This window comes from Streptoalloteichus tenebrarius, assembly GCF_024171885.1.
In the GTDB taxonomy this organism is placed as follows: Bacteria; Actinomycetota; Actinomycetes; order Mycobacteriales; family Pseudonocardiaceae; genus Streptoalloteichus; species Streptoalloteichus tenebrarius.
In genome coordinates this window covers 1-57,671 of record NZ_JAMTCP010000029.1, presented here as the reverse complement: position 1 = coordinate 57,671, position 57,671 = coordinate 1, and the positions used below count along the sequence as shown (strand labels likewise).

At 73.0% G+C, this 57,671-nt stretch carries 53 protein-coding genes and 2 riboswitches (1 of these 55 running past the window's edge); of the genes, 28 read left to right on the top strand and 25 right to left on the bottom strand.

Translation table 11 applies throughout. The features are described from left to right. Both LX15_RS21800 and LX15_RS21795 read left to right on the top strand, forming a co-directional pair. Positions 1-594, top strand: the final stretch of a protein-coding gene (locus tag LX15_RS21800; protein WP_253671482.1) for an FAD-dependent monooxygenase. Its footprint begins 861 nt before the window's first position; 594 of the gene's 1,455 nt are visible here — the last part of the coding sequence; its start codon lies beyond the left edge, outside the window; the stop codon is at positions 592-594. Between the two features lie 81 nt (positions 595-675). Continuing rightward, the gene (locus tag LX15_RS21795; RefSeq protein WP_253671481.1) at positions 676-2,214 is read left to right on the top strand and encodes an FAD-dependent monooxygenase; all 1,539 of its coding nucleotides are present in this window, start codon (positions 676-678) and stop codon (positions 2,212-2,214) included. Positions 2,215-2,631: 417 nt separating this feature from the next. On the opposite strand, the gene LX15_RS21790 is transcribed toward LX15_RS21795, so the two are convergent. The 8 genes from LX15_RS21790 to LX15_RS21755 all read right to left on the bottom strand — a co-directional run bounded on the left by LX15_RS21790 (position 2,632) and on the right by LX15_RS21755 (position 11,595). Then, the gene (locus tag LX15_RS21790; RefSeq protein WP_253671480.1) at positions 2,632-3,693 is read right to left on the bottom strand and encodes an ADP-ribosylglycohydrolase family protein; all 1,062 of its coding nucleotides are present in this window, start codon (positions 3,691-3,693) and stop codon (positions 2,632-2,634) included. A gap of 177 nt (positions 3,694-3,870) precedes the next feature. After that, entirely contained in the window at positions 3,871-4,635 is a 765-nt protein-coding gene (locus tag LX15_RS21785; protein WP_253671479.1) for an SGNH/GDSL hydrolase family protein, read from the bottom strand. A 227-nt stretch (positions 4,636-4,862) separates the two neighbouring features. After that, positions 4,863-5,873: an N-acetylglucosamine kinase gene (locus LX15_RS21780; RefSeq protein WP_253671478.1), complete on the bottom strand. Its 1,011-nt coding sequence runs from the start codon at positions 5,871-5,873 to the stop codon at positions 4,863-4,865. Between the two features lie 6 nt (positions 5,874-5,879). Then, a complete protein-coding gene (locus LX15_RS21775; protein WP_253671477.1) occupies positions 5,880-7,154 on the bottom strand; it encodes a 6-phospho-beta-glucosidase in 1,275 nt (424 codons plus the stop codon). Next, complete coding sequence (locus LX15_RS21770) at positions 7,151-8,047, bottom strand: carbohydrate ABC transporter permease (RefSeq protein WP_253671476.1); 897 nt, start codon at positions 8,045-8,047, stop codon at positions 7,151-7,153. The genes LX15_RS21775 and LX15_RS21770 overlap by 4 nt, the downstream gene beginning before the upstream one ends. Beyond that, on the bottom strand, positions 8,044-9,030 hold the full coding sequence (locus LX15_RS21765; RefSeq protein WP_253671503.1) for a carbohydrate ABC transporter permease: 987 nt from the start codon (positions 9,028-9,030) through the stop codon (positions 8,044-8,046). Before LX15_RS21765 ends, LX15_RS21770 begins: the two co-directional genes overlap by 4 nt. A gap of 19 nt (positions 9,031-9,049) precedes the next feature. Beyond that, positions 9,050-10,378: an ABC transporter substrate-binding protein gene (locus tag LX15_RS21760; protein ID WP_253671475.1), complete on the bottom strand. Its 1,329-nt coding sequence runs from the start codon at positions 10,376-10,378 to the stop codon at positions 9,050-9,052. Between the two features lie 17 nt (positions 10,379-10,395). Next, on the bottom strand, positions 10,396-11,595 hold the full coding sequence (locus LX15_RS21755) for an ROK family protein (RefSeq protein ID WP_253671474.1): 1,200 nt from the start codon (positions 11,593-11,595) through the stop codon (positions 10,396-10,398). A 203-nt stretch (positions 11,596-11,798) separates the two neighbouring features. Between LX15_RS21755 and LX15_RS21750 the strand changes: the two genes are divergently transcribed. Further along, entirely contained in the window at positions 11,799-12,479 is a 681-nt protein-coding gene (locus LX15_RS21750) for a DUF3159 domain-containing protein (RefSeq protein WP_308213504.1), read from the top strand. A gap of 371 nt (positions 12,480-12,850) precedes the next feature. Here LX15_RS21750 and LX15_RS21745 read toward each other — a convergent pair whose 3' ends face one another. The 8 genes from LX15_RS21745 to LX15_RS21710 all read right to left on the bottom strand — a co-directional run bounded on the left by LX15_RS21745 (position 12,851) and on the right by LX15_RS21710 (position 25,475). Then, positions 12,851-13,810, bottom strand: a complete 960-nt coding sequence (locus tag LX15_RS21745) for an N-acetylglucosamine kinase (protein WP_253671473.1) — start codon at positions 13,808-13,810, stop codon at positions 12,851-12,853. An 86-nt stretch (positions 13,811-13,896) separates the two neighbouring features. Next, positions 13,897-17,304: a S8 family peptidase gene (locus LX15_RS21740; protein ID WP_253671472.1), complete on the bottom strand. Its 3,408-nt coding sequence runs from the start codon at positions 17,302-17,304 to the stop codon at positions 13,897-13,899. Positions 17,305-18,461: 1,157 nt separating this feature from the next. Beyond that, positions 18,462-19,145, bottom strand: coding sequence for a FadR/GntR family transcriptional regulator (locus tag LX15_RS21735; protein ID WP_253671471.1), 684 nt, complete (start codon positions 19,143-19,145; stop codon positions 18,462-18,464). 597 nt (positions 19,146-19,742) lie between these two features. Beyond that, entirely contained in the window at positions 19,743-20,798 is a 1,056-nt protein-coding gene (locus LX15_RS21730) for an SIS domain-containing protein (protein ID WP_253671470.1), read from the bottom strand. Then, entirely contained in the window at positions 20,795-22,354 is a 1,560-nt protein-coding gene (locus tag LX15_RS21725; protein WP_253671469.1) for a glycoside hydrolase family 3 protein, read from the bottom strand. Before LX15_RS21725 ends, LX15_RS21730 begins: the two co-directional genes overlap by 4 nt. Then, positions 22,351-23,190 carry a carbohydrate ABC transporter permease gene (locus LX15_RS21720; RefSeq protein WP_372502771.1) on the bottom strand — a complete coding sequence of 280 codons (840 nt, stop codon included), beginning with the start codon at positions 23,188-23,190 and terminating at the stop codon, positions 22,351-22,353. The genes LX15_RS21725 and LX15_RS21720 overlap by 4 nt, the downstream gene beginning before the upstream one ends. Continuing rightward, entirely contained in the window at positions 23,187-24,176 is a 990-nt protein-coding gene (locus LX15_RS21715; RefSeq protein ID WP_253671468.1) for a carbohydrate ABC transporter permease, read from the bottom strand. Before LX15_RS21715 ends, LX15_RS21720 begins: the two co-directional genes overlap by 4 nt. A gap of 9 nt (positions 24,177-24,185) precedes the next feature. Further along, positions 24,186-25,475 carry a sugar ABC transporter substrate-binding protein gene (locus tag LX15_RS21710; protein WP_253671467.1) on the bottom strand — a complete coding sequence of 430 codons (1,290 nt, stop codon included), beginning with the start codon at positions 25,473-25,475 and terminating at the stop codon, positions 24,186-24,188. A gap of 386 nt (positions 25,476-25,861) precedes the next feature. Here LX15_RS21710 and LX15_RS21705 point away from each other — a divergent pair, with 386 nt between their 5' ends. Continuing rightward, positions 25,862-26,620, top strand: coding sequence for a GntR family transcriptional regulator (locus tag LX15_RS21705; protein WP_253671500.1), 759 nt, complete (start codon positions 25,862-25,864; stop codon positions 26,618-26,620). Positions 26,621-26,624: 4 nt separating this feature from the next. Here LX15_RS21705 and LX15_RS21700 read toward each other — a convergent pair whose 3' ends face one another. Beyond that, positions 26,625-27,242: a hypothetical protein gene (locus tag LX15_RS21700; protein WP_253671466.1), complete on the bottom strand. Its 618-nt coding sequence runs from the start codon at positions 27,240-27,242 to the stop codon at positions 26,625-26,627. Between the two features lie 104 nt (positions 27,243-27,346). Between LX15_RS21700 and LX15_RS21695 the strand changes: the two genes are divergently transcribed. The 8 genes from LX15_RS21695 to LX15_RS33610 all read left to right on the top strand — a co-directional run bounded on the left by LX15_RS21695 (position 27,347) and on the right by LX15_RS33610 (position 38,028). After that, the gene (locus LX15_RS21695; RefSeq protein WP_253671465.1) at positions 27,347-28,864 is read left to right on the top strand and encodes an MFS transporter; all 1,518 of its coding nucleotides are present in this window, start codon (positions 27,347-27,349) and stop codon (positions 28,862-28,864) included. Positions 28,865-28,999: 135 nt separating this feature from the next. After that, positions 29,000-29,428 (top strand): hypothetical protein, encoded by a 429-nt coding sequence (locus LX15_RS21690; protein WP_253671464.1) that lies wholly within the window; start codon positions 29,000-29,002, stop codon positions 29,426-29,428. Further along, positions 29,425-32,244, top strand: a complete 2,820-nt coding sequence (locus tag LX15_RS21685; RefSeq protein WP_253671463.1) for a hypothetical protein — start codon at positions 29,425-29,427, stop codon at positions 32,242-32,244. Before LX15_RS21690 ends, LX15_RS21685 begins: the two co-directional genes overlap by 4 nt. 7 nt (positions 32,245-32,251) lie before the next feature. Next, on the top strand, positions 32,252-33,022 hold the full coding sequence (locus LX15_RS21680; RefSeq protein ID WP_253671462.1) for an ESX secretion-associated protein EspG: 771 nt from the start codon (positions 32,252-32,254) through the stop codon (positions 33,020-33,022). 199 nt (positions 33,023-33,221) lie between these two features. Continuing rightward, positions 33,222-34,325: a hypothetical protein gene (locus tag LX15_RS21675; protein WP_253671461.1), complete on the top strand. Its 1,104-nt coding sequence runs from the start codon at positions 33,222-33,224 to the stop codon at positions 34,323-34,325. 901 nt (positions 34,326-35,226) lie between these two features. Next, positions 35,227-36,354 carry a S1 family peptidase gene (locus LX15_RS21670; RefSeq protein ID WP_253671460.1) on the top strand — a complete coding sequence of 376 codons (1,128 nt, stop codon included), beginning with the start codon at positions 35,227-35,229 and terminating at the stop codon, positions 36,352-36,354. 503 nt (positions 36,355-36,857) lie between these two features. Next, complete coding sequence (locus LX15_RS21665) at positions 36,858-37,340, top strand: hypothetical protein (RefSeq protein WP_253671459.1); 483 nt, start codon at positions 36,858-36,860, stop codon at positions 37,338-37,340. A 370-nt stretch (positions 37,341-37,710) separates the two neighbouring features. Next, positions 37,711-38,028: a helix-turn-helix domain-containing protein gene (locus LX15_RS33610; protein ID WP_372502770.1), complete on the top strand. Its 318-nt coding sequence runs from the start codon at positions 37,711-37,713 to the stop codon at positions 38,026-38,028. A 169-nt stretch (positions 38,029-38,197) separates the two neighbouring features. Here LX15_RS33610 and LX15_RS21660 read toward each other — a convergent pair whose 3' ends face one another. Beyond that, positions 38,198-38,851 (bottom strand): TetR/AcrR family transcriptional regulator, encoded by a 654-nt coding sequence (locus LX15_RS21660; protein ID WP_253671458.1) that lies wholly within the window; start codon positions 38,849-38,851, stop codon positions 38,198-38,200. Positions 38,852-38,919: 68 nt separating this feature from the next. On the opposite strand from LX15_RS21660, the gene LX15_RS21655 reads away from it, so the two are divergent. From LX15_RS21655 to LX15_RS21625, 7 genes are all read left to right on the top strand, one after another. Then, on the top strand, positions 38,920-40,551 hold the full coding sequence (locus tag LX15_RS21655; protein ID WP_253671457.1) for an FAD-dependent oxidoreductase: 1,632 nt from the start codon (positions 38,920-38,922) through the stop codon (positions 40,549-40,551). Between the two features lie 1,130 nt (positions 40,552-41,681). Further along, positions 41,682-42,539 (top strand): helix-turn-helix domain-containing protein, encoded by an 858-nt coding sequence (locus LX15_RS21650; RefSeq protein ID WP_308213503.1) that lies wholly within the window; start codon positions 41,682-41,684, stop codon positions 42,537-42,539. Continuing rightward, positions 42,536-42,739: a DUF397 domain-containing protein gene (locus tag LX15_RS21645; RefSeq protein ID WP_253671455.1), complete on the top strand. Its 204-nt coding sequence runs from the start codon at positions 42,536-42,538 to the stop codon at positions 42,737-42,739. The genes LX15_RS21650 and LX15_RS21645 overlap by 4 nt, the downstream gene beginning before the upstream one ends. A 51-nt stretch (positions 42,740-42,790) precedes the next feature. Then, entirely contained in the window at positions 42,791-42,982 is a 192-nt protein-coding gene (locus tag LX15_RS21640) for a DUF397 domain-containing protein (protein ID WP_253671454.1), read from the top strand. A gap of 51 nt (positions 42,983-43,033) precedes the next feature. Beyond that, positions 43,034-43,228, top strand: coding sequence for a DUF397 domain-containing protein (locus LX15_RS21635; RefSeq protein ID WP_253671453.1), 195 nt, complete (start codon positions 43,034-43,036; stop codon positions 43,226-43,228). Positions 43,229-43,270: 42 nt separating this feature from the next. Beyond that, a complete protein-coding gene (locus LX15_RS32625) occupies positions 43,271-43,438 on the top strand; it encodes a DUF397 domain-containing protein (RefSeq protein WP_301305038.1) in 168 nt (55 codons plus the stop codon). 51 nt (positions 43,439-43,489) lie between these two features. Then, positions 43,490-43,681 carry a DUF397 domain-containing protein gene (locus LX15_RS21625; protein WP_253671452.1) on the top strand — a complete coding sequence of 64 codons (192 nt, stop codon included), beginning with the start codon at positions 43,490-43,492 and terminating at the stop codon, positions 43,679-43,681. An 86-nt stretch (positions 43,682-43,767) separates the two neighbouring features. Here LX15_RS21625 and thiE read toward each other — a convergent pair whose 3' ends face one another. Continuing rightward, positions 43,768-44,454, bottom strand: a complete 687-nt coding sequence (gene thiE / locus LX15_RS21620; RefSeq protein ID WP_253671451.1) for a thiamine phosphate synthase — start codon at positions 44,452-44,454, stop codon at positions 43,768-43,770. A gap of 36 nt (positions 44,455-44,490) precedes the next feature. After that, positions 44,491-44,601: riboswitch (TPP riboswitch) on the top strand. Here thiE and thiO point away from each other — a divergent pair. The 7 genes from thiO to LX15_RS21575 all read left to right on the top strand — a co-directional run bounded on the left by thiO (position 44,595) and on the right by LX15_RS21575 (position 47,850). After that, positions 44,595-45,725: a glycine oxidase ThiO gene (gene thiO, locus LX15_RS21615; RefSeq protein ID WP_253671450.1), complete on the top strand. Its 1,131-nt coding sequence runs from the start codon at positions 44,595-44,597 to the stop codon at positions 45,723-45,725. It overlaps the preceding riboswitch by 7 nt. A gap of 55 nt (positions 45,726-45,780) precedes the next feature. After that, the gene (gene thiS / locus LX15_RS21610; RefSeq protein WP_253671449.1) at positions 45,781-45,981 is read left to right on the top strand and encodes a sulfur carrier protein ThiS; all 201 of its coding nucleotides are present in this window, start codon (positions 45,781-45,783) and stop codon (positions 45,979-45,981) included. A 1-nt stretch (position 45,982) separates the two neighbouring features. Then, positions 45,983-46,210 (top strand): sulfur carrier protein ThiS, encoded by a 228-nt coding sequence (thiS, locus tag LX15_RS21605; protein WP_253671448.1) that lies wholly within the window; start codon positions 45,983-45,985, stop codon positions 46,208-46,210. Between the two features lie 77 nt (positions 46,211-46,287). Next, entirely contained in the window at positions 46,288-46,434 is a 147-nt protein-coding gene (gene thiS, locus LX15_RS21600; protein ID WP_372502769.1) for a sulfur carrier protein ThiS, read from the top strand. Between the two features lie 76 nt (positions 46,435-46,510). Next, a complete protein-coding gene (gene thiS / locus LX15_RS21595; protein WP_372502773.1) occupies positions 46,511-46,732 on the top strand; it encodes a sulfur carrier protein ThiS in 222 nt (73 codons plus the stop codon). A 1-nt stretch (position 46,733) separates the two neighbouring features. Beyond that, entirely contained in the window at positions 46,734-47,030 is a 297-nt protein-coding gene (locus tag LX15_RS33605; protein ID WP_372502774.1) for a ubiquitin family protein, read from the top strand. 1 nt (position 47,031) lies between these two features. Further along, positions 47,032-47,850, top strand: coding sequence for a thiazole synthase (locus LX15_RS21575; RefSeq protein ID WP_253671447.1), 819 nt, complete (start codon positions 47,032-47,034; stop codon positions 47,848-47,850). Between the two features lie 125 nt (positions 47,851-47,975). Here the strand turns inward: LX15_RS21575 and LX15_RS21570 are convergent, their stop codons facing one another. The 6 genes from LX15_RS21570 to LX15_RS21545 form a co-directional block, all read right to left on the bottom strand. Next, the gene (locus LX15_RS21570; protein WP_253671446.1) at positions 47,976-49,094 is read right to left on the bottom strand and encodes a beta family protein; all 1,119 of its coding nucleotides are present in this window, start codon (positions 49,092-49,094) and stop codon (positions 47,976-47,978) included. A gap of 652 nt (positions 49,095-49,746) precedes the next feature. After that, a complete protein-coding gene (locus LX15_RS33210; RefSeq protein WP_253671445.1) occupies positions 49,747-51,597 on the bottom strand; it encodes an FUSC family protein in 1,851 nt (616 codons plus the stop codon). Positions 51,598-51,795: 198 nt separating this feature from the next. Continuing rightward, positions 51,796-52,671 (bottom strand): bifunctional hydroxymethylpyrimidine kinase/phosphomethylpyrimidine kinase, encoded by an 876-nt coding sequence (thiD, locus tag LX15_RS21560; protein ID WP_253671444.1) that lies wholly within the window; start codon positions 52,669-52,671, stop codon positions 51,796-51,798. Continuing rightward, positions 52,668-54,320: a phosphomethylpyrimidine synthase ThiC gene (gene thiC, locus LX15_RS21555; protein ID WP_253671443.1), complete on the bottom strand. Its 1,653-nt coding sequence runs from the start codon at positions 54,318-54,320 to the stop codon at positions 52,668-52,670. The genes thiD and thiC overlap by 4 nt, the downstream gene beginning before the upstream one ends. Then, a riboswitch (TPP riboswitch) is annotated at positions 54,311-54,438 on the bottom strand. It overlaps the preceding gene by 10 nt. Positions 54,439-54,480: 42 nt before the next feature. Further along, positions 54,481-55,110, bottom strand: coding sequence for a LysE family translocator (locus LX15_RS21550; protein WP_253671442.1), 630 nt, complete (start codon positions 55,108-55,110; stop codon positions 54,481-54,483). Positions 55,111-55,255: 145 nt separating this feature from the next. Beyond that, positions 55,256-55,831, bottom strand: coding sequence for a peptide deformylase (locus tag LX15_RS21545; protein ID WP_253671441.1), 576 nt, complete (start codon positions 55,829-55,831; stop codon positions 55,256-55,258). Between the two features lie 173 nt (positions 55,832-56,004). Here LX15_RS21545 and napA point away from each other — a divergent pair, with 173 nt between their 5' ends. Together napA and LX15_RS21535 are read left to right on the top strand one after the other, a co-directional pair. Then, positions 56,005-56,301 carry a nucleoid-associated protein NapA gene (gene napA / locus LX15_RS21540; RefSeq protein WP_253671440.1) on the top strand — a complete coding sequence of 99 codons (297 nt, stop codon included), beginning with the start codon at positions 56,005-56,007 and terminating at the stop codon, positions 56,299-56,301. Positions 56,302-56,306: 5 nt separating this feature from the next. Then, positions 56,307-57,065, top strand: a complete 759-nt coding sequence (locus tag LX15_RS21535) for a LytR C-terminal domain-containing protein (RefSeq protein ID WP_253671439.1) — start codon at positions 56,307-56,309, stop codon at positions 57,063-57,065. The last annotated feature ends 606 nt before the right edge of the window (positions 57,066-57,671 follow it).

Below are 57,671 nucleotides of genomic sequence, written 5' to 3'. Positions count from 1 at the left end.
CTCGGGGTCCAGGACGCGATGAACCTCGGCTGGAAGCTGGGGCTCGTCGCGACCGGCCGGGCGGGGGAGGAGCTGCTCGACACCTACCACGCCGAGCGCCACCCCGTCGGGGCCGACGTGCTGTTCAACACCAGGGCGCAGGCCCCGCTGCTCAACGGCGGCCTCGACCTGGAGCCGCTGCGCGCCGTGCTGCGGGAGATCTTCCGGTTCGACGAGGTCAACCGGCACCTCACCAACATGATCAGCGCGCTCGACCTCCGCTACGAGGTGGGCGCGGGGTCCCACCCCCTGCTGGGACGGCGGATGCCCCGGCGTGCTCTGTCCACTTCGGACGGAGAAACGGACACCTTCCGGCTGCTCCACGTCGCGCGGGGCGTGCTGCTCGACCTCTCCGACGACGCGGAGCTGGGGGCCGTGGCCGAGGGGTGGGCCGACCGGGTGGACGTCGTCCGCGCCTCGGCGCCCGAGCTGCCCGGGGTGGACGCGGTCCTGGTCCGGCCCGACGGCTACGTCGCGTGGGCCGCCCCCGACGCCGAGGGGGAGCGGCTCGACGTCGCCCTCGGCCGGTGGTTCGGGCCGCCGCGCACCCGCTGACCTCCCCTTCCCGGGCGACCCGCGCGGCGCGCCACGCGACCGGCCGCCGTGCCGCGCGGGTCGACGGGGTAGGGAGGGGACGTGGACGCGCAGGTCGTGGTGGTGGGCGCGGGTCCGGTGGGCCTCATGCTCGCCGCCGAACTCCGGCTGGGCGGGGCCGAGGTCGTGGTGCTGGAGCGCCTCCCCCGCCCCAGGACCGAGTCCAGGGCCATCGGGATCACGCCCCGCACGCTGGAGGTCCTGGACCAGCGCGGCGTGCTGGACCGCCTCGGCGACGTGCCCCGGCGTCGGCTGGGGCACTTCGCCGCCCTCCCGGTGCCGCTGGACTACGGCCTGGTGGACGGAGCGCATCCGGTGATGGCGCTGCACCCGCAGGCCCGCACCGAGCGGGTCCTCGCGGCGTGGGCGGCCGAGTTGGGCGTTCCCGTCCGATGGGGGCATGGGGTGGTGGGGCTGGCTCAGGACGCCGACGGGGTGAAGGTCGAGGTCGAGGGTCCTGAGGGGCGGTACCGGCTGCGCGCCGGCTACCTCGTGGGCTGCGACGGCGGGCACAGCACGGTCCGCCACGCGGCCGGGTTCGACTTCCCGGGGACCGGCGGCGACCGTCATTTCGTCATGGCCGACGTCACCGGCGTCGACCTGCGGCCCCGGCTGTTCCAGCGCAACGAGCGCGGCGCGTTCGCCGTGGTGCCGCTGGGCGAGGGCGTGACCAGGATCTGGGCGCACGAGCACGGCAGCGGGAAGGAACCGCCGACCTACGAGGACCTGCGCGTCATGCTGCGGCACGTCGCGGGGGAGGACCTCGCCGGGGCCACGCCGCGCTGGGTGTCGACCTTCGGCGACGCCGCGCGCCAGGTGACCGAGTACCGGCGGGGTCGGGTCCTCCTGGCCGGCGACGCCGCGCACGTCCACTTCCCGGCCGGCGGGCAGGGGCTGAACCTCGGCGTGCAGGACGCGGTCAACCTGGGGTGGAAGCTGGCCGCCGAGGTGCGGGGAGGGGCGCCCGACGGGCTCCTCGACACCTACCACTCCGAACGGCACCCGGTCGGCGCCCGCGTCGTGTGGAACACGCGGGCGCAGACGGAGCTGATGGTCGGCGGCCCCGAGCTGGACCCGGTGAGGGAGCTGCTCGCCGAACTGCTGGAACTGGACGTGGTGAACCGGCGGTTGGCCAGGATGGTCGCCGGGGTGGACGTCCGCTACCCGGTCGGTCGCGGCACGCACCCGTTGCCGGGCGCCAGGCTCCCCCGCGTTGAACTGTCCACAAAGGACGGTATGACGACCACGAGCCGCCTGCTCCACCGGGCTCGGGGCGTCCTGCTGGACCTCGCCGGCGGGGGAGGACGCGCCGACACGGGATCTCCCGCCCCCGGGTCGGTCGACGGCGGGCCGCGCGCGCTGGCCGCCGGCTGGGCCGACCGCGTGGACGTGGTCGAGGCGACGGCGCGGGGCGACGCGCTCGCCGGCCTGCGGGCGCTGCTGCTGCGCCCCGACGGCCACGTGGCCTGGGTGGAGCCGGACGACGGGGAGGGGCTCGACGTCGCCCTGCGCCGCTGGTTCGGCCCGTCGGGGGCCGAGGCGGATATCAGCATCGCCGCGAATCACGGAAGTGTTACGTGAGCCTTGTCACGTAGCATTCCGTAAATGCGCAGGTAGTCGCGGGATCGCTGATACGGCGGACTGACGGCTGCCGCGCGGCCTGTTACGTTTCCCGGCAGGACCGAAAGCGACGCCAGGAACGGCGGACAACGAGCGAGCCCCAGGTCACCGTGTTCCACCTCGGGCGAAGTCGGGGAACGAACATTCCCGACGCGCGTTTCTCTCCCTGTTTCTTCGCGCGTTGTGCGCCGTCGGCGCGGAATGGTTTCCGCGGGGGCGGCGGACGGTTGGGGCGTTGACCGCGCGGGCCCGGGCCGGTGTGTAGGGAAGCTCGGGGTGACGGCCCGCGCCCGGCGCGGTCAACCATCGCGGAACCGTCGCCCGCCGCTCCCCTCCCCCCGGAGCGGCGGGCGACGGTCCCGCCCGTGGCCGCCGGGATCAGGCGATCAGCCGGTAGCGCTCCGGCTCGAAGTCCACGCCCGCGCAGGCCGCGCCCAGGTCCTTGCCGAGCTGCGCGATCACCTCCGCGAGTTCCAGCCGGTTCAGCCACGCCCTGGGCAGCGCGCCGGTGCCGTGCGCCGCGCCGAGCAGGTTGCCGGTGAGCGCCGCCGTCGTGTCGCTGTCGCCGGAGTGGTTCGCGGCCAACAACAGCGCCTCCCGGAAGCCGGACGGCTTGTAGCGGACCAGCGCGGCGTAGACCGCGATCGCCAGCGCCTCGGGGGCCAGCCAGCCCTCGCCGAGCCGTTCCACCGAGGCCGCCGACGGGCCGCCCTCGGCCGCCGACTCCGCCCGCAGGTCGGCGACGGCCAGCCGGCGGGCCTCGGCCAGCGCCAGCCCGGTCTCCTCGTCGTCGGCCAGCACCCGGCCGGTGGCCTGGTCGACGGCCTCCCACAGGGGGCGGTCCTGCACCGCCACCAGGTGCACGATGAGCGCGAGCGCGCCGCCGGGCGCCCAGCCGCCGGGGTGCCCGTGGGTCAGCGCCGCCGTCTCACAGCCGTGCCGGTAGGCCAGCTCCGCGTGCGCGGAGAACCCGAGCGGCGCGCTGTGCGCCAGGCCGCCGCAGCCCCGGGAGTCGTTGCACGGCTGTTCGATCGTGCCCATCTCGTCGTGTTGCAGGGCCCGCAGGCAGGTCAGCCCCGGCGCGCGGGAGGCGTAGACGCGGGGGTCGGCGAGCAGGCCGCGCGCGTCGGGGTCGGGCTCGTCCTGCTGCTGGGAGCGCAGCCACCGGCGGCACGCCCGCCACACCGCGGTCGTCGGCCAGGAGAACCCGTGCTGGTCGGCCCGGCTGTGCAGCAGTCCCTCGGTCGTGAACAGGGTGAGCTGGGTGTCGTCGGTGAGCAGGGCGGGGGAGGGCGGCTCGGTGATGCCGCCCCTGCCGTGGCGGCGGTGGATCTCGGAGAGGTGGAGGAACTCCACCGGGGCGCCGAGGGCGTCGCCGAGCGCGCCGCCGAGGAGGCAGCCGGCTGCGCGGTCCATCAGCGCCGTGGGGTCAGCGTGCACGGCGCACCAGGCTACGGGCGTGATCATCCGGAGGGGAGTCTGGTCGCCGGCCGCCCGCGCCCACCAGCGCGGATCCGGCTCCGACCACCGGGGCCGCCCACGGCCGTGCGCGGCCCCGGACGCGCCGACGCGCCGGCGCCCGGGGCGGGCGCCGGCGCGTCGGGTCTGGGTCTGGCCTCAGGCGACCGGGGTGAGCTTCGGGCGCTTCGGGCGCACGCCGTCGCCCGAGGACTCCCCGCGCAGCCGGCGGCCGATCCACGGCACGAAGTGCTCCTTCGCCCACCGCAGGTCCTCGCGGCGCAGCGACACCCAGTCCACCGGCGGGGCCGGCGGCCAGGGGGCGTCCCACCGGGTGTCCGTCGTCACGCCCAGCGCCTCGCACGCCCGCAGCGCCACGCGCTCGTGACCCTCCGGGGACAGGTGCAGCCGGTCGTCGCTCCACGCCCTCGGGTCGTGGAGCACGGTCATGGACCACAGGTCGACGACGCGGCAGCCGTGCCGGTCGGCGGTGGCCCACAGGTGGGTGTTGTAGGTGGCGACCTTGCCCCGCAGGTGCTTCATCACCGGGGTCTGCTTGGTGTCGAACCCGGTGCAGATCACCACGTCCGCGCCGGCGGCGCGCATCCGGGCGACCGCGTCGTCGAAGATCGCGGCCAGGGCGTCCGGGTCGCTGCCGGGACGCAGGATGTCGTTGCCGCCCGCGCAGAAGGTGATCAGGTCGGGGCTCAGCTCGATGGCCTCCGGCACCTGCTCGTCGACGATCTGCTGGAGCAGCTTGCCCCGCACCGCGAGGTTGGCGTACCGGAAGTCCGGCCTGCCGGCGGCCAACCGTTCCGCGAGGCGGTCCGCCCAGCCGCGGTAGCCCTCGCCGTCGAGGGCGGGGTCGTCCAGGCCCTCAGTGAAGCTGTCCCCGATCGCGACCAGGGCGTTCCACCGGTGCACGGTTGTTCTCCCTCCAGAGGTGTCCCGACTGGACAGCATGACCCTTCGCCGTCGACCTACGCCACCGTCGGTTACGACGCCGTAGGTTCGCCCCGTCCCGTCATCCGGACAAAAAGGACGGTGCGTCGAGGTGATCACCGCTCCCGGTGAGCAAAGTCATGCCGGTGGGACGCCCCGAGGGAGCGCCGTCGGTGGACAGTCCACTGTGGACAGACCGTCGCGCTCGGTCACGACGCGGCGGGCGTCGGGTTGGCGAGCAACGCCGCGCCGGCCGCGCGCAGCCGTCGCTCGGCCTCCCGGTCCGCGCCGAGCGCGTCCAGGCCGAGCAACGCCGCGCCCACCACGGGCGGCACGTCGACCACCCGCACCTCGCAACGGGGAGCCCGCTCCCCGCAGGCCAGGGCGATCCGCCCGGTCAACGCGGGGCCGGCCCCGACCGCCACCCCGCCGCCCAACACCACCCGGACCGGCTCGTCGAGCAGGTCGAGCCGGCGCAGGGTGACGGTGACCATCAGCGTCACCTCCTCCACCAGGCGGTCCACCAGCCGGCCCGCCACCGGGTCCCCCTCGGCGGCCACCCGGAACAGCAGCGGGCACAACGCGTGCAGCTCGTCCCACGGGATCTCGCCGAAGTGCAGGCGCTCGATCAGCTCCCCCGTCGACGGGAGCGCGAAGTGCTCCAGCACGGCCGGGAGCAACGCGGTGGCCGGACCCCGCCCGTCCGCCGCGCGCACCGCCCACCACAGCGCCTCGGTCGCCAGGAAGGAACCGCCGCCCCAGTCCCCGGAGATCCGCCCCACCGACGGGAACCGGGACGTTCGCCCGTCCGGCGCGACCCCGACGCAGTTGATGCCCGCGCCCAGCACGACCGCCACCCCGAGCCCGTCCGGCGTCCCGGCCCTGAGCACCGCGAAGGTGTCGTTGCCGACCACCGTCGACCGGGACCAGCCCAGATCCTCCAGCGCCCGCGAGAGCGCGGCCTCCTCCCTGGGGAAGTCGGCGCCGGCCAGGTAGGCCGCCGTGTGCTCGGCGAGGTCACGGGTGTCCGCGACCCCCACCTGGCGCGCGGCGCGCCGCACCAGCTTGTCCAGCGCGGCCATGCTGCTGGCCATCCCGACGTTCTGCGCCGACGCCCCGGGTCCGCGCACGGACGCGAGCACCTCGCCCCGCGCGTCGACCAGCAGCACGTCGGTCTTGCTGTTCCCGCCGTCGACGGCGAGGACCGCGACCCGTGGCACCGGGCCTCACCCCTTGGCCCACGGCAGGAACGCCGCGTTCGCCGCCAGCAGCGAGTCGGTCAGCCGCTCGGCCTTCTCGTGCTGGCCCACCAACGGGTGCGCCAGCAACGCGTCCGCCACGCGGTCCCGTCCACCGTGGACGGCCGCGTCCAGCGCGAGGGCCTCGTACGCCGCCACGTGGGCGATGAGGCCCGCCATCGCCGGCGGCACCGGGCGCACCGGGGAGGGCACCGCGCCCCCGGTGTCGATCGTGCACGGGATCTCCACCACGGCGTCCTCGGGGAGGAAGGGCAGCGCCCTGCCGTTGCGGACGTTCACCACGTGCGAGGCCCCACCGCCGTTCACCAGCGCGTCGACGAGCTGGATCGCGGCCTCCGAGTAGTAGGCCCCTCCCCGCTTGCCCAGCAGCTCCGGCTTGGTCGACACCGCGGGGTCGGCGTAGACCCGCAGCAGCTCCCGCTCGACGTCGGCCACCACCTCGGCGCGGGACCGCTCCCCACGCTGCTCGGCCACGACTTGGTCGTGCTGGTAGAAGTACCGGAGGTAGTACGACGGGATCGCGCCCAGCCGGTGCAGCAGCGCCACGGGCAGGCCCACGCGTTCGGCGATCTCCCCCGCCCGTTCCTGGAGCAGCGCGGGCAGCACGTCCATGCTCGCGTTGGGGCCCTTGATGAGCACGCCCCGCTCCCACGTCAGGTGGTTCAGCCCGACGTGTTCGAGGTAGACGTTCTCCGGCGCCACGCCGAGGATCTCGGCGAACCAGCGCTCGAAGCCGATCGCCACGTTGCACAGCCCGAGCGCGCGGTGCCCGGCCTCCAGCAGCGCCCTGGTCACGATGCCGACGGGGTTGGTGAAGTTGACCAACCAGGTGTTGTCGCCGGCCACGGCCCGCACGCGCTCGGCGATGTCCAGCACGACCGGCACCGTGCGGAGCGCCTTGGCCAGGCCGCCGGCTCCCGTCGTCTCCTGGCCCACGCAGCCGCACTCCAGTGGGAAGGTCTCGTCGGAGTGGCGCGCGGACTGGCCCCCCACCCTGAGCTGGAGCAGGACCGCCGTGGCGCCGTCGGCGCCCCGCTCCAGGTCGCTGGTGGTGCGCACGACGGCGGGGTGGCCGGCCGCGGCGAGGAGCCGTTGGCAGAACGGGCCGACGACGGCCAGTCGCTCCTCGTCCGGGTCGACCAGCGCGATCTCGTCGACCTCCAGGCCGCCGAGCCGGTGGGCGATGCCGTCCACCAGCTCCGGCGTGTACGTGGAACCGCCTCCGACGACGGTGAGTTTCATCCCTTGACCCCTGTGAACGTGATGCCCTTGACGAAGGATTTCTGGGCGAACAGGAACAGCACGACGGCCGGCAGCATCACGAGCACCGTCGCCGCCATCGTGAGGTTCCACTCGACATGATGGAGCCCGCGGAAGGACGCCAGAGCCACCGAGAGGGTCCAACTCTCCGGACGTTCACCCGCGTAGAGCAGCGGACCGAAGTAGTCGTTCCACGTGTAGAGGAAGCAGAACAGCGCCGCCGCCGCGATCCCCGGGCGGGCCATGGGCAGGATTACCCGCCACAGCACCTGGAGTTCCGAGCAGCCGTCGACCCGCGCGGCGTCGGCGTAGTCCTCGGGGATGGTCAGGAAGAACTGCCGCAACAGGAAGATGCTGAAAAAGTCGCCGAGCAGGTAGGGGACGACCAGCGGCCACAGGGTGCCGGTCAGCCCGAGCTGCGCCCACAGCAGGTACAGCGGCACGGCGACCACCTGGGGCGGCAGCAACATGGCCGCCACGACCGCGAAGAAGGCGAGGTTCCGCCCCCGCCACCGCAAGCGCGCCAGTGCGTACGCGGCGGGCACGCTGGACAGCAGCATCCCGACCGTGGCCAGTCCGGAGTACAGCAGCGAGTTCCCGAAATAGGACAGCATCGGGGACCGCGTGAACACATGGGCGAAGTTCTCCCAATGCCATTCCCTCGGCCACAACTGGGAGGTGAGCGCCTGCTGGTCCGACATCACCGCCGTGAGCGCGATGAACACCAGTGGCAGCAGGAACATCAGGGTGAGGGCCAGCGCGAGGCTGTGCACCGCGATCCAGTGCAGCGCCGACCGCGCGCCGGGACCGGCCGCCCGGGGCCGCGACGCGGCCCGAGAAGGGGAGGCGTCCAGCGGTGTGTCCAACGTCGTCATCGTGCCTCCCCGGTCCCCGCCGCCGAGCGGAGGCGTCGGATGAGGACGACGGTGCAGGCGAAGGACACCAGGAACAGCACCGTGCACATCGCGGCGGCGTAACCCATGTTGAAGTAGCGGAAGCCCTGCTGGTACAGCCAGGCGGGGAAGGTCAGCGTCGAGTTGCCGGGCCACCCCAGGTTCTTGCTGTGCCCGGCCATCTCGGCCCCTCCCGAGGCCACCGACCCGCCGACCACGGCCTGGGTGAAGAACTGCAACGCCAGGATCACCGAGTTCACCACGCCGAACAGCAACACCGGCGCGATCGAGGGCAGCGTGACGTGCCGGAACCGGCTCCACGCCCCCGCGCCGTCAAGGGCGGCCGCCTCGTACAGCTCGGTCGGCACGTCGAGCAGCGCCGCCAGGATGATGATCGTCAGCTCGCCGGAGCACCAGAGCATCAGCAGCGTCAGCGACGGCTTGGCCCACGCGGGGTCGGTGAACCAGCCGGGAGGCGAGTCGATCCCGATCGCCCGCAGCCCCGCGTTCACCGGCCCGGTCCCCGGGTTGAACAGGAAGACGAACGCGAGGGTCGCCGCCACCGGCGGGGCCAGTGCGGGCAGGTAGAACACCGTGCGGAAGAAGCCGGCGCCCCGGCGGATCCTGGCGAGCACCGACGCCACGCCCAGCGCGAACACGACGCGGAGGACCGTCAGGACGACGACCAGCCACAGCGTGTTGGCCGCGGCGGTGTGTGCCACCGGGTCGCTGGTGACGAGGTGGACGTAGTTCCGCGGGCCCACCCACTCCGGCGGGTTCAGCCCGTCGGACCGGGTGAACGAGAAGAACACCGTCGCGACGAGGGGGTAGGCGAAGAACAGCCCGAAGCCGAGGACCGCCGGGGCCAGGAACCCCAGGGCGACCAGGCGGCGTCGCCGTCGGCGGCGCGGGACCGGTGGCCCGGGGTCGGCTGGCGCGGGCGCGCGGTCGACCGTCGTGGTCATCGTGCTGGACACGGCGGGCCTACTTGCCGCCGAGCGCGGCGTTGTCGTCGATCTGTTTGGCCAGCGCGGCCAGGCCCTCGTCCAGGTTGGGCACCTCGCCGCCGAGCCACCGGCTGGCGAAGTCCTCGGTGAACTTCACGTAGGAGGCGCCGTTCGGGGCGCTCGGCGAGGTGGCGAGGCGCGGGCTGGAGAAGATCCGCATGAAGGTCCGGAAGTTGTCGTCGGCCTGGAGCTTGGGGCTGTCGAGCGCGGCCTTCGTGGTGGGGATGTTCCGCAGGCCGTTGGACAGCTCGACCAGGGCGTCGGTGTCGGTCGTCAGGTACTTGACCAGCTCCCACGCCGCGCCGGGGTTCTTCGCGCCCCGGGGGATGCCGATGATCGTGCCGGTGGTGTAGCCGCCGCCGTACAGTTCCTGGCGCGAGTCCGCCACGGGGAAGGGTGCGGTGCCGTAGGCGAGGTTGGGCGTCTGCTGCGCGATGAACGCCGTCCGGTACTCACCGTCGAGCATCATCGCGACCCTGCCCTGTTGGAAGGCGTTGTCCGCGGAGTACTGCTGGCCGGCGGCGGCCGTGAACGACGCCAGCCGGTCCTTGCCGTAGAAGTCCGTCAGCTCCTTGAGCCAGGTGAACATCTCCTTCCACCCGGGATCGCTGGCCATCGCGGAGCCACCGTCCGGCTTCTGCCACTGCGCGTTCCAGTGCGGGGCCAGCATCTGCGGGCGGTGGTTGTAGAAGTTGATGGTCGGGACGAACCCGGCGACCTGGATGGAGCCGTCGGGGTTGAACACGGTCAGCCTCTTGGCGACCTCGGTCAGCTCCGACAGGGTTCGCGGCGGACTGGTGATCCCCGCCTTGGCGAACATCTCCTTGTTGTAGTAGAGGCCGTAGACGTCGGCGAGCAACGGCATCGCGCACCGCGTCCCCCGGTACTCGGTGTAGTCCCGGACCGCCTGCGGGATCTGCCCGAGGTCGACCTTGTCGCGGTCGAGGTAGGGGCGCAGGTCCTGCCACGCCCCCGAGGAGCAGTACTGGCCGAGCAGGTCGGTGGAGAACGAGATCGCCACGTCCGGCGCGGTGCCGCCCCTGATCGACTGGGTGATCTTGTCGTCGTCCTGGCTGCCCTCGCTGCGGATCGTGATGTTCGGGTGTTTGGCGTGGAAGCCGTCGAGCGTCTTGTTGAGGGCGCGCAGCTCGTGGTCGGCGAAGTTGCTCCAGACCGTCACCGTGACCTGCTCGTCGTCCCTGGGCGCCGGGGCGGCCCCGGTGCCGCCGCCCCCACCGGTCGTGCAGGCCGCGGCGAACAGGCCGGCGGCCACGGCGGCTAACGCCAGGCGTCGTGTGGAGCCCATGTGCCCTCCAGGTGTGGTCAACGGGGAACGGACGGGGGGACGGCGGGGAGCCCGAAGACCCGCTCGCGGGCCAGGGCGAGGGCCGAGCGCAGCGCGCCGGAGCGGACCGCGCCGGCCCCGGCGCGCGCGGGCTCCACGGGGGTGCGGGGGACCACCATGCGGTGCAGCTCGTCGGCGACCAGGTCGCACAGCACCCGCACGCCCGGCTCGCCGACGCCCACCGACAGCAGCACCAGCTCGGGGTCGACGACGCTGACCACGCCGGCGATCCCGGTGGCGACCCGGCGGGCCAGGTCGGTCAGGAACGGCCGACCGGCGGGACCGGTCGCCAACGCGCGGCGCAGCACCGCCCACCCGCCCCCGGCGGGCAGGCCGTGCGCCTGGGCGAGCCGGGAGACGGCGGCCGAGCCGAGCAGGTCGCCGAACCGCGCGCCGCGCCGGTCGACGCCGGTGTCGCGGTCGGCCCTGTCCGGCACCCGCATCCAGTCGATCTCGCCGGCGCCCCCGGTCGCGCCGCGCAGCACCGTCCGGTTGATCACGACGGCCGACCCGACGCCGGGGGTCAGGCACAGCAGCACGAAGTCGCGGGCGTCGACCGCCCTGCCGGTGGCCATCTCCTCGGCCGCCAGCAGGTTGACGTCGTTCTCCACGACGACGTCGACGTGGTCGCCGCCGAGCAGCTCGCGCAGCCGGCCCGGCACGTCGAAGCCCTCCCAGCCGGGCAGGTGCGGCGCGAAGCCGAGCCGACCGGTGCGGGGGTCGACGGCGCCGGGCGAGCCCACCACGACGTGCCGCAGGTCGGCCCTGGTCAGCGAGGCCATGGCCGCGGCGTGGTCCAGCGCGGCGACGAACGCGGAGAGCACGTCGGCCCCGCGCCCCCTCGGCATGGGCGCGCGGTGCTCGGCCAGCACGGCCCCGGCGATGTCGGCGACCGCGACGTCGACGGTCCTGGGCGTGAGGTCCACGGCGGCCACGTGGGCCAGGGCGCCGTTGACCCGCCAGAGCTGGGCGCGCGGGCCCCTGCCGCCGCCGCGCAGGCCGCAGCGGCGCACGGTGCCCTCGCTCTCCAGCCGGGCGAGCAACTGGGCGGTGGCGGGTTTGGACAGCCCGATCAGGGTCTCCAGCTCGGCGCGGGTGAGCGGGCCGCCGGCCAGCATGGCCTCGATCGCCACGCGGTCGTTGATCTCCCGCAGCAACCGGGGGCTCCCCGCGCGCACCGGGCCTCCCTTGGTCCGGACCACTTCTGGGAACTTCCCAGACGATTGGACGGTAGTGACGCGCGCCACTTCCGGTCAATGGCGCGTTCGGCCGCCCGTCCGTCGGTCCGTCCGGACGCACGCGGGACCCGCCGTTCGAATGCGAGCGAACTAACGTCCGGGGGACCGTGCCCGGGAGCGGCGGGGTCGGGCAGGCTGGGGGCGTGGACCGGGAAGCGACCGAGAGCAGGGCGGACCAGCCGCCGGCGCCGGCCGCCGCGGGCTCCGGGGAGTCGCTGGCCCAGCTCCTCGGCGGACGCGGCGCTGCCGTGGACGCGACGTTGCCGCCGGTGGCGTTCGTCGCGGGGTGGCTGCTCGCCGACGAGTCGGTGCCCGTCGGCGCGGCGGCGGCGCTCGCGGCGGGCGCGGTGGTCGCCGTCTGGCGGCTCACGCGGGGCGACCGGCCCCGCGCGGTGGTGCTCGGGATGCTCGGCGTCGCCGTGGCCGCGATGATCGCGTTGCGGACCGGTCGCGCGGTGGACTTCTTCCTCGTCCAGATGGCGTCGAACGCCGCGAGCGCGCTGGCCTGGGCGGTCAGCATCGTCATCCGCTGGCCGCTGCTCGGGGTCGTGGTGGGCACGGCGCTGCGGCAACGCACGCGCTGGCGCAGGGACCCCGCGCTGTTGCGGGCCTACTCGCTGGCGAGCTGGGTCTGGGTGGGCCAGTACGTGCTCCGCCTGGCGGTGTTCGTGCCGCTGTGGTGGGCGGGCGCTGCCGTGGCGCTCAGCGTGGCGCGGGTCGCGTTGACCTGGCCGTTGGTCGCGGCCTGCCTCGCGGTGAGCTGGTGGGTCCTGCGCCGCGTCCTGCCTGAGGGCCATCCGGGGCTGCGTCAGCCCCTCGCCTGAGCGGGTCCGTGTTGAGCCGCGCCGGCCGTGCTGAGCCGCGCCGGCCGTGCTGAGCCGCGTCCGATCTGCTCTGGTCCGATCTGCTCCGCTCTGGTCCGTTCCGGTCTCGTTCGTTCCCCGTCCGGCCTGGTCTCGGCCGGGGGTCCGCCGTCCGGGAGCGTGTGGTGCGGCGCCGTTGCGTCCTGCCTGAGGGTCATCCGGGGCTGCGTCAGCCCCTTGCCTGAGCCGGTCCGTGCCGGACCGCGACGGCCTGAGCGGGATCGCGCCGGTCGGTGTTGGGCCGCGTCCGATCTGCTCTGGCCCGATCTGCTCCGCTCTGGTCCGTTCCGGTCGTCTCGTTCGTTCCCCGTCCGGCCTGGTCCTGGCCGGGCTCAGCCGCCCAGGAGCGCGCGGTGCAGCGCCGCCGCGTCGTCGAGTCCGGGGACGAGGTCGAGCGCCGCGAGCCAGGCGGCCCCGGCGGCGCCGTCGGTCGCGGCGCGGACGTCGAGCCCTTCGGCGGCGAGCCGGGCGCGCAGCGCCTCGCCGACGGGATTGCCGGGCTCGGTCAGACCGCCGACGAGGACGACGGGACGGCCGCCCTCCCGGTCGTGCGCGGTGATGACCAGCTCGGCCAGGTGCGCCGCCGCGGTGGCCACGATCTCCCCGGCCACCGGGTCCCCCTCGGCCGCCGCCGAGGTGACCAGCGGGGCGTAGCGGGCCAGCGCGACCGGGCGCTCGCCGTTCACGGCGGTGATGAGACGGTCGCGCGGGTCCGGCGGCACGGTCCCGAGCGCGGCGGCGAGCACCACCGACGCCAAGCCGGTGTCGGGGAGCCGCCCCTCCAGCACGCGGAGGGTGGCGCGCACCGCCTCCCGGCCGAGCCAGAACGCCGACCCCTCGTCGCCGAGCAGCCAGCCGTGCCCGCCGACCGCCCTGACCATCCGGTGGCCCCGGATTCGGCAGGCGATCGAGCCCGTTCCGGCGACCAACGCCGTGCCGTCCGGTTCCGCCGCGCCCGCCGCGAACCCGGCCTCCACGTCGCGGACGACCCGCATCGGGCAGCGCAGGCCCGTGGCCAGCCACTCCCGCTCGAACACGGCGGCGACCCCGGGGTCGCTGAGCTTGCTCGCGCCGGCCATCGCCAGCACCGCGGCCTGGACCTCGGAGGCCTCCACCGAGGCGAGCGCCGCCCGCACGGCCCCGGCGACGCGGGCCGCCGCCTCCTCCGGCGGGTGGGAGTTCGGGTTGCCCCCCTCGCACCGGGCGGCGCCGAGACGCCGGCCGGCCAGGTCGGCGACCACCGCCCTGGTCGTGGTGCCGCCGACGTCGAGTCCCAGAACCACCGCGCCCATCCCGGCAGTATCCCGACGGGCACAAGAAGACGGGGCCGGTGCGCCCCTCACGCCGCACCGGCCCCGTCGGCCCCCACGCGGGTTGGTCAGTGCCTGCCGTCCCGTGCGGTCGCGCCCTTGGCCTGCACGACCTGCGCCCGGTCGCCCGAGGCGTTGTGGTGGTGCAGGACGAGCAGCTTGTCCGCGCCGTCCTTGGCCAGCGCGTCGGCGTCGCGGTTGACGACGAGCGCGGTGCCCGGCCGGGCCTGGTAGGACAAGGCCGCGTCGCCGCCGCCCTGCGCCCACAGGCCGGGCTTGAGCGGGTCGAACGACATCGGCTTGGTGATCTGGTCGATCAGGCCGTCCTTGTCGCTCGGCCCGGTGTAGACGCCGGAGACGCCGACGGTGTAGCTGATCCGCCGGCTGGCGGCGTTCGGGTCGATCCCGAGCGCCTTGAGCGACACCGGCAGCACGATCACGTTGCTGTCGAAGACGTTCGTGTCGACGTCGCCGAAGAACCCGTTGACCGGCTGGAGCTCGACGGTCGCGAAACCGCCGTCCGCCAACGGCTTGCTCAGGTCGACGGTCTTCACGAGCAGCACGTCCGTGCCGGACGGGCGGGTCACGAACGACTCGAAGTCCGCCTTGCCGTCACCGTTCACGTCGATGTCGACGTAGGGGATCGTGTTCGCGCCGACGTTGTACCAGTTGCCCCACGTGGCGATGCCGAAGGCGACCTGCGCCTGGTCCGCCTTGCCCTGTGCCCTGGCCAGCGGGGCCGTGGACGTCGCGCCCACGTACCGCAGGTCGCCGCCCTTGGCGGTGTCGTTCGGGGTGCAGTCGCTGGTGACCTTCTTGCCGCACTTGGGAAGCTGCGGCGAGGTGGCCTGCAACTCGAAGACGCTCACCAGCGAGCGGTAGGCCGACGAGCCCTGGCCCTGGTCGAGGCCGCGCCCCTTCAGGTTCAGCACCGCCTGCGCCTGGCCCCGGTCGAACCTCACGGTGTCACCCGCGCTGATCTTCGCGACCGGCTTGGGCGCGGAGTAGACGGAGACCCGCAGCGGCGTCGCCGAGCCGTTCCTCGGCGTCAGCACCAGCCGACCCGAGGCGTCGGCCAGGAACTGCCGCGCCACGTTGAGCTGGGTGGTCTGCATGGTGGGGTCGATCGTCCTGCGCAGCGCCGAAGGGTCGTCGATCTTCAGCGTCACCTTCACCTTGGCGACGCCCTTCGGGCCCACCTTGACGGTGTTGCCGGAGACCTCGTAGCGCACGCCGGGGATCTCGGTGGCGGCCTGGTAGCCCACGCCGTACTCCACCGCGTTCACGCCCTTGTTGACGACCTTGAGCGTCTTGCTGATCGCGGTCCTGCCCGAGACCTCGACGGTGCCGAACGAGACGCTCACCGCGCCGGGGTCGTCCTCCACCATGGCCAGCACCTGGTTGTCCAGCGCGGCCTTGGCGTCCACGCGCCCGGTGCCGACCCGGTTCGGGCCGTACACCGTGCCGTTCGGGCCCGTCCGCAGGTCGGCCCCGGCCGTGTTCATGACGGCGGCCTTGACCTCCTCGGGCGTCCAGTCGGGGTGCGCCTGGCGCACCAGCGCGGCGATGCCGGAGGTGTGCGGCGCGGCCATCGACGTGCCACTGATCACCAGCGTGCCGTTGCCGCTGCCGGACAACGCGGACGCGATGGTGTCGCCGGGCGCGGACACGTCGGGCTTCACGATCTTGTGGTGCACGCCGCGCGAGGTGAAGGAGCTGGGCGTGTCGGTGATCGACGGGTCCGAGGTCTTCACGCTGGTGCGCAGGTCGCCCGCCATGCGCACCTGGAGCGTGCCGGCGGCCAGCGCGGGGCGCAGGGCCTTGGTCGCGGCGCCGGTGAACTGGAACACCGGGATCGCCTGGTTGCCGCCGATGCCGGCACCGAACTGCTCCACCGAGGACGAGAAGACCGCGGCGGCCGCGCCGGCGGCCTTCGCGTTGTCCGCGCGCGCCGCCGAACCGCAGCGGCGGCTGGCGTCGTTGTCGTCCCACTCCAGCCACACGGCCTTGCCGGCGACGGCCGCCTTGTCGGCCGCGGAGTACGGACGGCAACCGTCCTTGTTGGACTCGTCGGTCATCGCAACGACCGGCAGCGTGGCGTTCAGCCCGTCGTAGCCGCCGAACTCGCTGCTGTACTGGCCGGGCTTGACGCCGGCGACGTCGGCGGGCGCCACGACCTCGGCGCCGTCCCGCAGCACGTAGGCGTCACGGGAGCTGGCGACGGTGAGGGCCTCCGGCGTGCTGCCGGGAGCGCCACCGGTGTCCTGCCGGTCGCCGTCGTTGCCCGCCGAGATGACCGGGAGCACGCCGTGCTGCACCAGCTTGCGCACGAAGAGGCTCTGCGGGTCGTCGGGAGCGCCATAGTTGCTGCCCAGCGACAGGTTCACGACGTCCAGACGGTCACTGAAGTCGCCGTCGCCGTCAGGGTCGAGCGCCCAGTCCAGCGCCTGCGTCGTCAGGTTGGTCGAGCCGTCGCAGCCGAACACCTTGATGGAGTAGAGGAGCGCCTTGGGCGCGGTGCCCGGCCCGATGCGCATCTCGTTGAGCTGCTTGTCGTCCAGCTTGCCGTAGTCGCCGCGGAAGGTGCTGCCGTCGGCGTTGACACCGAAACCGGCGGTGGAGCCGGCGACGTGCGTGCCGTGGTGGCCGCAGGAGATCGGGTTGGGGTCGGGGGACGGCGTCCTGGACCCGGTCTTGCCCCGGGCGTCGTAGTCGTCGCCGGCCAGGTCGGTGCCGCCGACCACCTTGGCGGTGGGGAAGAAGGAGGGATCGGCCTTGGTGTGGTCGATCGCGTCGTAGGCGGCCTTCGTGCCCGGCCCGCCGAACGTCGCGTGCGTGTAGTCGATGCCGTCGTCGATGATGCCGATGCGGACGCCGTCGCCGAGCTTGCCCGCGTCCTGCCACGCCTTCACGGTGCGGGTGAGCTGCACCGCGCTGGAGTTCGTGCGCTCCACGGGGGAGATCGGCTGCACCGCCTTCACCTCGGGCAGCGCGGCCAACTCCTTGACCTTGTCGGCGTCCGCGGTGACCACGACGCCGGGCACCGCGTTGCTCGTGCGGTGCGACACCTTGGTGTCGGCGTCCTTGGCGCGCAGCGCGGCGACCACCTTGTCGGCGGCCTGCCGCGTCTCCTGGCGCGCCTGCTGGGCGGCCTGTTTCGCCTGGTCCTTGCCGGCGCCCTGGCCCTGCTTCTCGGCGAACGCGTCGGCGGCCGGCTTCTTCTCCAGCTCGACGAACGCGGTCACCTCGCCGTGGGCGTCGGCCAGCCTCGGCGCGATCTTGCCCTCGACCGGGTCGACCGGCAGCGGCTGGGCGCCGGGGACCGACGGGGCGAGCCGCGAACCGTCCGGCGCGGTGGGCGCGGCGTTCGCGGTGGCGGCGCCGACGACGCTGGTCGCGAGCAGGGCGCTCAGCACGGCGGCGGCCGAGCGCGCCGCGACGCGGCCGGCGGCGCCGGACACGCGGGATCTTCTCATGGGTTCCTCGCTGACGGGCCGTGCTTCGACCCCGCGGGGCGCCCGGGGGCACGCCGCCGGGACGCCGTGCCCTCAACGGCGCCCAGGTCCGACCTCGTCGCGCGGACCGTAGGCAGCCGAGACGATCACCCACATCCGACGAAGGTCGGCTCCGCTTCCCACCAACGGCGGGTGGCGCGTTGCTCCGATCTGTGCGGGTCAGGCGCGTCAGTCGCGGACGCCGGCCGGTTCCTGCTGATCCCGTGCTCCTGGCCCGGTCGGATTCATCCGATGTCTTGTTGGGGGTGTGGGTGGCTTTGGTGGAGATGCGCGCGGAGTGGGGCATTGACGCCGGGTGACGTGTCCGACGTGTGGTCGAGGCGGGATCGGATCCGGCGCCTGACGAATTCCGCTCGGGGTTCTCCGCGGTGAACATCCGGTCGTCGGTCCCGACGATCGGGCGGCGGAGGCTCGGCGCGAGTCCGCATGGCCGCTGTCGGTCCATGTGTTGCCCTTTCGCCTCCATTTCCTTGCCTTGGCGGGCGTCGAGCGCTCGCCTGCCCGAGGCGACCGGAGTGACGGTAGGTGTGAGCCCTCGCGGTCAGGGTGAGGGCCTGCGAACTCGGGGTGAGGGTCCGCGAGGGCGGGGTGAGGGCCTGTGAGGGCTGGGTGGGAGCACGCGAGGTCAGGGTGAGGGCCTACGAGGGGCTGGGTGGGCGGGCTGTCTGTTGCCTCCCGCCGGGGGGATTTGTCGGAGTTTGTCGAGTGTTTGTCAGTGTTCACCGCTGTTATCCACAGTCACCCGAATTCCTCCACAGGCTGGGGTTCGTGTCTTGGGCGCGTGATCGGAAGCGGATAGGCTGGAGCAGGGCTCGCCCCCCCGGGCGGGAGGGGGCTGACCTGGGGTGATGGTGTGGGCGGGTGGCTGGTCCTCGGGTGGGACGTCTGAAGCCCTGGTTCGTTCTGCCCCGTCGTTGTGATCTTGGGCGGAGTCGCGTCGACCGCCGGAGTCGACCGTCAGATCCCTGGTCGCGTCGGGTGCGGTGCGGCGCTGCCGAGAAGAAGTCGTCGCGCGGGCAAGAAGAAGTCCTCGCGCGGGCGCGCGACCGCGCGTGGTCCCACCAGACCGTGGTTGGGCGGGCGCCTGGGCTGGGCTGAGTCGGGTTGAGCTGGGCGCGTCAGGCGAGCGGTTGGTCGCGGCCGAGCCACCGCTCCACGGTGGCCAGGTGCACGGTGGCCCAGGACTGCGCCACGTCGGCCTGCCGGGAGGCGAGGGCGTCCACGATCGCGCGGTGCTCGGCCACGACCTCGGCGACCGAGCCGGACCGGACGATCGCGCGCCACACGTCGGCCCGGAGCGCCGAACCGGTCAACGTCTCCAGCAGCCGGGCCAGGGCGGCGTTGCCCGCCGCCGCCGCGACCCTGCGGTGGAACTCCGCGTCCAGCTCCACGAGCCGCTCGACCGTGGTCGCGGTCTCGGCCTCCGCGCACAACGCGCGCAGCGCGGCGATCTCGCCGGCGTCGATCCGCCGGGCCGCCCTGGCCGTCGCCGCGGGCTCCAGGATGCGGCGCACCTCGTGCACCTCCGCCGCGGAGCGCTCGTCCCGGTGCAGGTCCAGGACCAGCCCCAGCGACCCGAGTAGGTCGTCGGCGCGGAGGCTGGCCACGTAGGTGCCGTCGCCCTGGCGCACGTCGAGCACCCGGACCAGCGCCAACGCCCTGACCGCCTCGCGCAGCGAACTCCGGGACAGGCCCAGCCGCTCGGCGAGGTCGGCCTCGCGGGGGAGGCGGTCGCCCGGTCGCAGCTCCCCGGCGAGGATCATCCGCTTGACCCGCAGGATCGCGTCGTCCGTGACGGCCACGGCACCCCCCAGGACCTCGAACCAGGCGCACCAGTATGGCCGTGACCCTGGTCCTGGCGGCGGTGACCGCCCCGACGACCAGCCGGTGACCGTCCTGGCGACCGCCCGACGACCAGCCGGCGACCGCCCGACGACCAGCCGGTGACCGCCCGACGACCGGCCATGGACCGGCTCCGAGGCGGCCGCGCCGAGCCCGGCGGACCGGGGCCGACAGGGCGCTGATCCGGGGCCGAGCCGAGGTCCGTCCGCCGACGAGCCGCGATCGGGTGCCACCCGCTCGGGCGCCCCACGTGGCACGCGTTGCTCCGTTCGGCGTAACCTAGCGGTGCCCGCCTCATCCCGCCCCCTCGGTGAGGCGGGCCTTCTCATGTCGCCCCCGGCGCGCCCCTCCTCACCCGTTCGTGGGTGGTCGCGCGTGGCGCTCCCAGTACCGTCCCCTGCCCGGCCAGAAAGCCTCTGACCAGGGATGACTCCGAGGAACTCCGGTGGGGTGAGGTGCCGAGGCGCGTGGGCGCCTCACCCCACCGGATGATGGGTGGCCCGGTGACGGGTCAGCCAACCGGGCCGACGTTGGCGTCGGGTTGGCCGACGGCCGGCTCAGCGGGTGCGGGTGACCTTGGCGAGGCCGCGCGGCCGGTCGGGGTCGCCGCCGCGCGCCAGCGACAGCCCCAGCGCCAGCCGCTGGACCGGCAGGACCTCCAGCACCGGGGCCAGCTCCTCGACGCAGGACGGCACGTCGACGCGCAGGGTCGCGGGGACCTGGCCGGCGGCCGAGCCCACGGCGCACACGTCGGCGCCGCGCTCGTGCACGACGTCGAGGACCTCGCGCATGGCGGCGCCGCCCCGGCCCTCGCTACAGATCGCCAGGACGCCGGTCTGCTCGTCCACCGCCGCGACCGGTCCGTGCAGCAGGTCCGCGCCGCTGTAGGCGCGGGCGGCCAGGTAGCTGGTCTCGGCGAGCTTCAGCGCGGCCTCGGCGGCGGTCGCCGACGAGTAGCCGCGGCCGGTGGTCACCATGCGGGCGACGAACCGGTAGCGGCGCACGGCCTCCTCGACGGCCTCGGCGCTGCCGTCGAGGGTCGCCCGCGCCAGCTCGGGCAGCCGGGCCGCGTCCGCGCCGTCGCCGCCCCGGATGGCGTCCACCAGGAGGTAGAGCGCGAGCAGGGAGGCGCTGTAGGTCTTGGTCGCGGCCACCGCCAGCTCCTTGCCGGCGTTGATGTCCACGTCCAGCTCGGCGGCCCGGTTGAGCGGCGAGTCGGCGGTGTTGGTGACCGCCACGGTGAGCGCGCCCCGCCGCCGCGCCGCCTCGGTGACCTCCAGCAGGTCGGGGGAGCCGCCGCTCTGGCTCACCGAGACCAGCAGCACGTCGGTGAGGTCGGGCTCGGCCCCGTAGAGGGTGGTGGTGGACGGCGAGACCAGGCCGCACGGGAGCTGGAGCAGCACCTCGATGAGGTACTTGGCGTACAGCGCGGCGTGGTCGGAGGAGCCGCGGGCGGCCAGCAGGGCGAAGCGCGGGCGGCGCTCGGCGACCCGGCGCGCGACCTCGGCGATCTCCGACCGCCGGTCCAGCAGCCGGGCGAACACCTCGGGCTGCTCGGCGATCTCGGCGCTCATGTGCCGGCCGGGCGCGCCGGTCGACTCGTTCTGGGTCATCCCTGGCCTCCTGGAGCCGCGATCGAGGCGGCGAGCAGTTCGGCGGCGGCCCGCAGCGACACCAGCGACCCGCCGTGCGTGTCGACCCGGGCCGGCCGCCGGCCGTCGTGGCCCTGGTCCTGCCCTGGCACGCCCGTCTCGACGTGTACAAGGTCTAGACCAATCCTAGCCAGTCGGGCCACCAGGTCCCGCGTTCCAGGGTGCCGGTGGGCGTCCCGTGTGACAACCACCACGGGGCGGCCGTCGGCCGCCGCCCGGATCTCGTCCGGGTGAACCTCGGGGGAGACCCGCCGCACGACCGTCGCCGGGACCAGTTCGGCCAGGTGCGGGCCGACGCCCCACGGCACGTCGCCCACGGCGATCGAGCCCGGCACGACCACGTCGACGACCAGCGGAGCCGACCGCAGCGCCAGCTCGCCCCGCACCGTCACGGCCCGCCGCGCCGCCCGCAGGCCCAGCTCGGTCAGCGCGTCGAGGTCGGCCGGCGCGGCCAGCGGCGCCACGCCCAGCTCCGCGACGCGGCGCGCCGCCTCCACCAGGCGCTCCTCCGGCAGCCGCCCGGCGCGCACGGCCGCGACCAGGGCGTCCACCACGCCGGCCACGACCGTCTCGTCCGCCAGCTCCCCGCCGAGGCACAGCCCGTCCGCGCCGGCGAGCAGCGCGCGCACCGCCGCCGAGGTCAGCCCGTCGAGGTCGCCCAGCCGCCCGGCCACCGCGCCCATCTCCAGCGCGTCGGTGATCACCGCGCCGGTGAAGCCCAGCTCGCCGCGCAGCACCCCCGCGATGGCCCGCCGGTTCAGCGTGGCCGGCTCCGCGCCCCACGCCGGCACGACGAGGTGGCCGGTCATCACCGACCGCGCGCCGGCCTCGACCCCGGCCAGGAACGGGGCCAGCTCGGTCGTCCGCAGCTCGTCCTCGGTCCGGTCGAGCGTGGGCAGCTCGTGGTGCGAGTCGGCGGTCGCCGCGCCGTGCCCGGGGAAGTGCTTCACGCACGCCGCGACCCCCGTCGACTGCATCCCCGCGACGAACGCGGCGACGTGCCGGCCGGCGGCCGAGGCGTCCCCGCCGAAGGCGCGCACCCCGATCACCGGGTCGTCCGGGGTGAGCGTGAGGTCGGCGCACGGCGCGAGGTCGACCGTCACACCGCACGCCGCCAGCCGCCGGCCCAGCGCCCCGGCCACCTCGGCGGTCAGGGCTGGGTCGTCCACCGCGCCCAGCGCGTGGTTGCCGGGCACCAGTGAACCCCGGTGGGCGTCGAGCCGGGTGACGTCGCCGCCCTCCTCGTCGATGCCGACGACCACGTCGGCCCGCTCCGCGCGCAGTGTGGCGGTGAGCGCGGCGACCTGCTCGTCGTCGACGACGTTGCGGCCGAACAACACCACACCGCCCAACCCCTCGCCGATCCGGCGGCGCACCCAGTCGGGCGCGGCGGTGCCGAGGAAGCCGGGCAGCAGCACGGAGTGCGCCAGCCGGGTCAGCTCGTCTGATCCGTCCACAGTGGACTCCTGGTGCGTCGCGCCCCTGTCGGGCGGGAGGGCGGGGTCGGACACGGTCATCCCTTCACCGCGCCGGCGGTCACGCCGGCGACCATGTTCCGCTGCACGATCAGGAAGAAGACGACCACCGGCAACGTGAACAGGGTGGACGCCGCCATGGTGCCGCCCCAGTCCGTGCCGAAGGCCGTCTGGAAGGTGGACAGCCACACCGGCAACGTCCGCTTGGACTGGTCCTGGAACAACACCAGCGCGAACAGGAACTCGTTCCACGCCGTGATGAAGCCGAACACCGAGGTGGCCACCAGACCCGGTCCGAGCAGCGGCAGCGTGACGCGCCGGAACGCGCCCCACCGCCCGCAGCCGTCGACCATCGCGGCCTCCTCCAGCTCGGCGGGGATGCCCTGCACGAAGCCGCGCAACGTCCACGCCGTGAACGGCAGCGTGGCGGCGAAGTACACCAGCACCAGGCCGGGCATCTGGTCGAGCAGGTTCGCGTCCCGCATCATCAGGTACATCGGGATCAGCAGCGCCTCGAACGGCGCCATCTGCGCCACCAGCACCAACAGCAGGAACCCCTTGCGCCCCCGGAAGCGCAGACGCGCCAGGGGGACCGCCGCCAACAACCCCGCCACCAACGAGAACAGCACCGCGACCAGCGTGACGGTCAGGCTGTTGCGCAGCGCGTCGCCGAAGCCGGCCTTGCCGACCGCCGACGCGAAGTGCTCGCCGGTGAGGCTGGTCGGCACCAGGTCGTAGCCGGTGGACTGCATCTGGTTGGTCGGTTTGAACGCGGAGCTGACCATCCAGTAGACGGGGAAGGCGAACAGGCCCGCCACCACCAGCCCCACCGCCGACAGCGCCACCCGACGGGCGGTCACGGCCCGAGCCTCCCTCACAGGTCCACCTCCTGGGAGCGCACCAGCATCCGCAGGTACTGCACGGTCAGGACGAGCAGGACGAGCACCATCAGCACGCTCACCGCGGCCGCGACGCCGAAGTGGCTGCCGGCGATGCCCTTCAGGTACTGCAACACCGGCAGGGTCGTGCTCTCGCCGTTCGGGCCGCCCTGCCGGAACGCCCACACCTGCGCGAAGACCTTGAAGTCCCACAGGAGCTGGAGGAAGGTCATCATCAGCACGATCGGCCGCAGCGTCGGCCAGGTGACCGAGCGGAAGGTCTGCCAGGCGTTGGCCCCGTCCATGCCCGCCGCCTCGTACAGCTCGCGGGGGATGCCGAGCAGCCCGGCGTAGAGCGAGAACGCGACGAACGGGATCGCCTGCCAGCAGACGAGGATCCCGATCACGGTGAGGGTGGACGGGCCGGTGGCGAACCAGTTGTGCCCCTCGAACGAGTCCAGCCCGACGAGCACGAGGGTCTTGTTGAGGATGCCGTAGCGCTGGTCGAACACCCACTGGAAGACCGTGGTGGCGGCCAGGACCGGCATCGCCCACGCCAGGACCATGCAGACCTGGAGCACGGTGCGCACGACGCGGCCGAGCTGGCGCAGCAGCAGCGCGATCACCAGGCCGCCCAGCAGGGTGGCCACCACGCAGGCCGCGGTGAACGCGACCGTCCGCAGGGTGATCTTCCAGAACTCGGCGTCGCCGAGCACGGTGGTGTAGTTGTCGAAGCCGGTCCACACGAGTTCGCCGCGGACCAGCTCGCCGAGGTCCATCTTGCGGAAGCTGGTGAGCACCACCAGCACCGCCGGCCATCCGACCAGGGCCAGCAGCGCGACCACCGCCGGCGCCAGCAGCAGGTACGGCGTCAGCGCCTGGCCGAGCGGCCGCCGCCGCCGGCCGGACGAGCGCCCGTCGTCAGCACGCGGCGGCGCCGGCGGGGAACCCCCCGCCGGCACCGCGGCGTCGATCGTCGAGGTCATGTCGGGGACTCAGCCGCCCAGCGCCTGGCCGATCTTGGCGTTGGCGTCCCTCGCCGCGTCGGCCGGCGACTTCTGGCCGGTCAGCGCCGCGGTCAGCATGTCCTTGAGCGGGTTCTGCCCCGCCTCGACCGGACCCCACTTCGGGGTGGTCGGCGTGACCCTGCCGTTCTGCGCGGCCAGCGCCATCGGGCCGGCCACCGGGTCGGTGGCCAGGGCGCTGACGTCCTTGGACGTGCCGGGCACCGCGCCGCTCTCCTTGGCGAACTTGTTCTGGAACTTCACGCCGGACAGCAGCTTGAGGTAGTCCTTGGCGAGGTCCTGCTTCTTGCTGCCGGCCGGGATGGCCAGGTTGGAGCCGCCGAGGAACACCGGCGCGGACTTGCCGGCCTCCTTGCTGGGCACCGGGAACGCCGCGGTGACGTCCTTGAGCTTCGGGTCGGCCTTGACGGCGTTGCCGTGCTCCCACGGGAGCGCGATCATCATCGCCGTCTTGCCCTTGGCGAAGATCTCGAACTGCTGCGGGGTGGCCTCGTCCTGGTCCTTCGGCGCCTTGGTGCCGGAGGCGTCCACGAGCTGCTTGTAGAACTCGACGGCGGCCTTGGCCTCGGCGCTGTCCAGCGTGGCCTTGAACGACTTGCCGTCCTGCTTGGCCACGTCACCGCCCTCGTCCCAGAGGAAGGACAGCCAGACGTACCAGGACTGGCCGGGCAGGTAGAGCGCCTCGAACTCGGGGTCGGAGGCGTTGGCGGCCCGCAGCTTGGCGATGGCGTCGAGCCACTCGGCGCGGGAGGTCGGGGTCTTGGTGACGCCGGCCTTCTCGAACATGTCCTTGCGGTAGATCACCGTGCGGTTGGCGGCGTAGAACGGCATCGCGTACTGCTTGCCGTCCCAGGTCGCCGACTCCTTGAGGCCGCCGAGCCACTGGTCGCCGGCCAGGTCCTTGGCGGAGCCCGTGAGGTCGAGCAGGGTGTTCTCGGCGGCGAACCGCGCGGTCTGGGTGTTGCCCAGCTCGATGACGTCCGGCGGGTTGTTGCTGGCCAGCGCGGTGGTGAGCTTGTCCTGGATGCCCTTCCACTGCTGGATCTCGTACTTGACCTTGACGCCGGGGTGCTGGCCCTCGAACTCCCGGTTGAGGTCGTCGGTGAAGCCCTTCGGCGCCGAGCCGTCCATGAGCCAGACCGTGAGCGTCTTGTCGTCGCCCTGGCCGCCGCCGGAGCCGCCGCTCCCGCCCATGCCGCAGCCGCTCGTCGCGACCGCCAGCGCCGCGGCGCCGACGGCCAGTCTCTTCCAGCGCTTCACTCTGCCGCCCTCCCGGCCCGGCCCCAGTGCCGGGCGTCGAAGTGGTGTAGACCAATGTGAGCAGAGTGTGGGCCGTCACAGAAGCTGTCAAGGGGGTTGCGAAGCTGTGACAAAGAGGTCGGATGACTGGCGTGTGTGATCTCATCGCACGCCACCGGGGTTTCGCGGCATCCTGAACGCCATCGACGAGGGCGCCGGCACCCCCACCGACGCACACCGACGCACGCCGCACGCAGGAGGTGGCCATGAGCGAGTCTCCCTTCACCCCGGCCGCCGACCCGGTGCGGGCGTCTGGGGGAACGGGGCAGGCGGCCGCGGGCGGGGCTGACGCTCCGCGCACGGCCGGCGACGGGGTGCGCGCACCCCTCGGGACACAGGAGGAGGCCATGCTGGACACGACGCCGGCCGCGGGCGACGGGGTGCGGACACGCGCGCAGCGCGAGCCCAAGTACTGGGGGCTCAAGCGGCACCTGCTGGACCTGCTCCGCTCACTGCCCCCTGGCTCACCCATCCCCACCGAGCGGTCGCTGGCCGCGGAGTTCGACGTCTCCCGCACCACGGTCCGGCAGGCGCTGGCGGAGCTGACCGTGGAGGGCCGGCTGCTGCGGGTGCAGGGCAAGGGCACGTTCGCCGCCGAGCCGAAGGTGGCGCAGCGGCTCCAGCTCTCCTCCTACACCGAGGACATGCGCGCGGTCGGCCGGCAGCCGGCCTCCCGGCTGCTGGAGGCCACCGAGCAGGCGGCCGACCCCGACCTGGCCCAGCTTCTGGGCGTGCGCCCCGGCGCCAAGGTGCTCCGGCTGCGCCGGCTGCGGCTGGCCGACGGCGAGCCCATGGCGATCGAGACCACCCACCTGGCCCTCGGCCGCTTCCGGGGGCTGCGCCGCTACATCGGCGCGGGCGGCTCGCTCTACCAGGTGCTGCGCGAGCGGTTCGGGATCGAGCTGGGACACGCCGAGGAGACGATCGAGACGGCGCTGGCCAGCCCGGAGGAGGCCGAGCTGCTCGGCGCGGAGGTCGGCCTGCCCATGCTGCTGCTGTCCCGGCACTCCTTCGACACCGAGGGCAACCCCGTGGAGTGGGTGCGCTCGCTGTACCGCGGCGACCGCTACAAGTTCGTGGCCACCCTCAACCCGCCCACCCGGTAGCGGCTCAGGCGTCGTCGCTGACGCAGAGCAGCCACAGGTTCCGGGCGGCGCGGTCCAGCACCACGAACGTGGCGTCCCCGATCGTGCCGAAGAACCAGTCGCTCCACGGCCGGTCGCTGTAGGCCACGACGAGGTCGGTCAGCCGCATGCCGAACAACGCGGCGCACAGCGCCGTCGCGAGCTCCAGGGACGCGATGGCGTCCTCGGCGCGCCGGTCGGGGTCGGCCGGCGGGTGGTGGTACGCGCCGCCGTGGTGCACGTAGGAGGCGATCCGACCGGGCAGCGTGAACGGGTCGACCGGGGTGAACTCCACGTCGTGGATGGCGGGGCGGAAGCCGGGGGACGACAGGGCGTCGACCACCGCGGGGTGGTGCAGGAACCGGGAGGGGAAGCCGATCTCGGACAGGCGGTCGCGGGCGGCGTGCCAGGCCAGCACCGGGTGGTCGCCCAGCGCGAACCCGGTGAACGCGGTGTCGCCGCTGGGGTAGCGGTCGTGCAGCGCGTCCAACAGCTCGTCGACCGCCAGCGGGTGGGCTGACAGGGGGCGCACGACGAGGTCGCGCCACATCCGCTCGACGTCTGCCCTGGTCGGGCGAGGTTGTCTCCAGTCAGGTTCCCGCACGACTACCGATGATCGCTGAAAACGCCGGCGCGCGGGTCGGGACCGGCTGAGGCCGCGCCCCGTCCGGGTGGCACCCGCCGCCGCCCGGGGGCAGCCTGACCGGCATGACCACCACGGGGCCGGAGGTCCGCTGGGGCACGGGACGGGCCAGGGGTGTGCTGGCGGCCACGACCCTCGGCTCCGGCATGGCCATGCTGGACAGCACCATCGTCAACGTCGCGCTGCCGGCGCTCGGCCGCGAGCTGGGGGCGTCGGTGTCGGGGTTGCAGTGGGTCCTCGACGGCTATCTGCTCACCCTGGCCGCGTTGATCCTCGTCGGCGGGGCCATGGGCGACCGGTACGGCCGGCGTCGGGTCTTCCGGATCGGGGTCGTCTGGTTCGGGGTGGCCTCGGCGCTGTGCGGCGTGGCGCCGTCCACCGAGGTGCTGGTGGTGGCCAGGGCGCTCCAGGGGGTGGGAGGGGCGCTGCTGACGCCCGGCTCGCTGGCCATCCTCCAGTCGGTCTTCGCCAGGGGTGAGCGGGCCACCGCGATCGGCGCGTGGTCGGGGCTGTCCGGCGTCGCCACCGCTGTCGGCCCGTTGGTGGGCGGGCTGCTGGTGCAGGCGTGGTCGTGGCGGCTGGCGTTCCTGGTCAACCTGCCGGTGGCGGCGCTGACCTGGTGGTTGACCGCGCGTTTCGTCCCGGAGACCCGGGACGCGGGCGCGGAGGGCCGGCCCGACGTGCTGGCCGCCGCGCTGTGCGCGCTCGGCCTCGCCGGCCTGACCGGGGCGTTGGTGGAGGCCCCGGTCCGGGGAGCGGGTGACCCGGTCGTCATCGGGGCCGGTGTCGTCGGTGTGCTCGCCCTGGTGTGGTTCGGGGCGCGGCAGGCGCGGGGAGACCGGCCGACGGTGCCGCCGAGCCTGTTCGCCGACCGTGTGTTCCTGCTCGCCAACCTGGCGACGTTCCTGGTCTACGGCGCGCTCGGCGCGGTGATGGTCCTGCTGGTGGTGCAGCTCCAGGTGTCGCTGGGGTACTCGCCCACGGCGGCCGGGTTGGCAGGACTGCCGATCACGCTGCTCATGCTGGTGCTCTCGGCCCGGTCCGGGCGGCTCGCCGAGCGGGTCGGCCCCCGGTGGCAACTGGTCGTCGGGCCGCTGGTGATCGCGGTCGGCCTGCTCCTGCTGCGGCGCGTCGTGCCGGGCGGCGGCTACGTGGACGCGGTGCTGCCCGGCGTGCTGGTCTTCGGCGTCGGCCTCGCGACCGTGGTCGCGCCGGTCACCGCGACCGTGCTGGCCGCCGCGCCGGACCGGTACGCGGGGGTGGCGTCCGGGGTCAACAACGCGGTGGCCCGCACCGGCACCCTCCTGGCGGTGGCGGTGCTGCCCACGGTCGCCGGCCTCGGCGGCGCGGACTACACCGACCCCGCCGCGATGACCGAGGGCTGGCGGACGGCGCTGCTGGTGTGCGCCGGCCTGTGCGTCGTCGCCGGCCTGGTCGCGTCCGGCGTGGACAACCGGGTGCTGGCGTCGGCTGCCGCGAAGCCGGAACCCGCCGAGCACGAGCTGGCGCACCCCGGTGAGTGCCTGTGCTGCGGCGTGGAGGGGCCGCCCACGCACCTGAGCCCCCGGGGTGTCGAGCGCTGACCACCGCCCGGAACGGGTGAGCGGGGGAACCGGGAGGGGGCGGGGAACGTCTATCCAGCCGCCCGCCCGTCGCCGCGCGTCCGGCGCGTGCCCGCCGGTCCCGCGCGGGTCTGTCGACGACCCCTGGGAGGAGCCGTGGAGATCCCCGACAGCGTGGCCGCCCGCCCGGCCGACGCGACGGAGACCGTGTTTCCGCACGTCGCGGTGGGTTCCCGTGTCGTCGTCGGGGCGGCCGCCGTCGCGGGCGACGGCTTCCTGGTCCGCCCCGACCAGGCCCCCGCGCTGCTGGAGCGGCTGCGGGCGGCGCTGGAGCTGCTCGACGGCGTGGCCGAGGACGCGCGCCGGCTCGCCGACGTCGACCCTCCCGGCGGCGACCCGGTCAGCCAGCAGGTGGTCAGGGACATCGCGCTGGGGGTGACCAGCGGTGACGGCGCGCTGGCCAGGGCGGTGGCCGAGTACCGCACGGCGCTGGAGGCCACGGCGCGCGACCTGGAAGCCGCCCTGCGGCAGCGCTCCCAGGCCGAGGCGGCGACCGACGCCAGGTTCGGGGACGCCGCGCGATGAGCTACGACCGGACGTTCAACGACGTCGACCACCGCACGATCCACGCCTGGCTGCACACCGGGCCGGGCTCGGCCGCGACGACCACCGCCATGGCGGAGCGGTGGCGGGCCGTCGGGGCGCGGTTCATGGAGGTCGCCGCCCTGGTGGACCAGGCGATCGCGGCGGCGGGCGGCGTGTGGACCGGCCCGGCGGCGCGCACCGCGGCCGACGGCATGAGCCCGCTGGCCGGCTACGGGCGCTCCGCCGCGGACGCCGCCGAGCGGATCGCGGTGTGCCTGGCGCGGCAGTCGGCCTTCTTCGACGAGGTTCGACACGGCGTGCCCGACGTCGTGGCGGGGCCGGTCACGCCCCTGCACCGGTCGGCCACCCCGTGGAGCGAGGACGTGGCGGGCGTCGAGGACGCCTGCCGCGCCGCCGACGAGGAGGCCCGGCGCCGCATGCGCGTCTACCAGGCCAACAGCGCCCGCAACGTCGCTGATCTCCTGGGCTACCAGCCGCCGCCCGGCCGGATGGCGGTGGGCGACCACGCTCCCAGTGGCCCTTTCGACGGGGGTTCCGGCACGCCGGCGATCGTCTCCGCCGCGTTCGGAGCTTCGTCAGTTGGCGGCGAAGCTGACCAGCCGGACGGGGCTGGCCGGCTGGCGGGCGGGGGCGGCCGGCCTTCCGAGATCCGGACACCGGATTCGGGTGGCGGCGGGGATGCCAGTGTCGTCGGGGGCGCACTTACCGCCCCCGACCAGGTCATGTCCTCCGAGTCCGTATCGGGTGAGCCCGGTGTCGTGGCTGGGGTGGGGATCGGCGGCGTGGGGGATGCGGTGGCCGGTGATCGCCCTGAGGGCCGTCTTGAGGGCCGTTCTGCCGAGTTCGGGGGTTCGTCGGTTGGCGGCGAAGCTGACCAGCCGGGCGGGGCTGATCGGCTGGCGGGCGGGGGTGGCTGGCCTACCGAGGTGCGGACACGGGACTCAGGTGGCGGCGAGGCCACCGGCGTCGACGACGCAGCGGAGGTGCCCGGCCTGGCCTTCCCAGTGCCTGGTGCCCCCACCTCGCCCGGCCACGCCGGACTCCCTGCACCCATTGCCCCCGGTGAGGTCGCGTCCTCGGATGCCGTGTGGGGTGAGGCTGGCCCTGCGGTGGGTGGCTGGGCTTCTGGCGGTGATTTCGGCGCGGTGGGGATCGGCGGCGTGGGGGATGCGGTGCCCGACGATCATCCCCAGGGTCGTTCCGCCGAGTTCGCGGGTTCGTCGGGTGGTGGGGAAGCGGCCCCGCCGGCGGATGGGCCCAACCGGCCTTCTGAGATTCGGATACGGGACTCGGGTGGTGTCGGGGGCACCAAGGTCGGGGGTGGGGCTGTCGTGTTCAGCTTGGCGCGCTCCGCGTCCGACGATCCCGCCCTGTCCAGCCTCGCTGGGCTTCCGCCCACGCCTGTTTCCCCTGGTCAGCTCGCGTCTTCCGAGTCCGCGTCGGGTGAGCCCGGTGCCTTGGCGGGCGGGTCGGTCGCGGCGGGCGACCGAGCTTCTGGTGGCGGTTTCGGCGCGGTGGGGACCGACGGTGTGGGGGATGCCGTGTCCGACGGTCGTGCTGGGGCCGGTTCCGCTGAGTTCGGAAGCCCGTCGGTTGGCGGTGAAGCTGATCAGTTGGACTGGGCCGACCGGCCTTCCGAGATCCGGACACGGGACTCGGGTGGCGGTGGGGACGCTGGCGTCGACGACGCAGCGGAGGTGCCTGGCCTGGCCTTCCCAGTGCCTGGTGCCCCTACCTCGTTCAGCCTCGCCGGACTCCCTGCACCCATTGCCCCTGGCGAGGTCACGTCCTCCGAGTCGGTGCGGGATGAGCCCGGTATTGCGGCTGGGGTGGGGACCGGCGGTGTGGGGGATGCGGTGCCCGACGATGATCCCCAGGGTCGTTCCGTGGAGTTCGGAAGCTGGTCGGTTGGTGGGGAGGCGGACCGGCTGGCGGACGGGGGTGACTGGCGTGCCGAGGTGTGGACACGGGGCTCGGGTGGTGGCGGCGACGCCGGCGTCGTCGGGGGCGCACCTGCCGTTCCTGGTCAGGTCGTGTCTTCCGAGTCCGCGTCGGGTGAGCCCGGTGCCCTGGCGGGCGGGCCAGTCACGGTGGGTGGCTGGGCTTCTGGTGGCGGTTTCGGCGCGGTGGGGATCGGCGGCGTGGGGGACGCGGTGCCCGACGATCGTGCTGGGGCCGGTTCCGCTGAGTTCGGAAGCTCGTCGGTTGGCGGCGAAGCGGTCCCGCCGGTGGGTGGGGGCGGCCAGCTTGCCGAGATCCGGACACCGGATTCGGGTGGTGGCGAGGCCGCCAGTGTCGTCGGGGGCGCACTTACCGCCCCTGACCAGGTCATGTCCTCCGCGTCCGTATCGGGTGAGCCCGGTGTCGTGGCTGGGGTGGGGATCGGCGGCGTGGGGGATGCGGTGCCCGGTGATCGCCCTGAGGGCCGTCTTGAGGGCCGTTCTGCCGAGTTCGGGGGTTCGTCGGTCGGCGGCGAAGCTGACCAGCCGGACGGGGCCGACCGGCTGGCGGACGGGGGTGACTGGCCTACCGAGGTGCGGACACGGGGCTCGGGTGGCGGCGGGGCCGCCGGTGTCGAGGGCGGAGCTGACGCCCCGGGGCAGGTCAGCGCCCATCGGGTGCGAAGCGGGCTGGGTGGGGTGCCGGGCGGGCAGGGCTTCCTGTCCGAGAGCGCGGTGCTCAGGCTCGGTAGGGACCGGTTGCCCGACCTGGCGGAAGCCGGGAACCTGGCCGGCGAGCCGGAGATGATCTCGAAGCCGGCGGCCGACCCCTCGCCTCGGGACGCGCGGCGGTGAACCGGCCGTGAGCTACTGGGTCCTCTCCCACGCCGCCTACGACGTCTGCTGGTCCGACCTCGACCTCGGGGAACGGCCACTGGTGATCGACGTGCCCGCGGTGGGCGCGACCGTGGGCGAACGGACGGCCCTCGCCGAGGCCGTCCGCGCCGATCTGGCCGCCGGGGGGTTGCGCGACGGCCTTGAGCTGGACGAGGGGCTGGAGTGGGCGTTGTGCCTGCTCGCCCGGCCGGTCGCCGCGGTGGACGTCCGGGTCAGCTCGGAGCGCGGCGAGCTGCGGGCGATGACCGCGGCCGGGCGCGGCGACAGCGGTGTGTGGGCGGTGCTCGACGCCGACGCCCTCCACCTGCACCAGGTGCCCGCGGCGGAGCTGGCCGCGTCCGCGCTGTCCCTGCTGCCGGAGGTGCCACCGGCTGCCGGGACCTCCGTCGCCATGCCCGCCGAGCTGCTGGACGGGATCGTGCGGCGGGAGTCGACGTTGGGTGAGGTGACGGCGGCGTTCATGGACGCGGGGCTGCGCGCCGAGCTGGCCCGGCTGGTGGGCGAGGCGGTCACGGCGGCCAGGACCGGGGTGGCGCGGTTCGAGCCGGCCGGCGTCGACGAGCTGGGGCGGCGGCACGGGGCGGGGACGTCGCTCACCGTGCTGGACACCGCGCGGGGCCGGTTCCTCTTCCAGCGCGCTCCCGGCTCGGACGGGCGGCCGTGGCTCACGATCTCCCCCTGCCCGGCCGCGTTGCTCGTCGAGCGGGTCGCGGAGCTGGGCGCGGCCCCGGTGTGAGCCGGAGAAGACGATCGTCCACTGTGGACTCAGCATGGGGGGCGACGGGGTTGCCTCCCAGTGGTTGTCGTCACGGCGGCCCACCCCGGGGCACGTCTCGCACGTCCGTTTCGTTGGGGAGGACGGGAGAACCGGGCGGCCGTGGCGCGTCGCGTGCGCGCTGGGTGACGGTCCGGGGAGTCGCGGCAAGACGGAAGAGATGGCGGAACCGGAAAAGCGGCAGGAAACCGACACGACGGACGAGGAGCGCAAGCCTCGACTGGAGATCAAGCTGACCCAGGTGGCCGGCGGCGCGCTGGCCGCCGTCACCGCCGCCGTGCTGGGCGCCCGGCTCGGCGTGGCGGGGACGGTGCTCGGCGCCGGCGTCGCCAGCGTCGTGACCACCGTGGGCAGCGCGCTGTACCAGCACTCGCTGGAGCGCACGCGCGAGACGGTCAAGGTGGTCGCCACGAAACTGCCGATCGGCGGGGGCTCCGGTGAGGCGGAGCGGACCGCCGTCGGCGCTCCGCTGGAGACCACGCGCTGGGGCGACGGCCACGACCGGACCACGACCTGGGTGGGGCGACCGATGACGCACGACGACGCGACGCAGATCGTCCGCCCCGTGGGGTCGACGGCCGTCCAGCCCGCCGTCGGGGCGGGTCAGGGTGAGGAGACGACCAGGATCATCCGGCGGCCGGAGCCGGCCGGCGAGGCGGGCGCGGCCGGCTCGACCGGGACCCGCGCCGGGCGGCAGGGGTGGCAGGAGTGGCTGCGCCAGCGCTGGACGAGGGTGGCCGCGGTCAGCGCGCTGGGCTTCGTGCTCGGCATGCTGGTCGTGACCGGGGTCGAGTGGGTCCGGGGCGAGCCGTTGTCCGGCGGCGGCTCCGGCAGCACGGTCGGGGAGATCCTCCGGGGTGGGCCCGCGCCGCAGATGCGGCCGGAGCCGGAGCAGGAGGCCCCCGTGCCGACCGGGCACGAGCGCCCCACCGGTGACGGCGGGCAGCAGCGGCCGACCGGTGGGGCCACGTCGGAGGCGCCCGTGCCGAGCACGTCGCGTCAGCCGGGGACGAGCGCCTCGGAGGCGCCGCCCACGACTTCCGCGCCGAAGCCGAGCCCGAGCCAGCAGCCGGAGAAGCCGCAGCCGACGACGCGTCCGCAGCAGCCCACCGGGACGCCGAACCCCGGCACGGGCACCGGCGGAACCGGCGGTGGCACCGGGACCGGGGCCGGGACTGGCGCCGGCTCCGGCTCCGGCCAGGGCACCGACACCGGCGTGGGACAGCGCCAGACGCCGGTGCCGGGGGTGGAACGGCAGGGGTGAGAACCGGGCCCGCCGGTCGCGTCGCTTGGGGGAGCGGCGTGACCGGCGGGCCTTTTCCGTCGCCACCTCGTCAACCGCTGGGCGCGGCGTTGTCCTGTGTCGTTCTGGGTGGCCGGGACAGGGGCAGTTCTCCTGCCCACTTTCCCACGGAGCACCCGGCGCTTCCCGGAATCCGCGCACCGTTGTCCGGTGATCGCCGGAACGTGGCCGGGAAGGACCTCCCGCCGTTTTCTTTCCCTGTTCTTTCGTCACGGGAACGGTGAGTGGGAAAGAATGTGAACAGTTTCGCCGGGAATCCGGGGCTCCGTCATTTCTGATCTTGTTTCGGGGCGTGACCTCGCGGGTTTCCCGCCCGGCGGCGACGGGGCGACGCGGCCTGGTCCGGCCGCCCCCTCTGACCGCACGGGTGCCGCCGGTCGGGCGATCCGACCAGGTCAATCACGTCGTCCCGTTGTCGCGCCCCCGTCCGGCCCGGGGCGTCGGCCGGCCGCGCCGCGCCCGCTCCGGGTCCTCTCCGGCGCGCTGACCAACCATCGCGACTCCGGCGGCCGTTCGGGTGGCCCACCACCGCCAACCGACGGAAGTGTCATTACATAACGTCATAACATCGACACGAAAGTGACATTCCGCAACCATCTCGCGGTGATCTGTGACACGCTTTGCCCCGATTGGCGGCTTTCCGTAATAGTCACGCCTCCATAACGTCGCCCAGCAGGAGGACCTGTTACCGAACGGGTGAGTCGGTTCCACACGAGGGGAGGGGCGCCATGGCAGGCCACCACCAGTCGGCCCCCGAGGACCCCCTCCGGAGCCGCTCCGCCTCCTCCCGCGGGTCGTCCCTGCGCACCACCCCTCCCTGCCCGCGGGCCACCCCTGCAACACGAAGCGAGGGAGACAAACCATGAAGCCGATGAACGCGGCTCGGATCGTCGGGGCCGCCCTGCTCGTGGCCGGCGCGACCGCGACGTTCACCCTGCCCGCCGGCGCCGCGCCGGACGCGGGGAACACCGCGTCCCCCGAGATGCTCGCGGCGATGCAGCGCGACCTCGGCCTGACCGCCGACCAGGCGAAGGAGCGCGTGGCCAAGGAGACCGCGGCCGCCGAGGCGGAGCAGTCCCTGCGTGGCGCGCTCGGCGCCGCGTTCGGCGGCGCGCACTACGACGCGATCAAGCAGAAGCTCGTGGTCGGGGTCACCGACCTGGCCTCGGTGGAGCGGGTCAGGGCCGCCGGCGCCGAGCCGACCCTGGTCGGGCGGAGCGAGGCGCGGCTCAACGAGGTCAAGGCGGCGCTGGACGCGCGCGACGCCTCCGCCCCTCAGGCGGTGACGAGCTGGTACGTCGACCCGGTCAGCAACTCCGTGGTCGTGACGGTCAGCCCCGGGGCCGTCGAGCAGGCCAAGGCCTTCGCCGCGACCGTCGACGCGGACGCCATCCGCGTCGTGGAGTCCACCGAGTCCCCGCGCCCGCTGTACGACCTGCGGGGCGGCGACGCCTACTACATCGGGAACAGCTCCCGGTGCTCGATCGGCTTCTCGGTGGAGGGCGGGTTCGTCACCGCCGGGCACTGTGGGAAGACCGGCGCCAGCACCTCGGGCTACAACCGGGTCGCCCAGGGCACCTTCGCGGGCTCGGTCTTCCCGGGCAATGACTACGCGTGGGTCAGGACCAACTCCAACTGGACCCCGAAGCCGCTGGTCAAGGGTGGCAACGGCGACATCGTCGTGAAGGGCTCGCAGGAGGCGTCGGTCAACGCCTCGATCTGTCGCTCCGGCTCCACCACGGGCTGGCGCTGCGGCACGCTCCAGGCCAAGAACCAGACCGTCCGGTACCCGCAGGGCACGGTCAACGGCCTGACCAAGACCAGCGCCTGCGCCGAGCCGGGCGACTCGGGCGGCTCGTTCATCAGCGGCCAGCAGGCCCAGGGCGTGACCTCGGGCGGCTCCGGCAACTGCTCCTCGGGTGGCACCACCTACTTCCAGCCGGTGAACCCGATCCTCGGCCGGTACAGCCTGAAGCTCGTCACGGGCTGAGTCGGTCCGTTCTCCCCGCCGGCACGCGGCCGCCCCCTGCCGACCGCGTTCCGGGGTCGGAGGCGCCCCTCGACCAGGTCGAGGGGCGCCTTCCGCTGTCTTCCCTTGATTGTTCCTCCATTCGTTCGGCGTGTTCGGAGATCGGAGGACGAAACAATGTGACGTCACGAGAAGACATCTCTTGACAAGTGGTGCGGGTCACATTCTCTCTCAGTTTCCACTATTCGGTCTAATGGCCTCGACGATCGTTGCCGACGTGACCCCCTCCTTTCGTTGGGGCAGAACATGAATGTCAACCTTCTAACGGAGGGGATGGGAGGGTGATCGGCGGTACGGCAGGAGTGGCAGTCACCCAACTGGGTGAGGCTGGTATTACGGAGTGTCGCCGTCAGACCTCTTTCATTGATTGCACGCTCGATCTCAACTCTCATACGATCGGGGCGGCTTCCGGAAGTCGCGTCCAATCCGACTAGAAAAGACGCTGAGAAAGAAGGCTCACACTCGTGTCTTTCCTGAAGAATTTCGCGCGCACCCTGGCAACGGCGCTCGTCGCCAGCGTTGCCCTTTTTGCGGGCTCTGGCGCGGCTACTGCGGCGGAGACCTCGGCGCCCGCGGTCAGAGACCTGACCATGGAGAAGATTGGTTCCCAGAGAGTCGGTGACAGCGACTGGCGCCTCACGGTCGCCGTTCCCCAACCCGTCAATGATGACACCCTGGCTGCGCCCGCTCCCGAAGCGACCTACACCTTCGATCACGACACCTCAGTTCGAATTTATGACACTGCGAAGTCGGGAGGCACCGCTGCTGTGACGGCGATGTGTCTCGCTGCGCCCATTATTCCCGCCTTCGTCAAGCCCGCGTGCGCTGCCTTTGCTGCGATCGTCGTCGCGCTGGCCGCGAACCCTCTCCAAGGTGACAGCTGCTACCAGGTGTACGCGAAGTTTGGTTGGCCCCCAGTGGGTGTCAGGGTTGTGAAGTGCTCCTGATCTGAGGGCATATGAGGTGGCCACCCCACATCCTCGTGGGGTGGCCACCGCTCCACTCGACTGTGCTACTCTCCGCACAGAGAGTTACTGAGAGGGTGCTATGGGTGACAGTGATTTCTACTTCTGGTGCGTCGTGTTTGGCTCGCCGCTCCTGGTTCTGTCCGCATCTTTTCTTCCCATGCGCACACTGTCGCGTGGACTCGTTATTGGCGCAGCCATTATCGCTTTCTTGCTGATCTGGTTGCCCGCGCTGCGGTGGCTTGGGCCTACATTGGTGTTCGTGGCGCTTGTGCTGGCTGCGGTGGACCGGCTCGTGATGCGGCGCCGAAGCGTGTAAAGGAGGTCGATTGGGGCGGGTAGATCTGGTTCAGTGGGCACGCATGGAGGTAGCGTGAGTGCCGCTATTAGTGGAGAGCGTTTGCTCTTTCGGGCAGAAGTGGCAAAGATTCTGAACTGCTCGGAGCGAACAGTATTACGGCTCGTTCAGTCCGGAGATTTGGTTGAGGTTCGTCTCGGGACGGGGCGAGGCGCTCCGAGGGTCCCCGAGAGTGAGGTGGTCGACTACCTGGCTCGACGATGGGCGGCAGCAAGAAAAGAATCGGCGAAACGGCGGAAACAACGGGAAGGAACTTCAGCGTTGTCTCCCGATCGCGTTCGATCTCCTGGCCGCCGACACGACGGCACATAGCTCGCTGACTGTCACCCTGATTGAATGTGGAGGAGCGCTGCGTCGGGCGCGGTTGAGCGGCCTTGTGCTCCTGGTGCTCGTTAATCAGTCGCACGAGATCGGGGTGCTCAAGAATCCCCTCATCGTGCCCTCGGAATGACCTTGTCGACGGCCCGGCCGCGCCCGGCGCTCAGCGGTCCGGGGAGCCCGCGCACCGGCCGAGGTCGGCCAGCCCGCCCGAGGCCAGCAGGTCGAACTGGTCGTTGACCATCTGGACGTGGTCGGGCCGGATGTCGTCGGCCCGTTCCCCGGCCTCCAGCCGACGCAGGGCCTCGGCGTGCGCGACCCACAGCACCGCGCAGATCGTGGCCGAGGCCAGGCGGGCCGTCGGGTCGTGTGGGGGTCGAGCGGTCTCCCTGGCGATCACCTCGGTGAGGACGTCCTCCATCTCCTCCCGACGCTCCCGGACGCGGGCGCGCAGCGCCTCGCTCTCCCGCACCACGGCCCAGAACCGGTGCACGTCGTCGAGGAGCGCCGACAGCGGATGGCCCTGCTCGATCATGCCGATCAGCAGGTGGCGGACCGCGTCGAACACCGACTCGCCCGGCGCGCGGCGCTCGATCGCCCCCGTGAACAGCTCCCAGAGCTCCTCGTACCGGTCGAGGTAGAGATCTTCCTTGCGCGGGAAGTAGTTGAAGACCGTCATCCGCGAGACGTTCGCCGCCTCGGCGACCTCGGCGACGGTCACCTGGTCGAACCCGCGTTCCACGAACAGCCTGGTCGCCACCGCCGAGATGTGCTCCCGGGTGTGCCGCTTCTTCCGTTCCCTCAGGCCCTCCGCCACGAGAAAAAAGTACCAAGCTCAAACTTGTACCGGGTATAAAGTTCTTCGTGGTGATGAGGAGGGGACGCGTGGACGTCGACGTGGTGGTGGTGGGAGCGGGGCCGACGGGCCTGATGCTGGCCGGGGAGCTGGTGCTGGGCGGGGCCTCGGTCGTGGTGCTGGAGCGGCGGGCCGAGCCCGACCAGACGATCAGGGCGGGGGCGATCGGGCCGCTCGCGGCCGAGGCGCTGGTCCGCAGGGGGCTCGGCCCCGAGGTCGCCGAGGTCGAGCGGGCCACGACGCGGAAGTTCCTGGAGGTGCGCCGCGCGGCCGACCCCGCGCTGGACGCGGCGCTGCGGACGGCCGAGGCCGAGGGCCGGCTGGACGAGGTGCTCGACGAGCACAACCCGTTCCGGCGCGGCGGCGGCCACTTCGCGGGGTTGTTCCTGATCGACCAGACCCGCCAGGAGGACCCGGCGCGGCGGTACGCGGCCGTCTCCCAGCAGGACCTGGAACGCATCCTGGCGGGCCACGTCGACCGGCTCGGCGTCGAGGTGCGCCGGGAGCGCACGGTCACCGGCTTCACCGACCACGGCGAGGACGGGATCACCGTCGTGGCGGCGACGCCGGACGGCGAGGAGGAACGGTTCCACGCCCGCTACCTCGTCGGTTGCGACGGTGGCCGCAGCACGGTGCGCAAGCTCGCCGGGTTCGACTTCCCCGGCACGCCGCCCAGCCTCACCGGCCACCAGGCGCTGGTGGAGCTGGACGACCCGGACAAGCTGCTCCCGCTGGGCTGGCGGCGCACGCCGACGGGGATGATGGCCTACGGTCCCGTGCCGGGTCGGGTGTTCACCCTGGAGTTCGACGGCCCGCCCGAGAACCGGGACGCCCCGGTGACCCGGGAGGAGATCCAGGAGAGCCTGCGCCGGGTCAGCGGCACGGACGTCACGGTCACGGCGGTGCGGACCGCGACCCGGTTCACCGACAACGCCCGGCAGGTCACGACCTACCGGCTCGGCCGGGTCCTGCTCGCCGGCGACGCCGCGCACGTCCACTCGCCGTTCGGCGGCCAGGGGATCAACCTCGGGCTGCTGGACGCGGTGAACCTGGGCTGGAAGCTCGCGGCGGTGGTGCGCGGCCGGGTCCCTGAGGGGCTGCTGGACACCTACACGGCGGAGCGGCACCCGGTCGGCGCGCGCGTGCTCCAGAACACCCGCGCCCAGGTCGCGATCATGCGGCCGGACGACCAGTCCGGCGCGATGCGGGAGCTGGTCGCCGAGATGCTCGGTCTGGACGAGGTCAACCGGTTCGTCGGGTCGATGCTGCACGGCGTCGCCGTCCGCTACGACTTCCCGTACCCGACCCACGGGCATCCCCTGATCGGCAGGAGCTGCCCGGAACTGGAGCTGGAGGTCGACGTGGATTCCCGGGCCGCCACACGGCTTTCCGCTGTGATGAGTGATGGACGGGCCGTGCTGCTCGACCTCGGCGCGGGGGTGGCCGACGCGGCGGACGGCTGGCGTGACCGCGTCCGGGTGGTCACCGGGCGCTGCCTCGACCGCGACGACCTCGCGGCGGTGCTGCTGCGCCCGGACGGGCACGTCGCCTGGGCGGTGGCGCAGGGCGAGCGCCCGGACCGGAAGATCCTGGACGTCGCCCTGCGCACCTGGTTCGGCGAACCCGCCGGCGACACCCACGCCGCCGCCGACGAGGTCTGATCAGGGCGGGTCCGCTCGGGGTCGGACGGTCCGGGCGCCACTCAGCTCGGGCTGTCCGACCACAGTGGACGGCGCGGGTCGTGGCCAGGGGGAGGAACAACAGGAGGAGCGGGGGGAGGAGCGGGGGGAGGAGCGGGGGGAGAAACAGGAGGAGGAACAGGGGGAGCCGGGGTCGAGCGGACCCGAGCGGGACTGGGTGGCGCCGGAGCTGGACCGCGATGGACAGGGGCTGGGGTGGGAACTTGGCGGCGCGCCTGCGCCGGGGCGGGGTTCGGGAGTGCCGGAGTGGGGGCGGGGCCGGGTGGCGGCTCCTCCCTGGCGGGCTCGGGGCGCACGGTCACCTCGGCGATGAGCCGCCTTCCCGTCGCGTCGAGACTCCATGCGCGAGCGATGATCCGGTCAGCGGGCGAAACCCCGTACATGGAGCCGTATTCCGCGCGCCAGTAGACGGTGAGCGCCATCAGGTACTCCATCGCCGTGGTCTTCGCCTGGCGGTGCGGTGTCCGACCGACGTAGAAGCCGTGATCGTTCACTTCCTCCTGGAAGGCCAACACCCGTTGACCCCGCACCACCTTGAAGTACTGGACGAGATGCGGGTAGTCCCACATCACGGCCACCGGATGGCATTGCCGCACCCGCGCGGAGTGGCGGACTGGGGTGGCGGCTGGACCTGTGGGCGCTCGTGCTGCCGTCGCAGGGTGGCGAGCGCGCGCTCCAAGGCGGCCCGCCGCCGCAGCTCCACGAGTGCCTGTTTGTCGTCCCGGTGCGCTGTGCTGCGGTGACACCGAGGTGAGAGGACCGGCCGCCCGAGCCTGCGGAGTAGTTCGGCGGCGGGCACGGTTCGAGTGCCCTGTCGCCACCTGTGCGCCCCACTGGCGCCCGAGCACTGTCCTATGTGGACAGGCACGGCCATGAGATCGGCGCGGAGCGGCGAGAGAAGGTCGCCTGTGCTCAGGTGGATCGCAACCGCCTCCGATCTGTCAGTGCTGGCGTGCGGGTCATATTCAGCACGAATGGCTTGCTGCCATGCTTCCGCGCTTCACAATCACGGAAGCAGGAGAGGGGGAAAGGCACAATTAACCGATCGGGTGATCGTGTGAACGGCCGGTGATCTGCGTAGTCTGTGCTGCGTGGGTGGAAGCAACGGACGCACGCCCAAAGCAAGGGCGCTTGGTCGGGCGCTGGCTGATGCTCGTAACGAGCGAGGCGTGACGCAGCGCTACCTCGCCGAAAGGATCGGGGTCAGTCACGGAACGCTTGCGCGATGGGAAACCGGGCACCGCACGCCTGATCCGACACATGTGGCCCAGATACTGACGGCATTGGAAATCAATGGGGCGCGCTACGACGAACTGCTCTCGATGGCGCGCGGTGCCAGCGATCGCCGGTGGTTGGCTGTCACATTGCCGGAGCTGCGTGCTCAACTTTTCGCACTGCTTGATGCCGAGGTCAGCGCGGTATCGATCAGAGAGGTGTCGCCGCTGCTGATCCCAGGTCTTCTTCAGATCTCCAGTTACACCCGCGCGATCATGCTTGACGCGGAGGTGCCGTCGGACGAGGTCTCGACCCGCGTGGCACTCCGAATGGGGCGGCGAGACATCCTCACGCGCGGCGTGAACCCGGCACGTTACCTCGCGATCATCGGTGAAGCCGCGCTACGTCAAGTGCTGGGCACACCGGCGGTCATGGTCGAGCAGCTCCGCTTCGTGCTCGAAATGGCACAGAGGCCGAACATCGAGATCCGGGTCGTTCCCTTCCGATCTGGGTGGCATCCGGCGTTGGAAGGACCGTTCTTCCTGATCGAGCCCGATGAGCACCAGTCCATCGTGCATCTGGAAACCCGACGATCAGGCATCTTTCTTCACGAGGAGGAGGACGTCGAGGCATACCGGCAGGCGATCGATCACATGCTCAGGGTGGCGCTGAGCAGAGAAGAGACATCCACCCTGATCGCCGACGTCATCAAGGAGATGGGGGTTGCAGGGTGAAGAACGATGTTTCGGAGAGTCTTTGGCGGAAGTCGAGCTACAGCTCGCAGACAACCACCTGTGTGGAAGTGGCCGCCGCTCCGCAGGGTGCGATGGTGCGGGACAGCAAGAACCCGGGCGGCCCGGTGCTCGTGTTCGGCCCGACCGAGTTCGCGGCGTTTACCAAGGCCGTGAAGTCCGGCCAGTTTCATCTGCGGTGACCGGGGATGGCGGCTCGGCCGTTGCGGAGATCATGGATGGGAGGTGATGTGATGGCCGTAGTGAAGTGGCGCAAGTCCAGCTACAGCGGCACCGAGACCGATTGTGTCGAGGTGGCTGCTGTGTCGCCGCGCGTCGCTGTGCGGGACAGCAAGAATCCCGCCGGCCCGGTGCTCGTGTTCGAGCGTGTGGGGTTCATGTCCTTCGTGGACCGGGTGAAGTCGGGCCGACTCGACCTGGTCTGACCAGGGGCAGCGGCTCCGGTCGTTTCGGGGCAATCGATGGGAGGCAATGCGATGGCCGTAACGAACTGGCGCAAGTCGAGCCGGAGCAGTGATAACGGGCAATGCGTCGAGGTGGGCGGCAGCCTGCGTCGTATGGTCCCCGTGCGGGACAGCAAGAACCCTGCGGGGCCGGCGCTCATGTTCGAGCCTCGGGTGTTCGCGTCCTTCGTGGACCGGGTGAAGTCGGGTCGGCTCACGCCGGCCTGAGATCGAGATCAGAAGGCTCCCGGCCGCACGGCGGCCGGGAGCCTGGTCAGTGGCCAATCAGATGCTTTCAGTGCGGAGGCGGCTGCTTCTCCGTCGGGTGCGCTGGTTCGGGATTCCAAGTACCCGGGCGGCCCGGTGCTCGTATTCGGCCCAACCGAGTTCGCGGTGTTCGCCAAGGCTGTGAAGTCTGGTCGCTTTGATCTGTGGTGATCGGGGATGGCGGCTTGGCCGTTGCGGAGATCATGGATGGGAGGCCATGTGATGGCCGTGGTGAAGTGGCGCAAGTCCAGCTACAGCGGCACCCAGACCGATTGCGTCGAGGTGGCTGCTGTGTCGCCGGGCGTCGCTGTGCGGGACAGTAAGAACCCGGGTGGGCCTGTGCTCCTGTTTGAGCGTGCGGGGTTCGCGTCCTTCGTGGACCGGGTGAAGTCGGGCCGGCTCACGCCGGCCTGAGATCGAGATCAGGGGCTCCCGGCCGTGTGGCGGCCGGGAGCCCCCGCGCATGTCAGGCCGCATCTGGGCCGCCTGTCAGGTGCTGATCAGTTGCTTCCGGTGCGGAGGCAGCGGCTGAAGAACTCGGCCGCCGCCCTCGGGTCCTCGGCCTCGGTGATCGCGCGCACGACCACCACCCGGTCCGCGCCGGCCGCGATCACCTCGTCCAGCCGGGCCGCGTCGATGCCGCCGATCGCGAACCACGGGCGGCCGTGGCCGGTGCGCTCCGCGTGGACCGCCGTGTGCCGCACCAGGTCGAGGCCGGGCGCGGGCCGGCCCGGCTTGGTGGGCGTCGGCCAGCACGGGCCGGTGCAGAAGTAGTCCACTCCCGGCTCGACGGCCGCCGCCTCCGCCTGCGCGACGTCGTGCGTCGACCGGCCGATCACCACGTCCTCGCCCAGGATCTTCCTGGCCCACGACACCGGGAGGTCGTCCTGGCCGAGGTGCAGCACGTCCGCCCCGGCCGCGAGCGCGACGTCGGCGCGGTCGTTCACCGCCAGCAGCGCGCCGTGCCGGGCGCACGCCTCGGCGATCACCTCCAACGCCGCCAGCTCCTCGGCCGCCTCCAGCGGGCCGTCGGCCTTGTCCCGCAACTGCACGATGTCGACGCCGCCGGCCAGCGCCGCGTCGACGAACTCCCCGAGGTCGCCCCGGTCCCGTCGGGCGTCGGTACACAGGTACAACCGCGCGTCGGCCAACCGCTCCCTGATCCGCTCACCGCTCAACCCAGGCACGGCTCGACCCTAGGCCCTCCCTCCGGTTACGGTGGGGGCGGTCCGCACGGGAGCCCGGAGGGACCGGGCTGAGAGGGGGTCTGGGCGACCCCGACCGTCGAACCTGATCCGGGTCATGCCGGCGCAGGGAGCGTGATGGGGTGTCTTCTGACGTGGTCGTGGGATCGCGCGTCGCCGTCGTCGGCGGTGGCGTGGTGGGACTGTCGGCGGCCTGGCTGGCCGCGTCCTCCGGGTTCGCGGTGACGCTGGTCGACCCGTGCCCGGCCAGGGGCGGGGCCTCGTGGGTGGCCGGGGGGATGCTGGCCCCGGTGACCGAGGCCTGGCCCGGCGAGGAGGCGGTCCTCGCCCTCGGGTCGGACTCGCTGGCCCGCTGGCCGGACTTCGCCGCGCGCCTGCGCGCCGACTCCGGGGCGGACCCGGGGCTGGACGAGGCCGGCACGCTGGTGGTGGCGGTCGACGGGGCCGACGCCGAGGTGCTCCGGGTCCTCGCCGACCACCTCGCGGGGCTGGGGCGGGCGGTCCGGTCGCTCACCGGCCGCGAGCTGCGCCGACTGGAGCCGGGGCTCGGGCCGTCCGTCCGATGCGGACTCGACGTGCCTGGCGACCTCGCCGTGGACAACCGGGCGCTGCTCACGGCGTTGCTGGCCGCGTGCGAGCGACGGGGCGTGCGGTTCGACCGCCGGCGCGTCGCCTCGGTCGACACCGGCCGCGTCCACCTCGACGACGGGTCCACAGTGGACACCGACGTGGTGGTGGTCTGCGCCGGCGCGTGGAGCGGGTCGCTGCATCCGGCGCTGGCCGGGCTGATCCGGCCGGTGAAGGGCGAGATCCTGCGGCTGCGCGCGCGACGCGGAGCCCTGCCGCCACCGTCGCGCACCGTGCGGGCGTTGGTCGAGGGCCGCCCCGCCTACCTCGTGCCCCGACGGGACGGGCTGGTGCTCGGCGCGACCCAGTACGAGGCGGGCTTCGACGCCGACGTCACCGTGGGCGGGGTGCGCGACCTGCTCCGGGACGCCGAGCGCGTGATGCCGGGGCTCGCCGAGTACGCCCTCGACGAGGCCGTCACCGGGTTCCGCGCCGGGAGCCCGGACAACCTGCCGTTGATCGGGGAGGTGGCGCCCGGCGTGCTGGTCGCGGCCGGCCACCACCGCAACGGCCTGCTGCTCGCGCCGGTCACCGCCGAGGCGGTGCTGGCGATGTTGCGCGGTGACGTCCCGCCGGAGTCGGCGCGGGTGGCCGACCCGGCGCGGCTCGCCGCCGTGTCGCGATGAGGCGCCGGCCCCCGCGCGCACGGCCACAACGACCGTCCACTGTGGAGGAAATGGGATGAGGGTGCGGGTCAACGGGCAGGACCGGGAGTTCGCCGAGTCCGCCACCGTGGCGGACGTGCTCGCCGCGTTCGGCGCGCCGACGACCGGTGTGGCGGTCGCTCTGGACGGCGACGTGGTGCCGCGCGGCGCGTGGCCCGACACGCCGTTGCGGGATGGGGCGACCGTCGAGGTGCTCACTGCGGTGCAGGGAGGTTGACATGCGCGGGACCACCCTGCCCGGGCCGATCGCCCTCCGTCTCATCACGGGCACTGGTGGGGCCGCGAACCTCGCGGTGTTGGAGCGCTCCCTTGTCGCGTTTGGCGGGCTGGCGACTGGTGTGGCGGTTGCGATGGATGGCGATGTGGTGCGGCGCGGCGCGTGGCCCGACACGTCGTTGCGGGATGGCGCGACCGTCGAGGTGCTCACCGCCGTGCAGGGAGGCTGACATGAGCGGGACCACCCTGCCCGGGCCCGTCGCCCTCCCGTCTCATCACGGGCACCGGTGGGGCCGCGAACCTCGCGGTGTTGGAGCGCTCTCTTGTCGCGTTTGGCGCGCTGGCGACTGGTGTGGCGGTTGCGATGGATGGCGATGTGGTGCGGCGCGGTGCGTGGCCCGACACGTCGTTGCGGGATGGCGCGACGGTGCTCACCGCCGTGCGGGGAGGTTGACATGAGCGAAACGCTTGCGCGGGAACCGGTCGCGGCCGAGCGGACTGCCGGGGACGACCGTGCCCATGACGACCCGTTGGTAATTGCGGGGCAAGCGTTCGGTTCCCGTCTCATCACCGGCACCGGCGGTGCTGCCAACCTGGCTGTGTTGGAGCGCGCTCTCGTCGCGTTCGGCGCGCCGACGACCGGTGTGGCGGTCGCTCTGGACGGCGATGTGGCGCCGCGCGGCGCCTGGCCCGCCACGCCGTTGCGGGATGGGGCGACCGTCGAGGTGCTCACTGCGGTGCAGGGAGGCTGACATGAGCGAAACGCTTGCGCGGGAACCGGTCACCGCCGGCGTTACCGACGACCGTGCCCATGACGACCCGTTGGTGATCGCGGGGCGGGTTTCCGGCTCTCGTTTCATCACCGGCACCGGCACCGGCACCGGCGGCGCTGCCAACCTGGCCGTGCTGGAGCGCGCTCTCGTCGCGTTCGGCGGGCTGGCGACTGGTGTGGGGGTCGCGATGGATGGCGATGTGGTGCCGCGTGGCGCGTGGCCCGACACGCCGTTGCGGGATGGCGCGACGGTGCTCACTGCCGTGTGGGGAGGCTGACATGAGTGAAACGCTTGCGCGGGAACCGGTCGCGGCCGAGCGGACTGCCGGGGACGACCGTGCCCATGACGACCCGCTGGTGATCGCGGGGCGGGTGTTCGGCTCTCGTCTCATCACCGGCACCGGTGGGGCCGCCAACCTCGCCGTGCTGGAGCGCGCCCTCGTCGCGTCCGGCACCGAGCTGACCACCGTCGCCATGCGACGGATGGATGCCGAGGGCGGCACCGGCGTGCTGGACCTGTTGCGCCGCCTGGGGATCGAGCCGCTGCCCAACACGGCGGGCTGCCGCACCGCGGCCGAGGCCGTGCTCACCGCCCGGCTGGCCAGGGAGGCGTTGGCGACCGACTGGGTCAAGCTGGAGGTCGTCGCGGACGACCGCACCCTGCTGCCCGACCCCGTCGAACTCCTGGACGCCGCCGAGCAACTCGTCGCCGACGGCTTCACCGTCCTGCCCTACACCAACGACGACCCGGTGCTCGCCCGACGCCTGGAGGACGTGGGCTGCGCCGCCGTGATGCCGCTCGGCTCGCCCATCGGCACCGGGTTGGGCATCCGCAACCCCCACAACATCGAGATGATCGTGGCCTCGGCCGGGGTCCCGGTCATCCTCGACGCTGGCATCGGCACCGCCTCCGACGCCGCGCAGGCCATGGAGCTGGGCTGCGCCGCCGTGCTGCTCGCGACGGCGGTGACCAGGGCGCAGGACCCGGAACGCATGGCGGCCGCCATGCGGGCGGCGGTGACGGCGGGTCGGCTGGCCCGGCTCGCCGGACGCATCCCGAAGCGGTTCTGGGCGCAGGCCTCCAGCCCCGCGCCCTGAGCCGGCTCGGGCGAAGGCCGGCGGCGTCGTCGGCGTCGTCCGTGTCGTCGGTGTCGTCGGTGTCGTCGGCGGGGTGCGGCGCGCGAGGGATCTCCCGCGCCGCACCGGTCCTGGCTGTCCTCCGCTCAGGGAGAGGGTGGCGCCGTGGCGAGTTGGGCCAGGTGGTGGGAGGTGCTCATCGCGATCCACCGCCACGCGGAGCCCACGTTGTCGATGCGGCGGCGCGCGCAGGCGTCGAGCTGTTCGTCCCCCCAGGAGAAGCCCGGGCCGGCGAACTCGCTGCGCTGGGCGAGTTCGACGGCCAGGTCCAGGAAGTGGCGGGCCGCCGCGCCCTTGGGCACCCGGCGGTCGGCGTCCCTCGGGAGCTGGCGGCGCAGGAAGACCGCGCCGTCCGCCAGCGTGTAGTACAGGTAGGGGTAGACGGTGACCGGGCCGCGCGGCTCCCGGGGCGGCACCGGGTGCACCACGCCGTAGTCCCCGTACCCGGTGTGGCGGCCCGCGTGTTCGGCCCGCACCGCCTGCCAGACGTCCAGCTCGGCGCGCGCCATCCGGAGCGTGTCGAAGCCGGCCCGGTTCGGCGGGACCGAGCCCGACACCAGCGTGGTGGAGCGCAGCCCGTGATGGGAGCCGATCTGGTCCAACGCGGTCATCACCAGGTCGAGGTGCCGGGTGCGGCCGCCCGCGAGGTAGCCGAGGTCCAGCACCAGGTCGACGGTGGCGGCCGGCAGCCGCATGAGGTCCAGCGCGCGGTCGACCCAGCGGCGCGCCGCGCTGGCCTTGGCCGGCTCGGAGATGTCCACGCGCAGCGCGGCCCCGCAGCCGAGGTCCTCGTCGAGCAGCTTGACCCCGCGCAACGCCGCGACCGTGTCGTTGGCGCGCAGCACCGGGACGAACGGCACGACGTCGGCGGCGGCCTGGCCGTGCTCGCGGGTCACGCGCTGCCTGATCTGCTGCGCCAGCAGGTCGAGCGGCCCCCGTGGCCACTGGGCCAGCGGGTTCGACGGGGGCAGCAGGGAACAGTCGATCATCACCGGCCGCCTCCTCGGGGCGAGGGCCCCGGCCGCCGCGACCAGCTTCGGCAGGAGTCGGCCGACGAGGGTGACCGTCGGCAGCACCTCCACCAGCGGCTGCACCACCGCGGCGTCGGCCGCCGACATCCGCGCGGCCGCGTCCAGCTCACCCATCTTGCTCTTCATCACGACCATCGCCCGGAACCGCGGTCGTCCGCCGGATAAGTGGTCCATCCCCGCCTCCTGTCGGTCACGCGGCCGTGCGCCGCTCCGCGAGGTATGCCAAGTGGTGCGAGGTGGTGCGGGCGTTCCGCCGGGCCGCGCCGCGCGTCGCCGGCCGGGCGTCGACCACGCGGTGGCGCCGGCCTCGGCCGGTGGCGCGGATTTCCTTTTCCCAGCAAGGAAATCCGCTTCGCCTCGCGTGGTCGACGACCCGTCTCCGCGACGGCGTCGCGAGCGCCCGGGCGGCGGGCGGGCGTGGATCGGGCCAACGGTGGGTGCGCGGGTGACGTGTGAGGACCGCGCGTCGCTCGTCGCGCGGGCGGCGCTGACGCCGGTTCCGGGGGCGGCGGCGTTCGTGGTCCGCCGGGGCGCGGGAGGGACCGCGCCCCGGTCGCCGGCTCCGTCAGGTCCGTCGGTCAGCGCCGGCGGCGGGGCCGCGCCGGGCCCCGTCGCGCCCGCGTCGCCACGAGCGGGGAACGCGCCCCGCGTCGCGGTGAGCAGCGCGATCGGTGCCCGGTCGGCCTCCGCTCCCAACGCGCGTCACCCCCCGGATGCACAGCGCCATGGGTTCGCAGCGTCGTTGGCGCGCAGGCGTCGACGCGCCAGTGCGCCTGCCTCTGAAGGTAGGGATCGCCGCAGGTCAGCGCGTCTGCCGCGTGGGTGATCAGCCGTGCTCCAGGCGGACGGCGGCGCGATGGACGGTGAGCGCCTCGGCCACCACGACCTGCGCGGCCAGCACCGCGGGCCACGGCCCGACCTCGGGGAGGTGGAACTCCGCGCGCACCGGCCGACCGTCCGGTGTGGCCAGCAACGTCCGCGCGTACCGCAGCGCCGGGAGCACCCCGGCGCGGTCGTCGGCGCGCAGCTCGGCCAACTCCCGCAACGCGATGCGCAACGCGTCCAACGCGGCCGCCGCCTCCTTCGCGGCCCGGCGCTGCTCCTCCGCCTCGTCCTCGACCCGGTCGATGAACGCGACGAGGTCCCGGGTGCGGCGGATGGCCAACGCGTGCGCCGAGCGCACCGCCTCCGGCGCCCCGCCCTCGATCAACACGCCGGCCAGGCCCCGCACCACCTCGACGGTCCCGCGCACCCGGTCCACGAGGCTGTTCCTCGGCCGGGGCAACGTCAGGTAGCCCATCGCCAGCGCCAACGTCGCGCCGATCGCCGCGCTCGTCAGGAAACCGATCACCAGGTCGGGCACGGCGGCGGTGCGCGTGACGTCGCGCAGCACGACGACCAGCACGGTCAGCAACGCGGTCAACGCGATGTGACTGCGTTGCAGCACGGCGAAACCCACCACGCCGAGCACCACGAACGCCGCGACCAGCAGCGGCGCCGGCGTGAACGAGCCGACCACGGCGGCGACGCCGACGGCGAGCATCATCCCCGCGGCCCGCTGGAGGGCCACCGACGCGCTGTCCCTGTGCATCGGCCGCAACACCGCGAAGATCGACATCACCAGGATCGACGCGTAGGGGCTGTGCCACCACGTCGCGATCAACGCGCCGACCAGGACGGCGAGCGTGCAGCGCGCCGCGTGCCGCGACAACGCCGAACGGGGCGTGACCAGCGCGCGCAGCTCCTCCACGAGGAGCTGCCGGCCCCTCGGCCGGGGCACCGGCTCCGCCGTGCCGCGCTCCCGGTCGGACAGACCGCGCCGCACCTGCTCCAGCCCCGCCGCGAGACCGTCCACCAGGCGCAGCACGTCCGAGGACACCCCGACGTTGCGCAACGCGTCCGCCTGCTGCGTGAACAGGTCCACCATCGGCAGCGCCCGGGAGGACCGGGCACGCACCGCCACCGCGAGCTGCGCGGCCACCCGGTCGGCCTCCGCCAGCACCACCCGCATCCGCTCGGCCAACGGCAACGGCAGGCCGCCCAGCCGCGACTCCAGCTCGCTGCGGGCCACCCGCATCGCCGCCGCGCCGGCCAACGCCTCCCCGAGCCAGGCCGGGGCGCCGTCCGACCGCCACACCACGACCGCGTCCGCCAGCACCCTGGCCTCGCGGTCGGTCAGCGCCGCGGCCACCGCCCGCCGCGTCGCCGCCGACGGGTCACGCCCGCCGAAGACGACGCGCAGCACGACCGCGAACCCCACGCCCACCGCCGCGACCGCCAGCCGCAGCAGGACGCTCAGACCAGCGCCGATGCCGGTCGCGCTGGACAGCACGACCGCCGCGAGCACCGCCCCGCCGGCCAGCTCCAGCCGCCAGCCCAGCAGCGGCACCACCGTCGCGACCAACACGGCCAGCGCCGGCACGGCCACCGCCAGCGCCGCGACCTGGTTGACCACCGGACCGGCGGCCAGCGCCAACACCAGCAGCGGCCCGCACCACGCCATCAGCCGCAGGTCGGACCGCAGCGGGCCCCCGACCCCCGCCATCAGCCCGAACACCGCGCCGAGACCGGCGATCGCCGTCACCTCGGCCAGGCCGAACGCGGCCGCCGTCGCCGTGGCGGCCGCCGTGACGGCCAACACCACGAGCAGCAGCCGCCCTGTCGGTGTCGGCGGCACCCCTGACGCGGGTTCGCGTCCCTGGCGAAGCCCGGCGAACCGGGCGGAACGGGACGAAGGTCGGGTCATCGTGTTCGTCTGCGCGCGCGTACTCCCCACATGTCCACGCATACCAACACCGGAGGCCCACTGGGTGCGAAGACCGGGTGGTCCTGTGTCACGGAGGGGTGCGGTCGCCCCCGTGATCGCCGGTTCGAGTTACACGGGGTCGTCGGTGAGGCGCCAGAAACCGGTCACCGGGCCGACACCGGACCCCAGCGGGTAGGACTCGCCCACCGCGCGCACCACGTACCGCTTGCCGAACCGCACCGCGTCGACGACGCCAGCGCCGCGCGCCAGCGCCGAGGTGATCGCGGACGCGAGCGTGTCGCCGCCGCCGTGCGTGTGCGGCGTGTCGAAGCGGGGACCGGGCAGCTCGACGAACACGGGTTCGCCGTCCGCGTCGACGCCGTGCAACACGTCGACGCAGTCGGGGTCGTCCACCAGGTGCCCCGCCTTGATCAACACCCACTCCGCGCCGAGGGCGTGCACCGCCTTCGCCGCCTCCACCAGGCCGGCCCGGTCCCGCACCACGATCCCGGTCAGCAACCGCACCTCGTCGAGGTTCGGCGTCACCAGCGTGGCCAGGGCGAACAGGTCGCGGAGCGCGTCCAGGGCGTTCTCCCGCAGCAGCGAGTCCCCGTGCATCGACGCCGCGACCGGGTCCACCACCAGCGGGACGCGCCCGCCCCGGCCGATCCCCAGCCGCCCGCAGGTCTCGTCCACCGCGCGGATGATCGCGGCGGAGGCCAGCATGCCGGTCTTGACCGCGTCCACCCCGATGTCGGTGACGACCGCCTCGACCTGCCCGACCACCGTGTCCACCGGGACCTCGTGGAACCCGGTCACCCCGACCGAGTTCTGCACGGTCACCGCGGTGAGCGCGGACATCCCGTGCACCCCGCAGCAGTGGAAGGTCCGCAGGTCGGCCTGGATGCCCGCGCCACCGCCGGAGTCGGAGCCGGCGATGGTGAGGGCCCGCGCCGGGGAGGTTCCCGGCGCGGGCCGCAACGACCCGGTGAGCACCGCGCTCACCCCTCCACCACGGGCAGGTAGACCTGGTTGCCGCGCTCGGCGAACTCCGAGGACTTCTCCCGCATCCCCGCCTCGATCGCCTCGACCGAGTCCAGCCCGCGCTCCTCGGCGTACCGCCGCACGTCCTGCGTGATCTTCATCGAGCAGAACTTCGGCCCGCACATCGAGCAGAAGTGCGCGGTCTTGGCCGGCTCCGCCGGCAGCGTCTCGTCGTGGAACGCCCGAGCCGTGTCCGGGTCCAGCGACAGGTTGAACTGGTCGACCCACCGGAACTCGAACCGCGCCTTGGATAGCGCGTCGTCCCGCTCCTGCGCCCTCGGGTGGCCCTTGGCCAGGTCAGCCGAGTGCGCCGCGATCTTGTAGGTGATCACGCCGGTCTTGACGTCGTCCCGGTTGGGCAGGCCGAGGTGCTCCTTGGGCGTGACGTAGCAGAGCATCGCGGTGCCGGCCGCCGCGATCTGCGCCGCGCCGATGGCCGAGGTGATGTGGTCGTAGGCCGGCGCGATGTCGGTCGCCAGCGGGCCGAGGGTGTAGAACGGCGCCTCGCCGCACCACTCCTCCTCCAACCGCACGTTCTCGGCGATCTTGTGCATCGGCACGTGGCCGGGACCCTCGATCATCACCTGCACGTCGTGCGCGCGGGCGACGTGCGTCAGCTCCCCGAGCGTGCGCAGCTCGGCGAACTGCGCCTCGTCGTTGGCGTCCGCGATGGACCCCGGCCGCAGGCCGTCGCCCAGCGAGAACGTCACGTCGTAGGTCCGCAGGATCTCGCAGAGCTCCTCGAAGTGCGTGTAGAGGAAGCTCTCCTTGTGGTGCGCCAGGCACCACGCGGCCATGATCGAGCCACCGCGCGAGACGATGCCGGTCACGCGGCGCGCGGTGAGCGGCACGTACCGGAGCAGCACGCCGGCGTGCACCGTCATGTAGTCCACGCCCTGCTCGCACTGCTCGATCACGGTGTCCCGGTAGACCTCCCAGGACAGCTTCGCCGGATCGCCGTTGACCTTCTCCAGCGCCTGGTAGATCGGCACGGTGCCGATCGGCACCGGCGAGTTGCGAATGATCCACTCACGGGTCTCGTGGATCCGTTTGCCGGTGGACAGGTCCATCACGGTGTCGGCGCCCCACCGGGTCGCCCACACCATCTTGTCCACCTCCTCCTCGATGGAGGACCACACGGCGGAGTTGCCGATGTTGGCGTTGATCTTCACGAGGAACTTCTTGCCGATGATCATCGGCTCGCTCTCGGGATGCCGCCGGTTGGCCGGGATCACGGCCCTGCCGGCGGCCACCTCGGCCCGCACCAGCTCGGGGTCGACGCCCTCCCTGGCGGCGACGAAGGCCATCTCCCTGGTGACGATCCCGGCCTTGGCGTAGGCGAGCTGCGTGACCGCGCCGCCGACCGGCTCCCGGTCGGCGATCCAGCCCTCCCTCAGCCTCGGCAGTCCACTGTGGACGTCGATGGTGGCGTCGGTGTCGGTGTACGGACCAGAGGTGTCGTAGAGGTCGACGTGCTCCCCGTTCGTCAGCTCCACCCTGCGGAACGGCACCCGCAGGCCGTCGGGCGTCTCCCGGTAGACCTTGCGGGACCCGGTGATCGGCCCGGTGGTGATGGTGGGCTGGACGGAACGGTCTTCCAGAGCCGTCATCTCTTCCTCCCTACGCCGGCATTACCCGGTCAGGTTCGAGCGGTCGGCGGCACCGGGTCGCAAACGACACCAGCCGCCCTCTCAGCCCGCTTCGGCGCGAGCTCCCGCGTGTGCAGTTGTCAGTTCGGGGCGAACCCCGCAGGGGAGGCTAGTGAGCGACTCACCGGGAGTCCAGCGCGAGCCGCAGACCGAGCCCGATCAGCACGGTCCCCGACACCTGCTCCAGCCGCCGCCGCACCGTCGCCCGCCGCAGCCACCGGCCCATCCGGCCGAGCGCCGCCCCGAACCCGAGGTACCAGGTCAGATCCACGGCGACCCACAGACCCGCGCACAGCAGGAGACCGACCGTCGTCGGCAGCCCGGCCGGCGCGAACTGCGGGAGGAACGAGATCGCGAACACCCCGGCCTTCGGGTTTGTCGCGTTCGTCAGCAACGCCATGTGGAAGGCCCGCCACGGCCGGTCCGGCACCGGGGCCACCTCGACCGCGACGTCCCCCTCAGGCCGCCGCCGGGCCGCGAGCAACGCCTGCGCGCCGAACCACACCAGGACCAGGGCGCCCACCACGCGCAGCACGTCGTAGGCGAACTGCGAGGCCACGAGCACCGCCGACAGCCCGAACACGGCCGCCAGCGCCCAGAACAGCACCCCGGCCTCGATGCCGGCGATCGTGGCCAACACCGTCCGCCAACTCCCGACCGCCGACTGTCGGATCAGCAGCATGGTCGCCGGACCGGGGGTGATCGCCACCAGGAACGCGGCGACGAGGAAGGTGGGCAGGCCGGACAGCATCAGCCCAGGGTGCCGGGCGCGGGGCCACCGTCACAGTGCTTTTCCGCACCCTGGTCCGAACCCTGGACCGAAGTGGACCGAAGCCGGTGCGTCGCCGTCCCGCCGTCGCCGGGAGGAGGCACGGCGGGACGGGCCGGTCAGGCCCTCACTCCTCGTCGAACGGGTCGCCCTGCGCGGCCGGGTCCCAGGACAGGCCGGGCACACCCCACCCGTTGCGCTTGAGCATGCGCTTGGACTCCTTCTTGTGCCGGCCGATGAGCCGGTCCAGGAAGAGGTAGCCGTCCAGGTGGTCGGTCTCGTGCTGGAGGCACCGGGCGAAGTAGCCCGTGCCCTCCACCTCGATCGGCCGCCCGTCCAGGTCGAAGCCGGTCACCTTGGCCCAGTCGGCCCTGCCGGTCGGGAACGGCTCGCCGGGCACCGACAGGCAGCCCTCCCAGTCGTCCTCCGGGTCCGGCATCGTCTCCGGGATCGCCGAGGTCTCCAGGACCGGGTTCACCACGACGCCCCGGTGCTGCACGCCCTGGTCGTCAGGGCAGTCGTAGACGAACACCCTCAGGTCGACGCCGATCTGGTTCGCGGCCAACCCGACGCCCTCGGCCGCGGCCATGGTCTCGAACATGTCGTCGACGAGCTGGCGCAGCTCGTCGTCGAACCGCTCGACGGGGCGCGTCGGCTGGTGCAGCACGGGCTCGCCGACGATCACGATAGGGTGCACGGCCATGCGGCAGACCCTATCGGTCGCCGCTGGTCGAAGCTTTCTCGCGTGTCGCCCGAACGCGCGGGTCCTCGGCGACGGCGGCTCGAACGTGCACGTGGTGTAATGGTCGCTCGGGAATGACAGTCCTGTAGTTCCCGACAGGCACACGGATCCCGGACCGCAAGGCGAGGAGCCAGATGGACGCCGCAGAGGCCCTGGTCCCGGCGCACGAGCCGGAGGACGGCCTGACCCGCCGGGAACACGAGATCCTGGCTTTCGAGCGCCAGTGGTGGAAGTACGCGGGGGCCAAGGAACAGGCCATCCGCGAGCTGTTCGACATGTCCGCGACGCGGTACTACCAGGTGCTCAACACCCTCATCGACAAACCGGAAGCCGTGCGCGCCGACCCGATGCTGGTCAAGCGGCTGCGCCGGCTGCGAACGGCCCGCCAACGCGCGCGCGTCGCCCGTCGGCTCGGCGTGGACCTCCACTGATCGCCATGAGCTCCCTCGAACCCTCCCCGTCCTCCCGCCCGCTGCGCCTGGCCGCGTTCATCCTGCTCGGCATCTCGGCGGTCGCGATGACCTTCGGCATCGTCTCCCTCACGACGGGCGACAACACCACCGGCGGCCAGGCCATCTCCAGCGGCACGGCCGGCCCGAGCCCCTCGGCCGGAGCCTCCACCGCCCCCAGGACCAGCGGCGGCGCCGCCTCGTCCGCCCCCAACGGCCAGGGTGCCGTCCCGGGCACGGGCGGCACCGCCCCGGGCTCGCCGAGCGGCGACGCCCAGGGCGGCACGAACGCCCCGGCGCCGGGCAACGGCGACCAGGGCCAGTCCCACGGCACCGGCGACCAGGGGCAGAACTCCGGCACCGGCAACGGCAACGGCGGGGTCCCCGGCCAGTCGCCGGCCGGAGGGGGCCAGGTCCAGCAGGGCGCCGACAGGGGGACGCCGCGCCCCACGCTGCGCGTCTACAACAACAGCACCATCGAACGGCTGGCCGCCCGCGCCGCCTCGGAGTTCCGCGCCGCCGGCTGGCAGGTCGACGAGGTCGGCAACTACCCGGGCGGCGTGATCCCGACCACCACGGTCTACTACCGGCCCGGCACGGCGGAGCAGGCCGCGGCCGAGGAGCTGGGGCGGCAGTTCGGGATCAGGGTGGAGCCGCGCTTCGACGGCATCGCCGACGCCAGCCCCGGCCTCATCGTGATCGTCACCAACGACTACCGAGGCCCGGTGGGCGGCGCAGGCAAGTGACGCCCGCCCGACCGGGGCGACCAGGCACCGGCGGGCGCAGTCGGGCGTCCGTGGCCGAGCCGGCCGTGGCCTTCGGGGCTTCGGCATGACCGTTTCGGTGCGACGCCGGATTCCCCGGCGCGCGCGAACGCGGGGCGAGATCTTGTGGTGGGCTGGCCGAAAACCGCGTGGTGAACGCGACCGGAGCGCTCCCGTCGTTCACCCCACCCGGTGCTTCGTCCGGCTTTCCGCCCGGCCAGGTGACTTCCCTGGCCCGTTTCTGTCAGTGCCCCGTGCGATGTTTGAGATGGGGGTTCCCCCCATACCTGAACGCTGGTCTGGGCAACAGGAAAGGGCGCCCGGGGAGGGCATCCGGAACGGGTGCCGAGAGGGCGTTCGTGGTCGGCGGGCCGGAAGATCGCCCGTCGGCCAGCTTCTGTCCACAGAGGACTGTCGGCGGTGTGGCGCACAGCCAACGCGGGCGTTAGTCGGCTCCAAACCCGACGAGACCGACCCCAGAACACGACCTCTGCGGGTGCCGCCGGCTCGAAACCGGAGCGGCGAGACCGACCGCAGTTCACGATCTCTGCGGGTGCCCGCCGGCCCAGAACCGGAGCGGCGAGACCG

Coding starts and splice junctions, on each gene's coding strand:
- LX15_RS21775 (WP_253671477.1), bottom strand. CDS start 7,154: ATGAAACTCACCGTCGTCGGAGGCGGTTCCACGTACACGCCGGAGCTG.
- LX15_RS21770 (WP_253671476.1), bottom strand. CDS start 8,047: ATGACGACGTTGGACACACCGCTGGACGCCTCCCCTTCTCGGGCCGCG.
- LX15_RS21765 (WP_253671503.1), bottom strand. CDS start 9,030: ATGACCACGACGGTCGACCGCGCGCCCGCGCCAGCCGACCCCGGGCCA.
- LX15_RS21760 (WP_253671475.1), bottom strand. CDS start 10,378: ATGGGCTCCACACGACGCCTGGCGTTAGCCGCCGTGGCCGCCGGCCTG.
- LX15_RS21745 (WP_253671473.1), bottom strand. CDS start 13,810: ATGGGCGCGGTGGTTCTGGGACTCGACGTCGGCGGCACCACGACCAGG.
- LX15_RS21740 (WP_253671472.1), bottom strand. CDS start 17,304: ATGAGAAGATCCCGCGTGTCCGGCGCCGCCGGCCGCGTCGCGGCGCGC.
- LX15_RS21730 (WP_253671470.1), bottom strand. CDS start 20,798: ATGACCCAGAACGAGTCGACCGGCGCGCCCGGCCGGCACATGAGCGCC.
- LX15_RS21725 (WP_253671469.1), bottom strand. CDS start 22,354: ATGACCGTGTCCGACCCCGCCCTCCCGCCCGACAGGGGCGCGACGCAC.
- LX15_RS21715 (WP_253671468.1), bottom strand. CDS start 24,176: ATGACCTCGACGATCGACGCCGCGGTGCCGGCGGGGGGTTCCCCGCCG.
- LX15_RS21705 (WP_253671500.1), top strand. CDS start 25,862: ATGCTGGACACGACGCCGGCCGCGGGCGACGGGGTGCGGACACGCGCG.
- LX15_RS21695 (WP_253671465.1), top strand. CDS start 27,347: ATGACCACCACGGGGCCGGAGGTCCGCTGGGGCACGGGACGGGCCAGG.
- LX15_RS21685 (WP_253671463.1), top strand. CDS start 29,425: ATGAGCTACGACCGGACGTTCAACGACGTCGACCACCGCACGATCCAC.
- LX15_RS21675 (WP_253671461.1), top strand. CDS start 33,222: ATGGCGGAACCGGAAAAGCGGCAGGAAACCGACACGACGGACGAGGAG.
- LX15_RS21670 (WP_253671460.1), top strand. CDS start 35,227: ATGAAGCCGATGAACGCGGCTCGGATCGTCGGGGCCGCCCTGCTCGTG.
- LX15_RS21640 (WP_253671454.1), top strand. CDS start 42,791: ATGGCCGTAGTGAAGTGGCGCAAGTCCAGCTACAGCGGCACCGAGACC.
- LX15_RS21635 (WP_253671453.1), top strand. CDS start 43,034: ATGGCCGTAACGAACTGGCGCAAGTCGAGCCGGAGCAGTGATAACGGG.
- LX15_RS21625 (WP_253671452.1), top strand. CDS start 43,490: ATGGCCGTGGTGAAGTGGCGCAAGTCCAGCTACAGCGGCACCCAGACC.
- thiS (WP_253671449.1), top strand. CDS start 45,781: ATGAGGGTGCGGGTCAACGGGCAGGACCGGGAGTTCGCCGAGTCCGCC.
- thiS (WP_253671448.1), top strand. CDS start 45,983: ATGCGCGGGACCACCCTGCCCGGGCCGATCGCCCTCCGTCTCATCACG.
- LX15_RS33605 (WP_372502774.1), top strand. CDS start 46,734: ATGAGCGAAACGCTTGCGCGGGAACCGGTCACCGCCGGCGTTACCGAC.
- LX15_RS21575 (WP_253671447.1), top strand. CDS start 47,032: ATGAGTGAAACGCTTGCGCGGGAACCGGTCGCGGCCGAGCGGACTGCC.
- LX15_RS21570 (WP_253671446.1), bottom strand. CDS start 49,094: ATGGACCACTTATCCGGCGGACGACCGCGGTTCCGGGCGATGGTCGTG.
- thiC (WP_253671443.1), bottom strand. CDS start 54,320: ATGACGGCTCTGGAAGACCGTTCCGTCCAGCCCACCATCACCACCGGG.
- LX15_RS21550 (WP_253671442.1), bottom strand. CDS start 55,110: ATGCTGTCCGGCCTGCCCACCTTCCTCGTCGCCGCGTTCCTGGTGGCG.
- LX15_RS21545 (WP_253671441.1), bottom strand. CDS start 55,831: ATGGCCGTGCACCCTATCGTGATCGTCGGCGAGCCCGTGCTGCACCAG.
- napA (WP_253671440.1), top strand. CDS start 56,005: ATGGACGCCGCAGAGGCCCTGGTCCCGGCGCACGAGCCGGAGGACGGC.
- LX15_RS21535 (WP_253671439.1), top strand. CDS start 56,307: ATGAGCTCCCTCGAACCCTCCCCGTCCTCCCGCCCGCTGCGCCTGGCC.